Genomic DNA, 57,671 nt, shown 5'->3' on the forward strand with positions numbered 1-57,671 from the left:
AATGATGATTATTTGTTCATATCGATGTCGATGTTCAAATTATAACCGTTGGTGCGTCGGCCCTGCCTCTGAACCACTCGAATAAGCCCTAATAAACAGGCTTTCAGCTGAGCACAACACCAATAATACCAATTCCATTAAACAATCGATCTATGCAGTTGCTATACCAGCCCCGAACAAAGAGCCTGTTCCACCGACCCGCTTCGGGCTAATGACACTCACCGTATCAGCCTACTGCGAACATTCACTGGATGTTCGTTAGGTTGATACAGCTCGTCACGGCGAGACAAGCTCGCCCCCTCTAACTTCAACACATGACACCCTTGTCATGTGATGGTCGATGGAGCAGATCCCTTTGTCCTCCTTGATGATTCAGATGTCGCCTATTGGCGGCTGTGTTACCTCTGGCACTCTGGCCCAATATCTGATCAGATCTTTAATGTAATTGGTATAAAAGGCGATGAATACCTTGAGCTCGGCGTGAACTTTATTTTTAAAAACACGGAACTTTTTTGAAAATAGAGAAAATAAGCTTGATCTTAATCAGATGTTTAATGAGAATGACTCGTCTTTAGCTTTACTCATTTTTATTATCCAAGGAGTTGTTAGTGAAAACCTTTATTAAGTCATCTGCTCGCCCGCCTAGAAGAGTAATAGTACCTGCCGTAGGACTAGCAGTGGCATCACTCGCCGTTTCTGCACAGGCTCATGCACAAGATGTGACTCAGTTAGACACCATTACCGTACAAGAAGCGCGGGAGCAGGGTTACAAAGCTAATCAATCTGCTTCTAGCAAATACGTTAAGCCATTATTAGATACGCCACAAACCGTGACTGTGGTGCCACAAGAAGTTATGAAAGAGCAGCAAGCACTTAGTTTGCGCCAAGTGCTGTCTAACGTATCGGGTATTACTTTTGATGCAGGCGAGGGTGGTGGCGGCTCCGGTGATAAAATTAATATTCGCGGCTTTAGCGCTAACTCTAATATGCAAATTGATGGCCTGCGAGACAGCAGCCAAAACAATCGTACCGACACCTTTAACATCGAACAGGTAGAGGTACTAAAAGGCCCTAACTCAGTATTTGGTGGTGCAGGAACAACAGGTGGCGCCATCAACCAAGTGAGCAAGGCACCAAAGCTGCGTGACTTTGCCGAAGTTGGCGCAAGCTTGGGCACAGATAACTATCGTCGCCTAACGCTGGATGCTAATAAGACCCTCGATGACGTGGGCGTAGATAGTGCCTTTCGTATCAACTTAATGGCGCACGAAAACGATGTGCCGGGTCGCAATGATATTGACCGCGAACGTTTCGGTATTGCGCCCTCGGTCACTATCGGCCTAAGTGAAGAGACACGCGCCACCCTAAGTTACTTCCACCAAACTGATGACAACTTGCCCGACTACGGCCTACCGGCGCAAGATGGCGAAATCTTGTCCGGTGTGGATCGTGAGTCTTACTTTGGCTGGCGCAACCTTGACGAAGAAAAAATTCAGTCTGACGCAATAACGCTGAAGTTAGAGCATGAGCTGAACGACACTACTCGTATTGAAAACCAAACTCGCTATAGCCGTGTAGACCGCGATACTACAGTTTCTGCTTCGCATATTAGTACTGTTAGAGCAGATGGTAGTGCTCTTCCCGAGGGAAATTACTTGCCCGCCGGTCCGCAAGCTTATCGCCGTGATGCAAAAACTGATCTTTGGGTGAACCAGTTAGGCCTAAGCACCGAATTCAATACCGGCAGCCTTGAACATGATGTATTGGTGGGCGGTGAGATTTCTCGAGAAACCTATGATTTGACCAAGGGAAGCTATGGTGTTGGCAAAGGCACGAATACTTATCCCGATGATGGTTACGATCTTGCTAACCCGCCAGGGAAATGGGATGGCTCTACAAACTATCAGAACAGTGGTGGAACCGACGCCACTTTGAATACCAAGGCTTTGTATATATTCGATACCATCACCTTAGCGCCAAAGTGGGACTTAAGCTTAGGGCTGCGCCACGACTGGATTTCGGGGGAAGCTAGTGATAAGAGCAACGGCGAGACTGTCAGCACCAGTGATAAAATGTTCAGTGGTCGTGCAGGTGTCGTCTATAAGCCTGCCGATAATGGCCGAGTGTATCTCGCTTATGGCACGTCTTTTAACCCAGCGGCAGAAGCACTAGCAACGTCAGGCAGTGTATCTGGTGAAAGTTTAGATCCAGAGAAAAGTAACACTTGGGAGTTGGGTACCAAGTGGGAGCTGCTGGATGGTCGCTTAGGTCTAGATGGCGCGTTATTCCGGGTAGATAAAACCAATGCACGAGAAACTAACGATGTGACCAATGAGCTGGAGCTCGCCGGTGAACAACGGGTACAAGGCGTTGAGCTGGGCTTAACAGGCGAAATTACCGAAGCTTGGAAACTGTTTGCCAACTATACCCTGCTCGACAGTGAAACCCTGTCTTCGGTAGCCCAGCCACAAGATGGCGGTCGGAACCCAGTAGGACAGCCGTTGGGCAATACCCCTCGTAACAGCGCTAACTTATGGACTACGTACGAATTAGTACCTGGGTTAGAAATAGGTTACGGCGCACGTTATGTGGGCTCTCGCCACGTGGCGTCTGATGTTGAAGCTAAGTTAGACAGCTACTGGGTACACAACGCCATGGCTTCTTATCAGGTGAACGATGCCTTTAACCTACAGCTGAATGTAAATAACTTATTTGATGAAGAATACGTAGAGCGGGTGCGTGGCCGTCCTGGTTTGGATAGCCGCAGCTCCGCGGTTGAACTAGGCGATGGCCGTTCAGCAGTAGTGTCAGCTAACTACCGCTTCTAATCTGCGTTGTACGCCTTACGCTATACGCCGTACGTTAAAGATAAACATCATCTTTTTACGTACGGCGTTTAACGTATAGCGTACAGCTTTTAGTAGAGTGATTTATTATGATGTTACATATCCCTAATGTGCTCAGTGCCGAACAGGTGGCCGAGTGTCGAAAGTTACTCTTAGCCGCAGACTGGATTGATGGCAAAAGTACAGCAGGCTTTCAATCATCGATGGCCAAAAATAACTTACAACTCCCAGAAGATAGCGAGCAGGCCCGCTATATCGGTAATATGATCACAACCGCATTATCAAAGAATCCACTCTTTGTAGCCGGAGCTTTGCCAGCTAAAATCTTTCCGCCCTTGTTTAACTGCTATCAAGGTGGTCAGTCGTTTGGGGTGCACGTTGATAACTCAATTCGGTTTAATAGCACTACTGGCGAGCCTATTCGTACCGATTTATCCGCCACATTGTTTTTTTGCGATCCCGATGAATACGAAGGCGGTGAGCTAGTCGTTGAAGACAGTTATGGCGCTCATAGCGTTAAGTTGCCCGCAGGGGATTTAATATTATATCCGTCCACTAGTTTGCATCAGGTGCAACCGGTGACTAAGGGGGCAAGAATTAGCTCGTTTTTCTGGATCCAAAGTATGGTGCGTGACGATGGTCAGCGCAGCTTGTTGTTTGATTTAGACACCAGTATTCAGCAGGTTAATCAGCAACTGGGTACTGATAGCGACAGCAGTATTCAACTGACGGGGGTGTACCATAATCTGCTGCGGCGTTGGGCGTTGTAAGTGGTAGCGCCAAGCGCCCAGCGTCAGGCTCAGCATAGATCTAGGTTTATGTCGGGTTGCTGTTGTTACAAAGAGTATTCGACCTCTTTCAACAAAAAAGCCGACCGGGCTGGTGCGCGGTCGGCTTTCTATTGAGTTAGAGCTTGAAACTAAATATTAACTTACATTTTTTTGTAGCAAACCTTCGGCTTCTTGTGCCGCTTCGTCGGCTTTAGCTTGTGGGCTAAGTGGCATAATTAGATTAAGGATAATTGCCATAATACCGCCGGCGGCCATGCCATTAGAGAAGGTATTCTTCACTAATTCTGGCATAAACTGCAGTATCTCAGGCACTTGGTCTACACCTAGGCCTGCACCAAAAGAAATCGCCATAATAAGCAGTGCACGTCTGTCTAAGCGCTCGCGGGATAGAATGCGAATACCGGCTGCGGCAATGGAACCAAACATCACCAGTGTGGCACCGCCTAATACCGGGTCGGGTATACGCTGCACCAAGGTACTAATGGCAGGGAACAAGCCCATAATGACCAAGATGCCCGCCACAAAGAAGCCGACATAACGACTGGCTACACCGGTCATTTGTATCACGCCGTTATTCTGACTAAAAGTAGATACCGGGAAGGTGTTAAATAACGAGGCTAAAGCCGAGTTAATACCATCACCCAGTACTCCCCCTTTAATACGCTTCATGTAAATAGGACCAGACACTGGCTCGCCAGAGACTTCTGACGTGGCTGTGGTGTCACCTATACCTTCCAGTGCGGTAATTAAAAATACCAGCACCAGAGGAATAAACAACGACGCTTCAAAGCCTAAGCCATATTTAAGCGGGGTAGGGAAGGCAAAGGCGGGAATATCGTCGAATTGAGCGGCTGGTATTTTGCCCAGATACATGGCTAATAAGGTGCCCACCACCATGGCAACCAAAATAGAAGACAGACGCACATAGGCGTTAGGAATGCAGTTCATAAGAATAATGATGCCCAGCACGGTACCGGCTAATGCCAGATTTTGTAGCGAGCCAAACGTGCCGTCACCTAGCGCAGAGTAACCACCCCCTATGGAAGTTAAACCAATCTTAATCAGGGTTAAACCAATCAGTGTCACCACGATGCCGCTGACCAGTGGCGAGATAATACGACGTGTTAAATGTAAGAAACGAGATAAAATAATCTCGGTGGGTGCCGCTAACAATGCGGTACCAAAAATGGCAGCCAACATGACTTCGGTACTTACGCCACCGCCTTTCATTGCTAAGCCACTGGCAATAATAGGGCCTAAAAAGTTAAAGCTAGTACCTTGAATGGACAACAAGCCAGTACCCACTGGGCCAATACGTTTTATCTGAATAAACGATGCCACACCGGTAATCAGCAGCGACATACTAATGATGTGCGCAGTATCCTCGGTAGGAAGCCCCAGTGCCTGGCTAATGATCAGCGGTGGCGTGATGACGGCAATGAACAAGGCCAGCAAATGTTGAACGGCCGCAAACAGCGCCTGAATAATCGGCGGTTTGTCGTGTAGCTTATAGACCAATTCACTCTGGCTAAGCTTGGCTGGTGTTGGTTGGCTCATGGTGTATACATTCCAAAAGTAGAGGTAGCGATAGGGATAATGGCTTAGTTGTTATTCTTATGTACTAATTTCGGCTTTAATGTTTACCTTGTGTAAGGTGATTTGTTTACTTTTGTTATTTGAAACTGGAGTAAATTCAGAATTTTAGGGCGCATAGAGTACGTGAGATAGCAGAGTGAAGCCAATTCAGATTATGCATTAATTTCATTCTAGTATGTGTTTAATTAATAGGTTGGCGCCTTACGTGCGATTTTCGACGAGCTGGTGTTGCTTTCTGGCGAATAGCGTATGGCGTAAAGTTTGGTGTTTGACTTACTACGTAAAGCTTTGTTTCTCGGTTGCTCGCGAGAGTGGTAGAATCTGACTTTACTTGTTTATGGCCAGTTTTTTACAACTTGCCAGTGGAGTTACTGTGGAATTTGAATTTTTTCGCGATCTAAATGGTCATCATCGTGCGCGGTTTAGCATGGGTCACGAAGTAATGGGTCAGTGGCTGACCGATGATGTGAGCTTGGCTGAAGCGGCCGACCTGCTGGCGGTAATGGAACAGCTAGAAGCCGGTACCTTACCGGAGTTTAAGAAAAGTTACGCCGAATGCTCCCTACTGCTGACTAAAGAAGAAGCAGAGATAAGCGCCCACGCATTGTTGTTTGATACCGAATTAGAAGACGGCATGGCCTATTACGACGACGAACACTACGCCGGCTGCGGTCTTGACGACCTAGCCCGAGTACTCAGTCAGTGGCAAGATTTTTGTAGTAATCAGTAAAAACAGCCATAAGCTGTAAGTGATCAGCCGTAAGTTAACAAATCAAAACAAAGCTCCTAGTATTCGGCGGGAACATTGCTTACCTACAGCCGTTGTACAGAGCGAGTTTGGTTTTGCACTGTATTTTTTCTTTTACTTACAGCTGACGGCTTACAGCTTTATCTTACCTCTTCCGCTTTTTATTTTCCCGCGCTGAGTTTTACTGTCAGTACGTTTGCGCTTGGCATTTTTGCTCGGTTGGGTAGGGCGACGCACTTTCACTGGCCGGCCGGCCAATTGTAGTAGGCTGAGCAGTGCTTCCTTAGCGGTTTCCTTGTTCATTAACTGGCTGCGATGACTCTCAACACGGATCATTATCCAACCCGACTCCAGTATGCGATTGTCCTTCATCTTGGCCAACGCCATCTTATAACTGTCAGGCAGGCTGGGGCTATTGACGTAGTCGAAGCGCAGCTGCACTGCCGAGTCGGTTTTATTGACATGCTGTCCGCCAGGACCGCTGGATCGCATGGTAATAAACTCTATTTCTTGAACAGGGATCTGCACGCGCGCAGATAACAATAACATGCTGGCTCCATTGCACTTCTTTGGTGCTTTTAGTGTATCGGCTGCACCAATATCATACCACCCCCCTCATCATCTTCCCGCACTTTCAATATAACTATTTGATAATTAAGTAATAAAAAACTTGGCATGAAGCTTGATAGTTATTAACTGTCACCACAGACGTGCTGGCAAACAAGGAGGGTCACCATGAAGATGATTTGCGCCATTATCAAACCTTTCAAACTAGACGATGTACGCACGGCATTGGCCACTGCAGGCGTCCACGGCATGACAGTGTCGGAGGTCAAGGGCTTTGGCCGCCAAAAAGGGCATACGGAGCTATACCGTGGTGCCGAATACAGTGTCGACTTTGTACCTAAGATTAAACTCGAAATTGCCGTACCAAGCGAGCAGGTGGAGGGGGTCATCGAAGCCATTATGACGGCGGCTCATACCGGAAAAATCGGCGACGGTAAGATTTTTGTGTATGAACTACAGCAAGCGGTACGTCTTCGTACCGGGGAACGAGATATGGAAGCTATTTAAGCGAGGGATGGTCAATGGATACCTTAATTGAAATGAAGTTTGCTCTAGATACCTTTTACTTTCTGATATCCGGTGTACTGGTAATGTGGATGGCAGCAGGTTTTGCCATGTTGGAAGCGGGCTTGGTACGCGCCAAGAATACCACCGAAATACTCACCAAGAACGTACTGCTATTTGCCATCGCTTGTACCATGTATTTGCTGGTGGGCTATCACCTTATGTATTTGAACAATCCCATCGGCGGCTGGTTGCCAAGTCTAGGCGGTTTAATTGGTCAAGTGGAGGATGGCGCGAGCCATGCGCTTGAAGCCGACTTTTTCTTTCAAGTTGTGTTTGTTGCCACCGCCATGTCTATTGTTTCCGGTGCCGTGGCCGAGCGCATGAAGTTGTGGGTATTTCTCGCCTTTAGTGTGGTGATGACTGGCTTTATTTATCCCATAGAGGGCTACTGGACCTGGGGCGGTGGTTTCCTCTCTGAGCTGGGCTTTGTTGATTTTGCCGGCTCCGGTATTGTCCATCTGGCAGGAGCCAGTGCGGCGTTAGCCGGAGTCCTGCTACTTGGGGCCCGTAAGGGAAAATACGGTAAAAATGGCGAGGTTCATCCTATTCCAGGCTCCAATATGCCGTTGGCGACCTTAGGTACCTTTATTTTGTGGATGGGCTGGTTTGGTTTTAACGGTGGTTCGCAATTACTGCTGTCGGATGTCGAAAACGCCACAGCGGTGGCTGGGATCTTTGTTAACACCAATGCCGCGGCGGCAGCCGGTGTTATTGGCGCTTTGGTAGTGACTAAGCTCACTTGGGGCAAGGCCGATCTAACCATGATCCTTAATGGCGCCTTGGCCGGTCTGGTGGCCATTACCGCCGACCCGTTGTCGCCCAGTCATTTGTGGGCAGCCTGTATCGGTCTACTGGCGGGCGTTGTGGTGGTGTATGCCATTGTGGTGCTGGACAAGCTGCGCATTGATGATCCTGTGGGGGCCATTTCGGTACACGGAGTCTGCGGTGTGCTTGGACTGTTGCTGGTACCGGTGGCTAACCCCGACGCCACGTTGTGGGTGCAGCTGGTCGGTACCTTAGTGATCGGTAGTTGGGTATTTGGTGCCAGTTTACTGGCCTGGTATTTGCTCAAGCGGACGATAGGCATCCGAGTGACCGAAGAGGACGAACAGTCGGGTATGGACAAGATAGATTGTGGCATTGACGCCTACCCCGAGTTTGTGACCTTAAAGCGTGGTTGAATACCGTTATAGATAATCGAATATCAATAAAAAAAGGAAACCGACGGGTTTCCTTTTTTTATTGAATTCTTGCGCCAGCGCAAAGACAGGACGCGATAAATTCGACACCATAACGGTAACATTATTGCGGATGAAAACTTTTATCATTTCGATGTGAGTTACTGGTTGCTTCCCATCGACGGCTGAGTATACTGCTGAATGTTAACTATTCTCACTCAACTAAATGGACCTTGATGATGTCTAACAAACTATTCCTGTCTGCAGCAGCGTTATTGGTATCGAGCTTTGCCGGCCAAGCCTTCGCCGAAGAAGTGAACGTGTATTCTAATCGCCAAGACTTTCTTATTAAGCCTATCATCGATACTTTCACCAAAGAAACCGGTATCGACGTGAATGTGGTGTTCATGAAAGACGGCATGGGTGAGCGCTTAGAGCGTGAAGGCCGCTTATCTCCTGCAGATTTGGTGCTAACGGTTGACGTTAGTCGTTTGATGGATGTAGTTGATAAAGGCTTAACGCAGTCGGTTGATAGTGAGGTGCTGAAAGAAAATATACCAGCCCAATACCGTGATGCCGATGGAAAATGGTTTGCCGTGACCACACGAGCTCGTGCTATTTATACCTCAAAAGACCGTGTAGGCGAGCGCCAAGATATTACTTATGAAGAGCTAGCCGACCCTAAGTATAAAGGAAAGATTTGTACTCGTAGCGGCAAACACCCTTATAATGTGGCGCTTACCGCTTCGATGATTGATGAACATGGCGTTGAGTACACTAAAACGTGGTTAGAAGGCTTAAAAGCTAACTTGGCCCGCAAGCCACAAGGTGGTGACCGCGACCAAATTAAAGCCATTAGCGATGGCGTGTGTGATTATGCACTGGGCAACAGCTATTACTACGGCGTAATGTTAAGCGACGAAAAACAGCGTGGTGACGCGGAAGCGGTTTACATCAACTTCCCGAACCAAGAAGATCGTGGCACTCACGTTAATATTTCTGCGGTAGCGCTAACTAAGCATGCCAAAAATAAAGAATCAGCTGTTAAATTGATGGAGTTTTTAGCCGGTGATGAAGCGCAGCACTTATATTCATCAGTTAACCACGAGTACCCAGTTAAACCAGGTGCTAAAGCATCTGAACTGGTCAGCAGCTGGGGTGACTTCGACGCCGATAAACGCCCACTGGCCGATGTAGCAAAGCATGCTAAAACAGCGGTTGAGTTGGTAGACGAAGTTCAATACGACCTTTAAAAAGACGGGGGCAGTGCCCCCGCTTTGAGTTATAGATGAAACGATCTGGTTGGACAGTCAGTAGTTGGGTGCTCGCCTTGCTGCTGACTCTGCCTATAATGGCAATCATATATGAAGCACTGTTACCCACAGAAGATATCTTTCATCATCTGTGGGTAACAGTGCTGCCTACTTATATCAGCAACACCTTTTGGCTAGTACTGCTGGTGATGCTCTTCAGTCTGTTGAGCGGGGTACCCGCCGCTTGGCTAATGGCCATGTGCGAGCTACCCGGCAAGCGCTGGCTACAATGGGCCTTGATCCTGCCCTTAGCTATGCCCTCTTATATTGTGGCCTTTGTTTATACCGACTTACTGGATTTTTCCGGCCCAGTGCAAAGTACCTTGCGCCACTGGTTTGGCTGGCAGTCCGCCGCCGATTACTATTTCCCCCCCATTCGCACCCTTGGCGGAGCCGCCTTTATATTAGGGTTAGTGCTTTATCCTTATGTATATTTGCTGGCGCGTACCGCGTTTATGGAGCAATCCTCCAGCCTTATTCAATCCAGCCGTTTGCTGGGATGTACTCCTTGGCAAAGCTTTAAGAAAATTAGCCTGCCGCTGGCGCGCCCCTCTATTGCCGTCGGGTTATCGTTAGTGGCCATGGAGACGCTTGCCGAATTTGGCACCGTGAATTTCTTTGCCGTAAATACACTGACCACGGCGGTGTATGACACTTGGTTAGGTTATGGCAGTCTAAATGCCGCCGCTAAAATATCTGCCATTATGTTGTTGGTGGTCATGTTGTTATTAAGCATGGAACGCATGAGCCGTAAGCGCCAACAGGTGTTTCAAAAGAGCATGGGGCACGAGCAACAAACCGGTTATCGGCTCACCGGGGGGGCCAAGTGGGGGGCGTTATGCTTTTGCTGGACGCTGGTGGTACTCGGTTTTCTGTTACCCTTTACCATCTTGTGTTATCACGCCGTGCACTATTTTGACCAAGCTTGGAACAGCCGGTTTTTTGAATACAGCTTTAACAGTCTGTTGTTATCAAGCTTAGTGGCGGGCATTGCACTTATGGTCGGTTTGCTGTTGGGTATGAGCCATCGATTAACCGGAAAAACCTACACTGTGCTACCAATGCGCTTGGCCTCTATGGGCTATGCCTTGCCGGGCACCGTACTTGCCATTGGTGTATTAGTGCCGTTAACCAGCCTCGACTTCGCCATTAATGACGCCGCACTTTGGCTGGGCGTAACCGAGCCCGGTTTATTATTTACCGGTACCATGACCGCCATTGCCTTCGGTTATTTAGTGCGCTTTGGCGCCATGGCGATTGGCTCGGTAGAAAGCAGCTTGGGCAAGGTATCGCCGTCACTCGATATGGTGACGCAAACCATGGGCTATAGCCCCAGCGCCATGATGATGAAGGTGCACATGCCACTGATCCGAAAAGGCATGTTGGCCGGTGCCTTGCTGGTGTTTATTGAATGCATGAAAGAGTTACCGGCAGCACTGTTGCTTAGGCCTTTTAACTTTCAGACTTTGGCCACCTACGTATATCAGTTTGTATCTGACGAGCAGTTAGAACTAGGCGCTTTGCCCGCTATTGTGATTGTGCTAGTGGGTCTAGTACCGCTGATTTTCTTGAACCGATCATTGGAGCAACAACACTGATGGCGGCATTAGATGTAAAAAATTTAACCTGTAGTTATAACGGCAAAGCGATATTAGATGATCTGTCGTTACAGGTAGGCGAAAACGAAATCATGTGCCTACTGGGGGCCAGTGGTTGCGGTAAGACCACCTTGCTAAAGGCCATTGCGGGCCTGCTGCCTGTTACTCAGGGAGAAGTCCATATTCACGGCCAGCAAATGAATGGCAATGGTATTGCCGTGGTGCCTGAACGGCGCAACATTGGCATGATTTTTCAAGACTATGCGCTGTTTCCCCACTTAAACGTGGCCAAAAATGTTGCCTTTGGACTGCAGTGTAAAGAAAGTAATAAGGCGTTGATCAAAAAGCGGGTAGCCGAAGTCTTAGAGTTGGTGAACTTAAGCGATTTGGGTGATCGTTATCCCCATCAATTGTCTGGCGGTCAGCAACAACGAGTCGCCATCGCGCGTGCGATGATTGGTCAGCCACAACTGATGTTGTTGGATGAACCCTTTTCTAACATTGATACTCAGGTGCGCATGCGTCTGATCAGCGAAATTCGTGACTTGCTAAAAGGGCAGGGTATTAGCGCTATTTTTGTAACCCACAGCAAAGAGGAAGCCTTTGCTTTTTCTGATCGAATGGCATTATTTCAAGCTGGGCACATTGAACAAGTCGGCCGTCCTCAAGCGTTATATCAGCAACCACAAAGTCGCTTCGTTGCCGATTTTTTAGGGTTGGCAAATTATGTGCCGGCGACCGTTATCGACGCCAGCACCTTACTGACGCCTATTGGCCAGATTGCCAGCCAAGCGGCACTTAATGCCGACCCCGGCACCAGTGGTCAATTAATGTTACGGCCGAGCCAAATTCAGCTGTCATTAACCGAGCAAGGCAACGGCCGCGTCGTTGAGCAGCAGTTTTTAGGCACTCACACCCGCTGTGTTGTGGAATGCCAAAACCTGCGCTTAGAAGTCAGTACCAACGACCCGCTGCCCGCAGTGAGCCAGGTGCATGTAAACGTTCTCCCCCACGCGCTTACCTTCTTCCCCGAGCAGCAAGCACAACAAGTGCAACGGGCGGTGGCTTAGGCGCTACGCGCAATGTTGAATGCTTAATTATTAATGTTGAATGAGGGCCCATTAAACATTGTCGTTATAGCTTGGCGCAGATAACACTTTTTTATCTGTTACTGACAGCTTAAAGCTGACCGAAGGGCTTTGGGTTATAATGCCCCATTTGGAACAATGAAGAGAGTGAGACATGACCGCACAAGCTGGCATTTGCGCCGAACCTAATCTGCACGCCCATTATTTAATGTTTAATATCTTGCCTGAAGGTAATGTCAGCGTGGTTAACGCCTTGGCGAAAATTCCCGCCTTGTGGCAAGAACTCGAGCAAGAATATCCCGATGCTAACTTTTCTGGCTTAGTCGCCATTGGCAATCAGGTTTGGGATGAGTTGTACCCAAACGCTCGACCAACAGAGTTGGCGGCATTTCCTGCCCAGCAGCAGGGCCAGCGTGTTGCCCCGGAAACCCCGTTTGATCTGTTTTTTCAATTGCGATCCGATAGGCTCGACGTGGCTTATATTGCCGTGCAAAAAGTGATGGCGCTGTTGGCTGGCATAGTAGAGCTAAAAGACGAGCGCCAAGGTTTTCGTTATTTAGATTGTCGAGATATGACGGGCTTTGTAGATGGCACCGAGAACCCGCAAGGGGAAGACCGAGCACAAGTGGCACTGGTGCAAGAAGGGCGCTTTGCTGGCGGCAGCTACATTCATGTGCAGCACTATCGACACAAGATGGCGCGTTGGCAAAAACTGGCTATCACCGTTCAAGAAGATATTTATGGTCGTACCAAGCCCGACAATATTGAGTATGAATCGGCACAAAAAGCGCCTACTGCGCACACTAAAAGAACCAGTCTAAAAGATGCCGCGGGCAACAACATGGAAATTTTGCGGCAAAGCATGCCATGGGGCACCGCCAACGCACAGGGACTGGTGTTTATTGCTTGCTGTAACACGCCGGTGAACTTCACGCGCATGCTAGACAGTATGTTTGTGCCCGATGACCAAGGCCATTTCGATCACCTTACCCTGTTTACCCAAGCCGAAACCGGCGCCGCTTTTTTTGCGCCAGACCAAGAGTGGCTGAGCAGTAAAGGCGACATAACGTAGAGAGTCGAGCACCAAGCGGCCAGCTTTAAGATAAACACCGTTTTTATGCTGTGTTTTTTACCGTCATCCCAAAGCATATCGCGATGACGGTTGTCATGGTGTTTGATAGAGACCATATTGTGCACGCCGGTTGAGCGAAGATGCATGGACCTGGTTTTTAGCTTGGCGCTGCTTATAGCTTAAACATATTGCTCAAACAGCTCGAGTACGCTTTTATATAAAGTGGTAATGGGGGTGTCGTTGGTGGGGGTGATAAAAATGGTATCGTCGCCTGCAATCGTACCCAGAATACCTTCAGCCTTGCCCAGAGAGTCCAACATGCGCGCAATAAGCTGCGCCGCACCAGGGCTGGTATGAATAACAATCAGCGCACTGTTATGGCCCACATCCAACACTAAATTCTTTAATTGGCTGCTACTGGTCGGTACGCCAAGCTCAACTGGCAGGCAATACACCATTTCCATTTTGGCATTGCGAGTGCGCACCGCGCCAAACTTGCTGAGCATGCGCGACACTTTCGACTGGTTAATATTATCAAACCCTGCATCCTGCAACGCCGTCACAATTTCTGCTTGAGAACCAAAACGTTCTTCGTTGAGTAAGGCTTTAAATACCTTAATCAGATATTCTTGTTTTTCGTTCATATTTTGCAGCCGACTAAGCGTGGTTGAATGTGGCATATTGTCTATCCATCGTGGTTTTTTATCAAGGATTAGTCATTTATATTGCATAAAAATGCAAGATTAGCTTGCATTAACCGCCATGCAAAATAAAATCAGTCAAACACTCTGACATTTGATGTGAATATAGCGCATGGGCATAGAATTCAGCGGCATCTGTAAGTCTTGGTCTGGTCAGGAAATTTTAAGCCAGGTATCGTTAAAATGCGATGCTGGTGAGACATTAGTTCTGCTTGGGCCGAGCGGGGCAGGTAAAAGTTCGTTATTACGACTGATGAACCTGCTGGATATTCCGGACTCGGGCGAACTAACCATCGCCGGTCAAACATTTTCCTTTCCTGACTCTCACCAAGGGTTACTGCAAAAACGCGCTCAAAAATTGCGTAGCAAGGTGGGCATGGTGTTTCAGCAGTATCATTTATGGCCCCACCTCACGGTGGAACAAAATTTACTGGAAGCACCCATTAAAGTGCTGGGCATGGAGAAGAACGCAGCGCAAGATAAGGCAGCACAGCTGTTAAGCCAGCTGAAGCTGAGTGATAAACGTAATGCTTGGCCGGGTGCTTTGTCTGGTGGCCAGCAACAGCGAGTGGCCATTGCGCGCGCCTTGATGATGGATCCTGCCGTGCTATTGTTTGATGAGCCAACGGCGGCACTGGATCCGGAAATTACCAAGGAAGTGGCCGAAATTATTTTGCAGTTAGGAAAAACGGGGATCACGCAGGTGGTGGTCACCCACGAAGTTGGATTTGCCCGCCGAGTGGCGAGTAAAGTGGCCTACCTAGAACAAGGCCGTTTAATCGAGTACGGTGATGCGAGCTTGCTTGATCATCCGGACACCCAGCGACTCACTGAGTTTTTAACACATTAAGGCTCTTCGGGCAGCGGTAAGCTTTAAGCGGCAAGCTGTCAGCTAAAGATAAGCATCTAGCGTTTGTAGTCCCGCGCTTTAGCTGCGGGTCTTGTGGAGCAAGATGGATTTAAAAAAATTCCCGCTGAGACGGGACTGCAGCTGAAGCGCAGACTACAAAAGGCAGATCCTGACCTGCGTCAGGAAGACGACTTAAAGACACACACCGCCCGTTGTTGGTTTGTGCCCTATGCCGTCTTACCGGACTTGCTCCGGTATCTGCTCTATGTTTAAAAGGCAGATCCTGACCTGCGTCAGGAAGACGGCATAAAAACCAATACGGCACTTTGATTGGTTTTATATTTTGGATTTTTTGCCACGGAAGAACACGGAACGCACGGAAAAATGAAGATGAGATAAAAGCGAAAAATTATTAGGAGTTAAAACCTGACATGCGATAAGTTATTTTCGCCTTTAATCTGCTTCTTAGTTCATTTTTTATTGTACTCTCGTAACAAAGAGTTGTGGCAAAAATAGATTTTAGGTTTTGAACTTAGCTTACAGCTTACAGCTTACAGCTTACAGCTTACAGCTTACAGCTTATGGCTTACATCTGCCCAAAGGGCAAAATGACAATAAGGACATTATCTTGAACAAAACATTATTATCTTTGGCGCTGTTAGCTGCCACGGGCATGGCTCATGCTGACGAAGTGAAGTTTGTCACCAATGCCGCTTATGCACCGTTTGAATTCGTTGATGAAAACAACGAAATGCAGGGCTTCGATATTGATCTGGCCAAAGCCATTTGTGAAGTGCAGCAAATGAACTGTAGCTTTCATAACCAAGCTTTCGATAGCTTGATTCCAAGCCTTAAGTTCCGTCGCTATAACGCTGCTATTGCCGCGATGGACATCACCCCTGAACGTGCCAAGCAAGTGGACTTCAGTGATATTTATTACGAAAACTCCGCGGTATTTGTCACGCCAACCGATAAGTTCGACAACCTAGATGGTCTGCAGAAAGAAACGGTGGGCGTGCAAAACGGTACTTCCCATCAAAAATACATCCAAGATAAATTAGAAGCAGACGGCATGGCGGCACGCGCTTATCAAAGTGTGCAAGATGCCCTGCTCGACATGAGTAATGGCCGTATTAACGCCGTGTTTGCCGACACCGCCGTAGTGGGTGACTGGTTAGCTAACAATGAAGGCTATGCGGTATTAGGCGAGCGTATTACCGATGATGATTACTTTGGCACCGGCTTTGGTATTGCGGTAACCAAGGATAACCAAGCGTTGTTGGATCAGCTCAATAAAGGCCTAAGCCAGTTAAAAGATAACGGCACTTACGACAGCCTCTATCAAAAGTATTTCCCTCAGTAATATGCTAACTCATCTAATGAATGCCAGCCTGATGACCTTGGGGCTGGCATTGGTGTCATTGGCGGTGGGTTTGGTGCTGGCCATTTTGTTCTGTGGTGGAGAAATGAGCCGCTTTGCGCTATTGCGCTGGCCGGTGACTTTGCTTACTACAGTGCTGCGTGGTCTGCCCGAAATACTGGTGGTATTTTTCATTTATTTTGGGTCTACCCAAATACTATTTTTAATCACTGGCCAATACATAGAGTTCAGCCCCTTTTGGTGTGGTGTAACGGCGTTGTCTTTGTTGTTTGCCGCCTATTCGGCGCAAACACTGCGTGGCGCATTAAATGCGGTGCATAACGGTCAGCGCCAAGCGGCACAAGCGCTGGGCTTGCCAAAGCTTTACATCTTTACTCACATAGTGCTGCCGCAAACATGGCGTCATGCGTTACCGGGGCTGAGTAACCAGTGGCTGGTATTGCTAAAAGATACAGCGTTAGTGTCTTTGATTGGTGTGCACGATTTAATGTATCAGGCCAAGGCCGTGGCTTCTCGTACTTATGAGCCCTTCACTTGGTATGCCATAGCGGCGCTTATTTATTTAGTGATTACCGTGCTTAGTCAACAAGGGCTAAAGCGGCTGCGAACTCGGGTAACGCGTTATGACTGATTGGTTTAGCTATCTACCCACCTTGCTGCAGGGAGTGAGCATTACCCTACAGATCACGGCTGCTGGTTTGCTGCTGGGGCTGATCATTGCGCTCACCTTAACCTGGATTTTGGAACAAAACATTCCGGTGCTGGCGCAGCTAACCGAAGGCTATTTGTTATTACTCACCGGCACGCCTTTGCTGGTACAAATATTCTTAGTTTATTACGGACCGGCGCAGTTTGACTGGATAAAAAATAGCTGGATGTGGGCTTACCTGCGCGAGCCGATGTTTTGCGCTATTTTGGCGCTGGGCATGAATGCAGGTGCGTATACTTGCCGGCTATTTAAAGGCGCGCTAGATGTGATACCCAAAGGGGAGACCCTCGCTTGCCAAGCGTTAGGCATGAACAACTGGCAAACCCTGAGCGTGAAGCTGCGCCATGCCATGCGTCGCGTAATCCCGGCTTATTCCAACGAAGTGGTATTGGTACTTAAGGGCAGTTCGTTGGCCAGCACGATTTCCATTATGGAAATTATGGGACTGGCACAACGAATAAACGGTCAGACTTACGATACGCTCGCGGTATTTGGCTTAGCCGGGGCAATCTATCTGGTGCTTAATGGTGTGCTTACTCTGTTGTTCCGTTTGCTAGAGAAAAGGGCGCTGCGCTTTCAAACGCACCAATAATGTGTGTATAGGTTTATATTCGGGATGTGACTTATAAACTCCTTGACCTCACAAAACATAGGTTTCACATTGCCTTAACTATTGTATTTTTACAGTGCTTTCGCTATGTTGCTAAAGTATTAGGAAACGTCTAACAACCCAATAATAACGGAGTTCAGCTATGAAAGTTGCCGTACTTGGAGCCGCCGGTGGTATCGGTCAGGCTCTGGCCCTGCTGTTAAAAAATAACCTGCCTGCCGGTTCTGCATTAAGCCTGTACGATATCGCACCCGTTACCCCAGGTGTTGCCGCTGATCTCAGCCACATCCCAACGCCAGTAAGCGTAGTGGGTTTTGGCGGTGAAGATCCAACGCCTGCACTAGAAGGTGCCGACATAGTTCTGATCTCTGCGGGTGTAGCGCGCAAGCCAGGCATGGATCGTGCCGACTTGTTTAACGTGAACGCCGGCATCGTAAAAAATCTGATTGAAAAAGTATCGGTTACTTGCCCTACAGCGTGCATCGGCATCATCACCAATCCAGTAAACACTACGGTTGCTATTGCCGCTGAAGTGCTGAAAAAAGCCGGCGTGTACGATAAGAACAAGCTGTTTGGTATTACTACACTGGATATTATTCGCGGTGAAACCTTTGTAGCCGAAGCCAAGGGCCTGAACGTAGCTAACGTTAAGGTACCTGTTATCGGTGGCCACAGTGGTGTAACTATCTTGCCACTATTGTCTCAGGTTGAAGGTGTTTCTTTCTCCGATGAAGAAGTCGAGAAAATGACTCATCGCATCCAGAATGCCGGCACCGAAGTAGTTGAAGCTAAAGCTGGCGGTGGTTCTGCCACGCTGTCTATGGGTCAAGCTGCTTGTCGTTTCGCGCTGTCTTTGGTGAAAGCCATGGAAGGTGAAAAAGACGTAGTAGAGTGCACTTACGTAGACGGTGGCAGTGAACATGCTCAGTTCTTCGCACAGCCTGTACTGTTAGGTAAAAACGGCGTAGAAAAAGTACTGCCGTACGGTAAGCTAAGCGCGTTTGAAGAAGCGGCAATGAACGACATGCTGGACACCCTAAAAGGCGATATCGCTAAAGGTGTAGAATTCGTTAAGTAATAACCTGCGAATTTAGTCCATTAAAAAAGGGAGCCGAGGCTCCCTTTTTGCTTTATATGAATCGTAAGGGGTGAAGCAAAGCGCCCAGTAACCAGAAAAACCAAGGGCTAAAGACGCTTTGCAACGGAATCCACAGAACCCACGGAAAAATAGAGATTAAATCTGAAAAGATATTTTATTAGTAAGGCCAAGCCCTTCGAGCAGCAGTAGGCCGTCAGCTATAAGCCGGAAGTTAAAAGACAAACACCGTCTTTAATTAGTGATCTGTGTTTATGTAGGGTCCAATTCATTGGACCAAAAACTAGGGCTCGGCTTCAAGAGGCCCAATGCACCTACCTAAAATATGCGGCCACATAACAAAAAAGGATAGCGGCTAGCGCTATCCTTTTCTTTAACTTACTGCTTACAGCAGCCCTAAGAGCTCAGGTTACTGAGCCATGATAGGGCGTTTCTTATGTTGTAACACTAGGCCGATCAAGCAGACTATCGCCGTCGCTATGCCTATCGGTTTGCTGTATACCACGGGTAAATTGAAACCAATGGCGTTAGTCATGATGTAAGACACTGTGATAGCCGTGCCGATCACTGCAGGCAGACTGGCCACCCAGTGGAAAGTGCCGCGGTCGAACAAGTATTTGGTAGCGAGCCACAGTACGCTGGTAGACAACAGCATGTTTGAGAATGCGAAATAACGCCAAATTAACGCAAAGTCTAAGAAGGTCATCAAATAGGCGATACCCAATAAAGGCGCTGCCAATGCCAGTCTGTTTAGGGTCGTTTGTGAGATCTTAAACGCATCCATAATGGTTAGGCGTAATGAGCGAAACGCCGTATCGCCAGAGGTAATTGGGAACACCGCGACTGCCAGAATTGCCATTACCCCACCTACCACACCCAGATAACTGGTCGCAATATGGTTAACCACCAAGCCAGGGCCACCTTGTGCCAGCATGGCTTTCAGCTCTATATAACCACCAGGGAAGGCTGCAATACCCGCCAACGCCCATACACAGGCCACTATGCCTTCACACATCATGGCGCCATAAAACACTGGGCGCGCATACTTCTCATTGGTTAGACAACGAGCAATCATTGGCGATTGAGTGGAATGAAACCCACTGATCGCGCCACAGGTAATGGTTAAAAATAATAACGGCCATACGGGTAAACCATCTGGGTTGGGCGTTAATAAGTCTTCATGGCTATGGCTATCAAAGTAAGCAAAAGCATCACCAAACTGGGGCAAGTGCGGTGCTTCTAATAACAAGGCACCAGCAATTAAAGTGGTCATCACAATCATCAACAAACCAAACAGCGGATACAGCTTGGTGATAATTTTATCGATAGGTAGCAAGGTTGCTAAAAAGTAGTAGCCTAAAATAACCAATACCCAAAAGCTGTTACCGGCTAAAATCGTCCCTTCAAAATAGGATAGATTACTCAATAGCCCTGCTGGGCTCATAATAAAAACCACGCCGACAAAAAACAGCAGCATGGCAGTAAACACCAGCATAATGCCTTTGAAGACCACGTTGTAATAGTGGCCGGCAATTTCCGGTAAGCTTTTTCCGTCTTCTTTCAGGCTCATTACACCCGAAAAGTAGTCATGTATTGCACCACCCAGCACGTTACCAATCACGATCCACACCAAGGCAATGGGACCATACATGGCGCCGAGAATAGGACCAAAAATGGGGCCGACACCGGCAATGTTCAAGAATTGAATTAAAAACGCTTTAGCTGGGCTGATGGCAACATAGTCAACACCGTCATCTAGGCGTTGCTGAGGAGTAAGGGCTGTGGGGTCTATGCCCGCTTGTTTTTCAACAAAGGGACCGTAAAATTTATAGCCTAGTATTAGTATGGTAATACTGATAAAGAAAATAAGCATGTAGCAAATTCCTTATTGTTTTAAATGCTTAAGGGGTAAAATTGGCAGCAAGGTAGCACGGTATCTCGTCACTGAATACTAGATTATAGTCGTAGGTTTTGCTTGTTGAAGGTGGCTAACGACAACGCCCAGCGCTAAGCACCAAGCTAAACACAGAGTCGCGATCCTTATCTGCATCAGCAAGACGGCATAAAGGACAACCCGAACCAATCTGCTTATTCAGATCTGAGCTCTATTTTTCCGTGTGTTCCGTGGCAAAAAAAGTCTTTAGTCACTTGGTTTAGCTTACCGCTACCCGCAAGGCAATCACATCTGCTGATTCAAGCCCATGGCCCAGAAGTCGATTTCTAGGCGAGTAGCATCGTTAAAAATGCGGCTTAGCTGCTTAAAACGAGCGGGAGTCACATCGGCCAGTCGCTCGTTAAGCCATTCTAGCTCCGCTTGAGCTGCCGCCTGAAACTCGGCACTTTCGTACATGGCCAACCAGGCTTCATAAGGATTATTGTCGCCACGCACCGTAGTGGGTTGTGCTATTAACCAACGTGCTACTTCTGCATAGCCCACTAAGCAGGGTGCCAGTGCTACATGCATGTCCAACAGATCACCACGGTTACCGGTATCCAATACATAGCGCGTGTAGGCAAGGGTAGCTCTGGCCTCAGGCAAATCGACCAAGTCTTGCTCGCTAATACCCCATTCTTTGCAATAGTTGATATGCAGACACAGCTCAAGATCGATAATGGCATCAAACCCGGCTTTAGCATGGCGTAAGTCTGCCAATGTAGGGCTCTTATAGGCGGCTAATGCAAAGGCACGACCAAACTGGATGAGAAACAAATAATCTTGTTTTAAATAATGACGAAACGCCTGGGGCGCCAAGGTGCCATCACCGAGTTGGCGAACAAATTCATGCTCTATATAAGCGCGCCAAGGTTTTAGGTTTTCTTTTTTAAAGTCATCAAAGGTAAAGCTCATTTTATGTCCTTTTATAAATGCGCCATAGACTCCCACTAGACTGTGATCTTGATCATGTTTGGGAGGGTGATCCATTTTGGACATATTCCTGACAAGATCAAGGGCTTAACAGCAGCCTTCAGATAGATCAAAAGCTACCGGAGCAAGTCCGGTAAGACGGCTTAAATATAACTGCCAAACCAACCTGCATATTCAGTCTCTATTTCGCCTGTCACTTTTGTTTGGGTCTTGTCTCAGCCCTAACCATCAAAATCTCTTTCAGATCTGATCTCTATTTTTCCGTGGATTCCGTGTTCTTCCGTGGCAGATATATTTTTAGACTCTGTTTGGTCTTTAGGTTTTAAAGATTTTAGCCTGCGGCAAAATGCGAGAGCAAGCGTCCGCCTACAAACCCAGATCAGATACCGGAGCAAGTCCGGTAAGACGGCTAAAATACAGAGCTTACTAAAAGCGGTATTTATCTTTTACTGACAGCTTAAAGCTGCCCGCAGGGCGCGGGTTTTAGGTTTTCATTGTCGTGCTAGTGCTTAATGCGTATACTTTCACCCCGTCTTGAATTCCACACTTCTTTCGTTTCCTAGCTTCTTCAGGTTCTACATGACAACTAAATATATTTTTGTTACTGGCGGGGTTGTGTCGTCCCTGGGTAAAGGCATTGCAGCCGGTTCCCTGGCGGCCATCCTCGAGGCTCGTGGTCTTAATGTGACCATTATGAAGCTGGACCCCTACATTAACGTAGATCCAGGTACCATGAGCCCGACCCAGCACGGTGAAGTCTTCGTGACCGATGACGGCGCTGAAACCGACTTAGATCTTGGCCATTACGAACGGTTTATTCGTACCAAGATGACCCGTCGTAATAACTTCACCTCTGGCCGCGTATACGCGGACGTGCTGCGCAAGGAACGACGTGGCGATTATTTGGGCGCAACCATTCAGGTGATCCCGCACATTACCAACGCTATTAAAGAGCGGGTGATTGCTGGCGCCGAAGGACATGACGTCGCCATTGTTGAAGTGGGCGGTACGGTTGGTGATATTGAATCATTGCCGTTCTTGGAAGCTTTGCGTCAGCTGGCTGTCCAAGTCGGACGCGAAAATACCCTGTTTATGCATCTGACGCTGGTTCCTTATCTGGCGGCAGCCGGTGAAGTGAAAACTAAGCCCACTCAGCATTCGGTAAAAGAATTACTGTCTATCGGTATTCAGCCCGATATTCTGATTTGTCGCAGTGACCGCGTTATTCCGGCAAACGAGCGCGCCAAAATTGCGCTGTTCTGTAACGTAGTCGAAAAAGCCGTTATTTCGCTGAAAGACGTTGATTCTATTTATAAGATACCAGCAATCTTGCGCTCGCAAGGGTTGGATGAATTGGTTGTTAAGCGCTTTAACCTAGATTGCCCACTCTCAGATTTATCCGAGTGGGAACAGGTAATTTATGAAGAGGCTAACTCAACTGGCGAAGTAACCATTGGCATGGTTGGTAAATACACCGAGCTGCCTGATGCGTATAAGTCAGTTAATGAAGCCCTAAAACACGGCGGCTTAAAAAATCGTCTGACGGTAAAAATTAAGTATATAGATTCACAAGATCTTGAGAGTAAAGGCGAAGCCATGCTTGAAGGGCTTGATGCCATATTAGTACCAGGCGGTTTTGGCCCTCGTGGTATTGAAGGCAAAATTATGGCGGCTCGTTACGCCCGCGAGCAGCGCGTGCCTTATCTCGGCATTTGTTTAGGCATGCAGGTGGCACTCATTGAATATGCCCGTAACGTCGCAGGCCTAGAAGGCGCGCATTCGTCAGAGTTCAATCCAGAAAGCCCTTATCCTGTCGTCGGTCTGATCACCGAATGGCTGGATGAAGAAGGCACGGTAGAAGTACGTGACGAAAAATCAGACTTAGGCGGCACCATGCGTTTGGGTGCGCAGCTCTGTCACTTGGAGCCCGGCTCTAAGGTGCATGCACTCTATGGTTCAGACACTATTTATGAACGTCATCGCCACCGTTATGAAGTTAACAACCGCTTGCTGCCTAAAATAGAAGCGGCCGGCATGAAGGTAACGGGACGTTCGGCAGACAAGAAACTGGTCGAGATTATTGAAAACCCGGATCATCCTTGGTTTGTTGCGGCGCAATTCCACCCGGAATTCACCTCTACACCTCGGGATGGCCATGGCTTGTTCGCCGGTTTTGTAAAGGCGGCCGGTCAATATCAGCAGGGAGAGCTGGAATAACCTAATCTCACGGCCGAGCCTTACCTTAAGGCTCGGCCGTATTTTTTAGTGCTTTATCCCGTTTTTACCTTTCAACGAAGAGGAAGTTAGAGAATGGCTAAGATAGTTAAAGTAGTCGGTCGTGAAGTTATCGACTCGCGTGGCAACCCAACAGTAGAAGCTGATGTATATCTAGAAGGTGGCTTTATGGGCCGCGCGATTGCGCCATCAGGTGCTTCTACCGGTTCACGCGAAGCATTGGAACTGCGTGATGGTGATAAGTCTCGCTACTTGGGTAAAGGCGTACAAACTGCCGTATCCAACATCAACGACCAAATAGCCAAGACTCTGATTGGCAAGGATGCCACCAAGCAAGCCGAAATCGATCAGCTGATGCTTGACCTCGATGGCACCGACAACAAGGCAAAATTGGGTGCAAACTCTATTCTTGCCGTGTCTCTTGCCGTGGCAAAAGCCGCTGCACTGGCCAAAGGTGTACCTTTGTACGCATGGATTGCCGAGCTAAACGGCACGCCAGGTAAATACTCTATGCCACTGCCGATGATGAATATCATTAACGGCGGCGAGCACGCCGACAACAACGTCGACATTCAAGAGTTTATGATCCAACCCGTTGGCGCTAAAAATATTAAAGAAGCCCTGCGTATGGGGGCAGAAGTGTTCCACAGCTTAGCTAAAGTACTAAAGGCAAAAGGCCTGAGTACTTCAGTAGGCGACGAAGGTGGCTTTGCCCCGGATCTTGAGTCTAACGAAGCGGCATTAGTTGCTATTAAAGAAGCGGTTGAACAAGCCGGTTATGTGTTGGGTAAAGACATTACACTGGCCATGGACTGTGCAGCTTCTGAGTTTTACGACAAAGAACAAGGCAACTACAACCTGAGCGGCGAAGGCAAAGTGTTCACCGCCAATGAGTTTACTCATTATCTGGAAGAGTTGACTAAGCAATATCCGATAGTATCCATCGAAGATGGCTTAGACGAGTCTGACTGGGACGGTTTTGCTTACCAGACCAAAGTGCTGGGCGACAAGATCCAACTGGTTGGTGACGACTTGTTTGTGACTAACACCAAAATCTTGCAAGAAGGTATCGACAAAGGTATCGCTAACTCTATCTTGATTAAGTTCAACCAGATTGGCACCTTAACCGAGACTCTAAACTCGATTCAAATGGCACAAAAAGCCGGTTATACCGTGGTGATTTCGCACCGCTCAGGTGAAACCGAAGACACGACGATTGCCGACTTGGCTGTGGGTACCTGTGCAGGTCAAATTAAGACCGGTTCTATGAGCCGTTCAGACCGTGTTGCTAAGTACAACCAGCTGATCCGTATCGAAGAAGAGCTGGGTGCAAAAGCCCCGTTCAACGGTTTGTCTGAGATTAAAGGTCAGGCTTAATTCGCCGGCGGCACACTCTAGCGCAGTTAATTGGCCAAGCTTATCCAAGCTAAAGAATTGCCTAAGCTGAATATGAAACCCCGCCCCGTGCGGGGTTTCTTTTGTTCGGCGCTCGAATATGGGAAACTAGCGACCTACTCATGGAGGATAAATGCGCACGCTTACGCTGATACTGCTCGCCTTGTTAGGCGCTCTGCAAAACCACCTATGGTGGGGCAAAAATGGCCTGGCTGAATACCATGAAGCCCAGGCTAACGTGAGCCGTCAAGTTGCAGAAAATGAACAATTAGTAATCCGAAATGCCTTGTTGTATCGGGAAATTGACGATCTCAACAAAGGCCTAGCGGCAGTGGAAGAGCTGGCGCGCAACGACCTTGGCATGATCAAACCCGGTGAAACTTTTTATCGCCTGTTGCTAACAGATAAACTCAGGCCATGAGTGATAGCGCAACGTATACGGCAATAGTGCCAGCGGCTGGTATCGGCAGTCGTATGGCGGCCGACCGACCCAAGCAGTATTTACCCTTAGCTGGCAGCACAGTGTTGGAACAAACACTATCGTGCTTACTGGCCAACCCCGCTATTGCGCGTATTATTGTGGCCACCGCATTGCACGACGACTGGTTTTGTCAGTTGCCGCTGGCCCAGCACCCGCGCATCTTACAAGTTCAGGGCGGGCGCGAGCGGGCCGACTCGGTATTAAATGCCTTATTGCAGGTGAACACCGAGTGGGTATTAGTACATGACGCCGCTCGGCCATGTTTGCACCGAGCCGACCTAGCTGCCGTAATGGCGGCAGGCTTACAAGCTGGTGGCGCTATTTTGGCTAGTCGAGTGCGCGACACCATGAAGCGAGGAGATGGCCAAGGCGCGATTGCCACCAGCGTGGCGCGCGACGAGTTATGGCATGCGCTAACTCCGCAGTGCTTTGCTACTGCCACCTTACGACAAGCCTTGGCCAAAGCCTTAGCAGCAGGCGTCATTATTACTGACGAAGCGTCAGCCATGGAATGGGCCGGCTTTAATCCCAAATTAGTGGAAGGGCGCGCGGACAATATCAAGATAACGCGGCCCGAAGACTTGGCACTAGCACAGTTTTTTTTGCAGAAAATATAAAGACATATTTGCCACGGAATAACACGGAAAGCACGGAAAAATTAAGCAGAGATAAGATCGACGAGTGACTAAGAGCTTTTAAATGATTAAGGGACTTCCCTGCTATCTGATTAGATCAACATGTTAGCTTTTACCAATTAGAGTCATTTTCAGATTTGATCACTATTGTTCCGTATTCTTCCGTGTATTCCGTGGCAAAAACAGCTTTTGAACTTGTCTTTAACGCACGGCGTAAAGCGTACCGCGCGAGACGACAGCATTTAACTAATAAAAGAGAGCACTTTAATGATGCGAATTGGACACGGTTTTGACGTGCATAAATTTGGCGGCCAAGGGCCCTGCATTCTGGCTGGCGTAGCGGTGCCTTATGAGCAAGGGTTATTAGCCCACTCCGACGGCGATGTTATTTTGCACGCCCTTAGTGATGCCTTATTAGGAGCCATTGGTGCCGGTGATATTGGCCGTCATTTTCCTGATACCGATGACGCGTATAAAGGGGCAGACAGCCGCGTGTTGCTGCGCGAAGTAGTCGCACTGGTTAAGCAGGCGGGTTTTACCCTCGGTAATGCCGATGTGACCGTATTAGCACAAGCGCCTAAGCTGTCGCCTTTTATTAGCGAGATGGTGGCTAATATTGCAGCCGACCTTGGAGTATCCCCCGCTGTTATTAACGTAAAGGCCACCACCACCGAACAACTCGGTTTTGTGGGCCGTAAAGAAGGCATAGCGGCAGAAGCGGTGGTGCTGTTGGTGAAAATATGATTCCTGCTTGGCATTATCTACACGGCGAGCCCGACTGCGTCGGCCGACTTAAAGTTGTTCCCGAAGACTTTATCGTTCGTGAAGACCTAGGCTTTGCCCCTTGTGGCGAAGGCGAGCACATTTTGCTGCATATTCGCAAACGTGGCCAAAATACCCAGTGGGTTGCACGAGAGCTGGCCCGCCTTGCCGGAGTTGCCCAGCGTGATGTGACATGGGCGGGACTTAAAGACCGCCACGCCGTTACCGAACAATGGTTTGGTGTGCACCTGCCCGGCAAAGCCGAGCCGGACTTTTCGAGCCTTGAAGGCGACGAAGTGCAAATATTGGCCAGAGCTCGCCATAACAAAAAACTAAAAATTGGCGCACTAAAAGGCAACAGGTTTGAGCTTAACCTTACCGAATTGTCAGATTGTGCTGCGCTAGAAAGCCGCTTAAGTGCCATCGCCACGCGCGGTGTACCTAACTATTACGGTGATCAACGCTTTGGCCACAATTTTGGTAATTTAGATCAAGCGCGCGCCATGTTTAATGGCCGTCGTATTAAAGACCGTAACAAGCGATCAATGTATTTGTCGGCGGCACGTAGCTATCTTTTTAATCTAGCTGCCAGCAAGCGCTTAAGCTCTGGCTTGGGTGAGCAACTACTGGCTGGCGATTGCCTGATGCTGGCGGGCACTCAGTCTTTTTTCACGCTCAACGAAGACAACCCGCTAGATGATGCCATGCAGGCGCGCTTTGCAGAAGATGATGTGCGCATCAGTTCGCCAATGTGGGGGCGAGGCCGCTTGCCGAGCCTAGAGGCCGCCGCTGAGCTAGAGCTGTCGGCTCTTAGCGAACAAGAAGATTTATGCCAAGGGCTTGAGGCTCAAGGACTAAAACAAGAGCGTCGTGCCTTATTATTAAAGCCGCGCGACATGAGTTGGCAGTTAGACGGTGCTCAGTTGAAATTATCATTCTGGCTACCCGCCGGAAGTTATGCCACCAGTGTGGTACGCGAAATAGCGAAGGATTTGCAAGCCAATGAAAATATTAGTGAGTAATGACGACGGCGTGAATGCACTTGGCATTCGCACCTTAAGCCGCGCATTGTCAGAATTTGCCGAAGTGGTGACGGTGGCGCCGGACAGAAACCGCAGCGGTGCCAGTCATTCACTGACGCTAGATGTGCCACTGCGTGCCGATAAATTAGATGACAGTGGCTTCTACTCAGTTAAAGGTACGCCTACCGACTGCGTGCATTGGGCAGTAAACTGCCTGCTCGATCCCGACCCTGACATGGTGGTGGCCGGTATTAATCACGGTGCTAACTTGGGCGACGATGTGCTTTACTCGGGTACCGTGGCAGCGGCGACAGAAGGACGACACTTAGGATTACCCGCATTGGCGGTGTCTTTATGTGGCAGTCGTCATTTTGAAACAGCCGCGCATTATGCCAGTTTGCTGGTGCAAGGTTTGTTACGTGCCCCGCTGGCGACCAATCAAATACTTAATGTTAACGTTCCTGACTTGCCGTTGGCCGATATTCAGGGTATCAAAGTGACTCGTTTGGGTAATCGTCATCGTTGCGATCCGGTATTAAAGGAATATGATCCTCGCGGACGGCCTATTTATTGGATTGGCCCTCCTGGTGCGATTCAAGATGCAGGGGAAGGCACCGATTTTGACGCGGTAGAACGAGGCTATGTCTCTATTACCCCGCTGACAATCGACATGACTGCACATAACAAAATGGCGGCGTTAGCCAGTTGGATCAAAGAAGTGGAGTAGTAGGTGCTTACGTTAACGTTAGCAGGGCAGCAACTCTATCGCATGTTGCAGCAACAAGGGATCAAAAACGAGCAGGTATTAACGGCTATTGCAAGTTTGCCAAGAGCTCAGTTTGTTGATGAAGCCATGTCCCATAAGGCATGGGAGAACAGTGCGCTACCTATCGGTTTTGGCCAAACTATCTCTCAACCTTATATAGTGGCCCGCATGACAGAAGTGCTGATGCAACGCCAGCCCAAGCGGGTGTTGGAAGTGGGCACCGGCTCTGGCTTTCAAACGGCGGTGCTGGCGCAGCTTGTTGATCAGGTCTTTACCATTGAGCGTATTAAATCGCTGCAATATCAGGCTAGACGTCGCCTGCAGCGGCTCGACTTACACAATGTATCGACCAAGCATGGTGATGGTTGGCAAGGCTGGGATAGCAAGGCACCGTTTGATGCCATTATGGTGACGGCAGCGGCCCAAGAGACACCTCAGGCATTATTATCGCAGCTAGCCGATGGTGGATGTATGGTGATCCCGGTGGGCCAGGCACATCAATCGTTATGGCTGTATCAGCGTAACGGTAATCAATTTTCTCGTACCGAATTAGAGTCGGTGCGATTTGTTCCTTTAGTGAAAGGCGATCTTGAGTGAAGATTTTTTCTCGGTTGTACCAACTGGTAATGAAATGGGCTATGCATAAGCATGCACCGGTTTATTTGTCGCTAAATAGCTTTGTCGAGTCTATTTTTTGGCCGGTGCCAGTAGACGTAATGCTCGCGCCTATGGCGTTAGCTAAGCCCAAACGCGCTTGGTTTTATGCGGGCTTGGCCACGTTTTTTTCCGTGTTGGGTGCCTGTTTTGGTTATCTGCTGGGCTATGCGCTATGGGATCCGGTAGTGCAGCCCTTTATTGCCACCATGGGCTATGAGGGGAAAATTGATATTGCCCGCCATTGGTTTGACGAGTGGGGCATTTGGGTTATTTTTATTGCCAGCTTCACGCCCATTCCTTATAAGGTATTCACGGTTACCGCCGGTTTGTTGGGCATGGTATTTTTGCCTTTCGTATTGGTATCGCTAGTGGGTCGAGGATTGCGCTTTTTCTTGGTGGCCGGCCTTATGGTATGGGGCGGTGTAAGAATGGAAGCTAAGCTGATTCGATATATCGATATTATTGGCTGGCTATGTTTAGTAGCGGCCGTGGCAGCCTACTTATTGCTGAGAAACTAATGCAAGCATGGAGCAAACTACTCAAACTGACGTGTATCAACCTGGTGTTGATCTCGCTGCTGAGCGCTTGCTCCGCCTCTCGGCCGGCTCCTGTGTCTGGCGTTCATGCCCGTGGGCATATTAAAGCCAACGGCAACCACTATGTGGTGGCCAAAGGCGACACCCTATATTCGATTGCCTGGCAAGCCGGTACTGATGTCCCGACATTGGCGAGCCATAATCGTATTGCACCACCCTATGCCATTTATCCGGGGCAAACGCTGCGCCTAGATATTCCCGGCGTTAAACGTGTGCAATATCGAGTTCGCCGAGGGGACACGCTTAATAGCATTGCGCGGCGTACCAACCATCGAGTGGCTGACTTGGCCACCCTTAATGGCCTTAGGCCTCCTTATCGTATCTATGTTGGTCAAGCTCTGACGCTGCAAATGGGTCGCGAACCGTCAAATACAGTGCCCACGACGAAGCCCAAATCGGTCACTATTCCTGCCCGTTCAACAAGCAATGTTAAGGTTAATACTTCTGAGGCTAAAGGTAGCGCTGATGTTAAAAAGCCAGCGAAGCCGCTTGCACCCACACCGAGAAAAGCATACGCTGACTCTGGCGTACAAAAAAACGCCACTGTCAACTCTAAAATAATCTGGCATTGGCCAACATCAGGACCTGTTATTTCAGGTTTTTCGTTGGCAGAAACGGGTAATAAGGGCGTTGATATACGAGGTAGTAGAGGGCAGGCTATAAAAGCCGCCGCAGCAGGCAAGGTTGTATACGCAGGGAGTGCGTTACGTGGTTACGGCAACTTGGTTATCATTAAACATAACGATGATTATTTGTCTGCCTACGCTCACAACGAAGTGTTGAGAGTTAAAGAGCAACAAACGGTGAGCTCAGGGCAGCATATAGCGGATATGGGAAGCAGTGATACGACTGATGTTCGATTGCACTTTGAGATTCGATATCAGGGGACGTCGGTGAACCCGATGAAGCACTTGCCAAAGCGATAAACCCCGGGAACAGGTAGTACCCGGTTTAAGGGAGAACGGCCATGAGTCAGAGTAAAACAATAACTCGTACCAATGACATGGACTTTACTGTTGATAGCGCACCGGACGCTACTATCAACAAAGCAAAAGACAATGCAGAAACGGCAGAGACAATGAGCAGCCGCAGCTTAGATGTCACTCAGTTATACCTAGGAGAGATTGGTTTTTCTCCACTGCTAACGGCAGAAGAAGAAGTCTTGTATTCTCGTCGTGCTTTACGCGGTGATCTTATAGCACGCAAACGGATGATCGAGTCTAATCTACGGCTCGTGGTTAAAATATCTCGCCGTTATAATAACCGAGGCCTTGCCTTATTAGACCTTATTGAAGAAGGTAACCTTGGCTTGATCCGCGCCGTTGAAAAGTTTGATCCCGAGCGTGGCTTTCGCTTCTCAACCTATGCTACTTGGTGGATCCGCCAAACCATAGAGCGCGCCATTATGAACCAGACTCGTACCATACGTCTGCCCATTCATGTGGTTAAAGAACTTAATGTATACCTGCGTACCGCTCGAGAATTAGCACAGCAGCTTGACCATGAGCCCACTGCGGAAGAAATTGCTGCAGCGCTTGATAAGCCAGTGTCTGATGTATCGCGCATGCTGAAGCTAAACGAAAGAATCAGCTCAGTAGACACGCCGATTGGTGTAGACGGTGACAAAGCATTGCTCGATGTGATCACCGATGAAAATGACCTAGATCCAGAAGCTGAGCTACAAGATAGCAATATGAACAGCAGCCTAGTTGGCTGGCTAGAAGAACTCAATCCAAAACAACGTGAAGTATTAGCCCGTCGTTTTGGTTTGCTGGGTTACGAAGCCTCGACTCTGGAACATGTAGGGCAAGAAATTGGCCTTACCCGCGAGCGAGTTCGTCAAATTCAAGTAGAAGCACTACGTAGGCTAAAAGACATACTCACCCAACAAGGGCTATCAGTAGGCACTCTGTTTCATACTGACTAAAATAGTTTACTCGCTGCGCGAGAATGCTGAACCTTCAATGTTGAATAAAACAAAATGACCAAAGCCAACAAAAGACTAACTGTCTGCTGTTGGCTTTGTGCTTTCATCAATGTGTCGTAGGCACTGCTAGAACCTACATTATTTGTAGGGGCGAATTTATTCGCACAACATCACGGCATAGGCTGGCCCGGTACACCAGAGCCTGCAGTACCGGATTTAGCTGCTAAAGCAGCGACTACATTCGTGCGAATGTTGACAGCGGCGCCGCCCTTTAATTCCTCACTTGTTTCAATTTATACAGCAACTCCAGTGCTTGACGCGGCGTTAGCTCATCCGGTTCTATACCATCTAGCAACACCAATGCCTCATCAAGCTTCTCATCAAACAAAGGCAGCGTGGTTTGCACCTCTGCGGCCCCGGCTACGGGGGCTTGCTTATTCTCAGGCTCTGGCAGTTGCAAACTCCCAGTCTCTAACTCAGTAAGTTTATGACGCGCTAATGCCAGTACCGGCTTGGGCACTCCTGCCAATGCCGCCACTTGCAAACCATAAGAGCGACTGGCTGCACCTTCTTGCACCGCATGCATAAAGGCAATGGTGTCTTCATGCTCCACCGCGTCTAAATGCACGTTGGCTACTTCTGGCCAAAGGCCGGCCAGCTCAGTTAACTCAAAATAATGGGTAGCAAATAAAGTATACGCATGCAGCTTATTCGCCAGTGCATCGGCACAGGCCCAAGCTAAAGCCAGTCCATCGTAAGTGCTAGTGCCACGACCAATTTCATCCATTAATACCAGGCTATGCACAGTGGCATTATTAAGAATATTGGCAGTCTCGGTCATTTCCACCATAAAGGTTGAGCGGCCCGAGGCCAAATCATCCGAGGCACCAATGCGAGTAAAAATACGGTCTATCTTGCCAATGCTGGCACTGTGCGCAGGCACAAAAGAGCCCATATACGCCATCAGTACGATCAACGCTGTTTGGCGCATATAGGTCGATTTACCGCCCATGTTCGGGCCTGTAATCACCAACATCTTCCGTTTTTCAGACAGCAGCAGCGGATTGGCGATAAACGGGTCGTTCATCACCTGCTCCACTACAGGGTGACGACCGGCTTGAATATTAATTACCTCATCTTGGGTAAGCGTAGGGCGACAGTAATCGAGACTATCGGCGCGCTCAGCAAGATTGGCAAACACGTCCAACTCGGCCAACGCAATGGCACTGCGCTGCAATGGTGCTAATTGCTCTAATAAGCGGTCGAGTAGGGCGTCATATAATTTCTTCTCTAACGCCAAGCCTTTGCCTTGGGCGCTCAGTACCTTATCTTCGTACTCTTTAAGCTCGGGAATAATATAACGTTCGTTATTTTTTAGCGTTTGGCGGCGCACATAATGCATCGGCACTAAATCGGCGCTGGCGCGACTTACTTCAATATAAAAGCCGTGCACTCGGTTATACGCCACTTTTAATGTCGAAATACCGGTGGCGGCTTTTTCTCGTGCTTCCAGTGCTTCTAAATAACGATGCGCACCGGCAGCAAGCTCGCGCAGCTCATCCAGCTCGGCATTAAAACCATCGCGGATCACGCCGCCATCGCGAATTAATACCGGCGGCGTATCCACCACTGCTTGCTCTAATAACTCGGCCAAGTCAGGGTACTGGCCAATGGTGGCAGCCAACTCACTTAAGCTTGAGCCATTGGCCACCGCCAGTTGCTGCTGAATGTCCGGTAACGCCTGTAAGGCGCTGCGCAAGCGACTTAAATCTCGTGGACGTGCCGAGCGCAGAGCCAGCCTTGCTAGCACCCGCTCCATGTCACCCACTTGGCGCAGTGGCGAGCGCAAGTCTTCAAAGCGGCCATCGCTCATCAGTAGGGCGATATTGTCTTGGCGACGCGTTAGTGCCGTCGCATTTCGGCTAGGTTGATGGATCCAGCGCTTCAGCAAGCGGCTGCCCATGGGGGTGGCAGTATTATCGAGTACCTCGGCTAGCGTGTTTTCCATCGTGCCCGACAGATTAAGGGTTAGCTCTAAATTACGACGAGTCGCCGCATCCATCACTACCATGTCTTGGCTGCGCTCAAGGCTCACACTATTAATATGGGGCATGGCGGTGCGCTGCGTATCTTTCACATATTGCAGCAAACAACCGGCGGCACACAGCGCCGTGGTCGCTTGCTCAACACCAAAGCCAATAAGGTCGCGAGTACCAAATTGCTGGCATAACAAGGTGCGCGAGGTATCTAAGTCAAACTCCCACTCCGGTCGACGGCGCAGGCCCTTGCGCGCTTCAATAGCAGCAAAATAAGCAAAGGATTCTGGGTATAACAATTCCGCCGGCTGCGTACGCTGCAACTCGGCGATTAAAGCTTCTTCGGTGGCAAACTGGTTCAGCACAAAGCGCCCAGTGCTGATATCTAAAATGCCGTAACCAAACTGCTGGCCATCGTGAAACACTGCTGCCAAACAGTTATCTTGGCGCTCCACCAACAAAGCCTCATCCGACAAAGTGCCTGGGGTCACAATGCGCACGACTTGGCGCTCCATCGGCCCTTTGAGCATACCCGGTTCGCCAATTTGCTCACAAATGGCCACCGACTCACCCATTTGCACCAAGCGAGCCAAATAGTTCTCTGCCGCATGGTGCGGCACCCCCGCCATAGGGATAGCATTACCCCCCGACTTACCGCGTTTGGTTAGTGAAATATCCAACAGGCGCGAGGCTTTTTTGGCATCGTCATAAAACAGCTCATAAAAATCACCCATGCGATAAAACATCAATACATCCGGATGCTGTGCCTTTAATGCTAAGTACTGAACCATCATGGGAGTGTGCTGGACGTTGTCTTGATTCATAATTAAATCAATGCCTTATATCTTTATGAGACTGATGATGAAGCCAAGTATAAGGCAGCGTTACTTAAGGAGTCAGCCGTGCCAAAACTTGAGGCCGCATTGTACCAGCAACCGAGTTTGAAGGCATGGGGAACACCAAGCCGTCAGCGGTAAGCTGTAAGAAAACATCAGATCAACCAACCCCTAAAACCTTTTGCCACGGAATACACGGAAGAACACGGAAAAATAGGGATCAAATCTGAAAGGGATCGTGGTGGTAAGGGCTGAGATTAGATACATGCAAAAGTGACAGGCGAAATAGAGACTGAATATGTAGGTTTGGGTATTGTGTTTAAGCAGTCGGGTGCAGTCTTTTCTCCATGTCGTCCCCTTCATTCTTTACGCTTCACCCTTCACGGCTCTTTTGTAGGCGAACGCTTGCTCTCGCATTATGCCGTAGGCATAAATCTTTTAAATCCAAACCGAAAGCTATTTAGCAACGGAAGATCGCGCCTCTTTATGTATGAGCAGCATGGAAAAATAGAGATCAGGCCAAGGCGATATTTTGTGTCACTTAAGTGACGGGAGAGCGAGAGAGTAAGGATGAGCCGTAAAACTAAAAAACTATTCGTCACGAAATACGAGCCCTTCAGGCCGCTATATACTTGAAGCCGTACGCTGTACGTAAAGAAAAACGTTGTTTGTCGTTAACTAACGGCGTACAGCGTAAGGCTTGCCGCTATGTTTACTGTTCTTGAGCTGCGTAAGCGACAATTTCGCAGAGCATTTCTTCTCGTGCCAGTCCCACTATGATCATGGCGGCTCGGTTAGGGTAGGGCGGCGTAAAGTATTCGGCATACACTTTGTTGAATATCGGCAGGTGGTCGCGGGCGGTCACGTAAATAAGCACTTGGGTGACGTTTGCCATGGTTAAGCCGGCCGCTTCTATAGTGTGCTTGAAGTTGTCCATAGTTTGGCGCGCCTGGGCTTCAATGCCACCCTCAACGACCTTGCCTTCGGCATCAATGGGAATTTGTGCGGTATAAAATTGGCCGTTGGCCATGACAGCCCATTCCAGTGGTGCTTTAGAGGCAAACAGATTGGTTTTTACGGGTGTTTTCATGGTGTGTACCTTTTGTTCATGCAGAAAAAAAGCGGCCATGGCCGCTCAAAAGAAGTGGCACCGAGCAACAAGGCCCGGTGCCGGCGGCAGCTTAAAGCCCCTGTTCCGCTGCCATTTTTTTGATGATTTGCGGTGCGGTCCACAGTGTGGGCAGCAATACCAGTGATACAGGAACTGCCGTGACCACGATGAAGGACTGCAGGGCGGTGATACCACCTGAGCCGATAGAAATCAGAATGGCCGCTATCACGCCCATCATGACGCCCCAGAACACGCGTACACCCGCATGAGGATGGTCGGTGCCGGTCATGACCATGGATACGGCAAAGGTCATGGAGTCACCGGTGGTGGCAACGAAGATAGTGGTCAATATCAAGAACAGTATCGAGATAATGAAGCCAAAGGGCAGTTGCTCGGTAATCGCCAGTAATGCCGCAGGCAGGTTGAAACCGGTGAAAGGACCGGAGACGCTGCCGGGGTTGGCGATTTCGAAGGCCAAACCGCTGCCGCCCATGACGGTGAACCAGAAGCAGGTAATGATGGGCGCTATGATAGAAATCAGCATGATCACCTGACGTACGGTGCGGCCGCGAGAAATTCGCGCCACAAACATCGCCATTAATGGTCCATAACCTAAAAACCAACCCCAGAAAAACACAGTCCACCAGTCCAGCCAGGCCGGGTCGGCGCGAAAGGTCGCCATGGGTATGAAGTTATTGATGTAGAGGCCAAAGGCGTGCAGGTAGGTGTTGACGATAAAAGCGGTGGGGCCAAACAGAAAGATAAACAACATTAGAAAAGCGGCCAGCATCACGTTGATGTTACTCAGGATCTGGATACCTCGGGTAACACCACTCACAGCCGACAGGGTATAGATGCAGATCAGTCCGACCAAAATCGTGACCTGAGTGCTGTAAACGTCAGGAATACCGAACAGCTTCTCTAGACCAAAGCTGACCTGCAAGCCGAGAAAACCGATGGGGCCTACGGTGCCGGCGACCACCGCCAGTACGCAACACGCATCAACGATAGCTCCAAACCAGCCTTTCATCACTCGGTCGCCGAACACCGGATACAGCAAGGTGCGCGGCTTTAGCGGCAGGCCTTTGTCGTAATGCAGGTGCATGAACACGATACCGGTCAGGCTGCCAAGTATGGCCCAGGCCAGAAAGCCCCAGTGCATAAAGCTTTGCGCCATGGCGTTAAGCGCCATATTCATGGGATCGGTTTCACCCGCATACATGGGCGGCGGCGAGATAAAGTGTGCCAAAGGCTCGGCGGCAGCCCAAAATACGCCACCCCCTGCCAGCAGGGTACACATGATGATCGACATCCACTGAAAGGTAGACATCTCGGGCTTGCTCAGGTTACCCAAGCGTACCTTGCCACCTCGGCCTACAGCCATTACCAACCCGATAAGGAAGGTCAATAGCAAGAGCACCTGCCAATAGGCGCCAAATAAGCGAGTGGATACGGCAAAGGCCTTATTAACCCAAGCTGATACTAAGTCGATGTCATACAGAGCCATTACTACAAACAGCAATAGGGCGCCGCCACTCAGTAAAAATACGGGGATATCGAGGCCAGTAAAAAAGCCGGGTTTGGTGTTGGCTTCCAGATTTTTTTCCATGGCTAGGGTCGCCTCTGTTTTATTGCTCATGTTCGCCTCCAAGTTGGAACATTACACGGGGAGTGGGAGCTCCCCGTTATCCTTATTGAGCAGCAGTTTGTGGCTGCAGGGCAGTATCTAGGAAGGTGAGCCAGTTTTGACCCATTATTTTTGCTGTGTCTTGCTGACTAAAGCCTCGGGCTAGCAAGCCGTTGGTGAGGTTGGGGAAGTCTCGGCTATCGCGAAACCAAGATAATGGGCGTGGCCAGTCGGCATTAGCCTTAGAGCCTTCACCATAATCCATCGATTTCGACCAACGGCCATTGCGCATCCATTCCAGTATCGACAGCGGTTGGTTTTGGCATAAATCGGTGCCAATGCCTAACCGGTCTACGCCCATGAGATCTGCGGTGCGGGCAATCATGTCGCAGTATTCGTCCAGAGTGCAGTCGGGACCGTTTTTTAGGTGGAAAGGATAGGCGCTAAAGCCCAGCAAACCACCGGATTCGGCCAGTGCCTTGAGCACGGTATCCGACTTGTTACGTTTGGCATCGTGAAAGCTCAGCGGGTTGGCGTGAGAGATAACGATGGGGCGTTCAGAAATCTCGATGGCCTCTAACGTACTGCGCTCGGCACTGTGGCTCATGTCGATGACCATGCCCACTCGGTTCATTTCTTTAATTACCTGACGACCAAAGCGGGTCACACCGCTGTCTATTGCCTCATAGCAACCACAGGCCAGCAGGCTTTGGTTGTTGTAGGTTAATTGCATGATCATCAGGTTTAAATTACGCATTACCTCGACCATGCCAATATCGTCTTCTATCGGGGAGCAGTTTTGCGCCCCAAACATAATGCCTACTTTGCCTTCGGCTTTGGCGCGGCGAATATCATCGCTGCTGCGCACCGGCATAATCAGATCGCCGTGTAACTCAAACTGGCGATTCCACTCGCTAATGCGCATCAGGGTTTCACGGATCTGCTCGTGATAGACGATAGTGGCGTGCACCATAGTGACGCCGCCCTCGTGCAGTTGCTCGAAGATCTCTCGGCTCCAGTTGGAATACTGCAGCCCGTCGATCACTATCATGTCGTTATGTAATGCTCGGCTCATAGCCCTGTCTCCGTTAAGCGCGGATGTAGGTCGTTTTTACAACGGTGTAAAACTCTTTGGCGTAGGTACCTTGCTCACGCGGGCCAAAGCTTGAATCTTTACGGCCGCCAAATGGCACATGGTAATCGGTGCCAGCAGTAGGCAGATTGACCATTACGCAGCCAGTTTTGGCGTTGCGTTTAAAGTCGGTGGCATACTTCAGAGATTCGGTGCAAATGCCGCCCGTTAAGCCAAAGTTGGTGTCATTTAAGGTGGCCAGCGCTTCGGCGTAGTCTTTCACCTTAATCACACAAGCAATGGGCGCAAAAGCTTCTTCGCGGTTAATTGTCATGTCGTTAGTGGTCTCGGTAAACAGCGCCGGCTGCATGTAGTAGCCTTCGGTTTCTGCGGTGATCACGTTACCGCCATAGACCAAGTTACCGCCTTCGGCTTTGGCCAGGGCTAAGTATTTGAGGTTGGATTCCATTTGGCGAGCATCGGCTACGGCACCAATGTGGACGCCTTCTTTTAGCGGATTACCGACTACCAGCTTCTTCATGCGCTCGATAACGGCGGCCACAAAACGGTCGTGAATGCCTTCGGTAACAATAAGGCGAGAAGAAGCCGTACATTTTTGACCTGTGCCACCGTAAGCGCCACCCACCGCACATTCAACGGCGTTGTCTAGGTCGGCATCATCCAACACCACCAATGCGTTCTTGCTGCCCATTTCTAACTGACACTTAATCAAGTTACCGGCAGTCGCCATAGCCACCTTGCGGCCTGTTTCTAGTGAGCCGGTAAAGGTCAGGGCATTAATGCCACGGGAATTAATGAGCACATCGCCTACTTCGGCACCCGGGCCCATCACTAAGTTGAAGGTACCCGCGGGTAACTGCTGGCGAGAGATAATTTCGGTTAGTGCCCAAGCAGAAGCTGGCACTTGATTGGCCGGTTTCCAGACTACGGCGTTACCGAACGCCAACGCGGGCGCAATTTTCCAGGCGCCGGTAGCGGTAGGGAAGTTCCAAGGAGTAATAATACCGACCACGCCTACGGGCTCGCGGCGGGTTTCAATTTCTACCCCTGGGCGCACTGAATCGGCAGTTTCGCCCATCTGGCGCAGTACTTCGGCAGCGTAATAATGAAAGAACTGGCCAGAGCGATAGGTTTCGCCTACACCTTCGGCCACGGTTTTTCCTTCTTCACGTGCCAGCAATTTGCCTAGCTCGTCTTTGCGGGTAATCAGCTCATCGCCAATCGCCATCAGCACGGCGTAACGTTGCTCTAAACCGCTTTTTTCCCACTCTAGTTGTCCCTGAGCGGCGGCAGTAATGGCTGCCTGAGTTTGAGCTGCATCGGCTTGGGCGTAATGGCCAATGACATCACTAAGATCGGAGGGGCTGATGTTAGCGATAGAGCTTGGACCTTCAACCCATTCACCGGCGATGTAGTTACGAAATACTGAATTAGACATGAGTGATCTCCTTTGCTTGATTGGTGTCATCATAGAAGCTGTGTTTTAATAATAAAAATTAATTAATGATATCGTTCGATAAGGAAGTCTTATCATGTTGCCGGAATTCAAAGTTGCTCAACTGCGTCACTTCGTTTGGGTAGCCGAACTTAAAGGTTTCCACTTGGCGGCCGAAAAGGCGCATCGCACTCAGCCTGCCATTTCGTTGTCGATTCGAGATTTAGAAAACAAGCTCGGGGAGGCCTTGTTTGAGAAACACAACAGCCGCGCCGCTAAAACCGAGCTTACCCCCTTTGGTAAACACTTTTTGCCCAAGGCAAAAGAATTGCTTGCCCATCATGACCGCATCGCCGAAGACATGACGCTGCTGGCTGAGCACAAGACTGGGCATTTGCGAATAGCGTCGGTGCCATCCATTGCCAGCCGTTTTCTGCCCGAGTTGCTGCTGAATTTTATTGGGGAGCGCAAGCTGCACGTGAGTGTGTTTGATGATAACTCGGGTGCTGTATTGAAGATGATAGAAAATCAGCAGGTGGATTTTGGCATTGCCAGCCTGTTTGATGAGCAAGGAGAGAGCGAAAAGCATTTTACGCCAGTATGGGAAGATAGATTAGGGGTGGTCTGCCCCAATGATCACCCATTGGCCAGTTCCAGCGAGCTGCATTGGCAGGCGTTACGACAATATCGATTAATCAGTAATGGCACCTCTCGTTTGCTGGAGGGCAGTGAAGCGGAGTCACTGTTGGCTCACTCTCAATACTATATCTCTAACATGATCTCGTTAGTGGCCATGTTAGAGGCGGGCTTTGGCGTGACTACGCTGCCCTGGTATGCCTTCCCCAAAGACAATTCGCGGCTCACCTTTATTCCCTTGCACACGCCGATGATCACGCGGCGCATTGGCATCATTCGGCTGAACAATAAATCGTTAACTCCACCCGCTCAGGCGTTGGTTGATTTTATTCTCGCCAGCCAAAGTTAGCGGGAGGAGTTATTAGAGCAACAGACCCTAGGCATTAAAGACTCTTTGCCACGGAATACACGGAAAGTTAACTTGGGATATAGTCAAAAAATACTGAGGGTAAGCAATCGGCCATAACATGTGTGGTTCTGCCGTCATTCCCGCGAAGGCGGGAATCCAGGGCTTGTGGCGCAGAGATGTCAGCCAGAGAGCTGCCTGCAAAGGCACTGGACCCCGCCTTCGCGAGGGTGACGATAAAGATAAGCTGGCCCTTGAATCCACATAAGTTATGCCGAACTGCTTAAGATCTTACACGCCATCCATCAGTTTTGACCTCATTCTTCGTCCGCGTATTCCGTGGCAAAAATAGGGCTAGGTATTGGCTCGCTCTCTTCACCCTCCGAAATCGGCTATACCTCCCATTTTTGTTAAATGTTTACCTAACTTTATAGTCAGTTATTTACATCGTCATCAGTATTAATGCGCCTTGTTAGCATCCTGATAAATTTTTCTTATCAATCGATATAACCATTTAACTTGTCGGGTTTTATGATTGTGCACGATGATGCATCGCATGAGGCAGAAAGCAGAGTCGTTAGCCTAGAGAATAACGGAACATTATTTTCTCTTTCTGACCCTGCGTTATGTCGGGCGGCTGCTCGATAAATAGCGCAATAAGGACATTTAGTAATTATCGAGGGTAGAAACATGATGAGGTTAGCAGCAATTAAAGCCTCCCTGCGGGGGCCAAATGCATTGCCACTGCGCCCTGTTGATCAGGTTATGAACTTAGAGCGACTGGGTGCTATGCACCAGAGTCGGTTGAGTTTTATGCGCATCTTAGTGCGCCGCATCATGCTGGAACGCTGGCAAATACATACCGCCCGCCTGAATCTGTGTGCCGAGGGTTACGGCACCGTTATTTATGAAATCAACACCGCGCAGGGGTTATTCAGCTTCGTTATTTTCTCTGATTACTTAAACTCAGCCGAGCGCAACGACCGTGTGGTCGCCAGCAAATGGGACCTCACCATGGCGCTGGTAGAAGGGCGCGTCGAAGATGATTACTTAGCCTTTTTGCGCCAAAATGTTCCGTTGCAAGAAGCGGGCCGCGTGGATGCGCGAGTATTTGTGTTGTCTCGTGCTAATCGCAGTGCGCGTAACTTTGATTATGTGGTCGATCAATTAAGCAAGGGCGAGCAGCCTGATGTGGCGAAAATTGCCAAGGTTGGATATCTATACCGTACTACTGCTGTGTACGGCAGTGGCAAATTGGGCATGGCCGACTGGGATAAAGTAAGCAGCCGGTATCCCGACTTTGCGCGGCCTTTTGCCGCCGAAATGTTTGCCTGCTTAATGTTAAGAAACTTTAGTTTGTTACAAGTAGAACATATTGCCCAGCAGCGTAACCCGCAGCAATATCAACCTATGTTGCCAGAAATTAAACGCTACTTTGGCATCGGCAACTCTACGGGCCTTGGCATGGCACCTTACCTTATTAATCACCCTGTGCTTATCAACCAATGGATAGAAATGCGCGAGCTGGCGCTGGCCTTGGTGCGAAGCCTTGGGCATATCGACGATAGAATACGCCAGCAGTTAGATGCTTTGTTGGCGCGTAGCGCCCAGCACATGGCTGAAACTCTCACCGAAGACCCTTGGCAATCTGATAACAATGCGCGGGTGATTGAAGATCTATCTGCGTTGCGTGAGCAATCCGGATCTCTATTACACAATTGGAACGACTTGCTGGCCTGGAGCGAGCAACACTGTTCGCTGCAAGGCCAAGAGCTGTTGGTATCAATATTACTAGAGCTTTATCCGCAGCTGGTTGATGGCCTAGATGACTATTACTGCGTGGAAGAGTTTCTCGATCTCGACTCACTGATGCCGCTACAAAAGCTAAAAGAAGTGATAGAGCGCCGTTACGACTGGGCATTAAAAATAGACTTTAATGCCATCGGTTCACGAGACATCTTTTGGTATCGCTCGGAAGACAAAATGGAGCCCCGCCTCGGTCAGTGTGCGCTGGATGGAGGGCGAGAAAAGCAAATGCCACTGGGCGTAGGCTATGCGGTATATAAATGCTATCAGTTGTTGTGCCAATACATTAAAGAGCACCCCGATCACACCACGGCTCGCTTTATGGTGGCGCGGCCCAAGTTGCGCGGCATAGTACGGCGCATTCAAAGTATGGACCGTTGTGTATACGGCGATATTCAAGCCAATCTGTTGGCAAAAGATGTACTGCCTATGCACCTGCTGCGTTGCAAATTATCGTTTTTTGGCGTCAGCAAGTTCGATCCGCGTTCTAAATTATGGGTGCGCAATACCATGTATCAGGGCGCACCGCTGCTAGAAGATATTGGACACGTCTATAACGATGATTGGTTTATGCCGCTGGCGCCCGTGTTGGGAGGAATTGACTGATGCAAGTGTCAATGAACGAACTAAAAGCGGCTTTGCGCCGTTGTTTTGAAGCTTCCGGTTATTTTGTGGGTAATTATGAAGATGCGGCTAATATGGTGTTATGGCTAGAAAAACACGGCCTTAACGGGCTGGCAGAACTAAAGCGAGCCTTGCCTTATATTGGTCTAGATTTTGATAAGCCGCTGAGTACTGTGGTGTATGAAGACAGTACCTCGGCCATTATCGACAGCAATGGCCGCAGCGCGCTTAACTGCATTGCCTCCTCGATTGACTTGGCGCACGCCAAAGCCTTAGAAAGCGGGATTGCCACTATTACCGTGCATAACTGCCATAATCGTATGTTTGCGCTTAAGGCGCTCACCGATTGCGGGCGACGCGGTATTAGTGTGACCGCCTATTGGCAAAACGGCAGCAAGACGGTCAAAGAATATGCGGCGGGGATTAAAGCCGGAGAGCGCTATCCCAGTTTCAGTGAAGCGACGACCAGCTTGGTGACTAATCCGGATGAGACTCAGGCGCTGACCATAGTGTGCAGCTCGCGAGTGGATTTATCTGCTTCGTTACAGAGCTCTAAGGGTAACCGAAACGCACTGTATATGAGCCCCGAGCAATTGGCCGATAACAAGGAATATATTATCGACCACGGCATTAACATTGATGATGCGTTATGGAATGATATTAATCGTTTAGGTGCCGGTATTTTAGTCGAAAACAGTGAACGTTCTCGCCAGGGCGCTGGCAGTAAGTAATCGTATTAAGCGGCCACTTTAAAGGATAGACACCGTTTTTATGTTGTTTTGATAACCGCTTTTTACCCCATTTAAGACCGAGCTGCTGACATGTGTCAGCAGCTCGGTTTTTTTATTCAAAATTCCCGTGGCGCGGGCTCGCTCGGCGCTGCTCTTCCCATGCTAGAATGACGTTTTTAACCCAAGGGAACGGCATGCTGTATTCTTCTCTCGAATTGCTGGCGTTGTTTATCGTTACTTGCAGCATAGTGGTGCAGGCGTGGGTGGGCATCGGCTTTGGCTTACTCGCCGCCCCCTTATTATATTTGATAGATCCCGCCTATGTGCCCGGACCCGTGCTGGTGGTAGGGTGGATGCTATCTGTCATAGTGGTACTTAAGCAGCGCCACTCACTTAATTGGCGTCGGGTATTCCCTGCCATTGCGGCGCGGCTACCTGGCTCGTGGTGCGGAGCTTTACTATTAGTGAGCATAGCGCCGTGGCAACTTAGTTTATTTTTTGGCGGCGCATTGTTACTGGCCGTGTGGCTGAGTTTACGTCGTTACTCGGTGGCACTTAATGGCTATAGCTTAACCGTGGCTGGTTTTTTGTCAGGTATATTGGGTACTGCTACCTCGGTGGGTGGGCCGCCCATAGCCTTGTTATATCAACACGAACCTCGGTTAACGGCGCGCAATGAAATTGCCGCGTTCTTTTTAATTGGCACCCCCTTATCGATAGCCATGCTGTGGTTAAATGGTGGTTCTGAGCTGTTAAACGCCACTTTAATTTTAAAGATGATACCAGGCGTGGTTGTAGGTTTTTGGCTGTCGCGGCGGTTAGAGCGCGTATTTAACAAAGACAGTGCTCGGCCTGCCATTCTGTTGATATCTACTATTTCGGCATTAGTCGTACTGTGGCAGGGCATCACAGGTGGATTAGCGGCTTAAACCAGCGCCCAGTACCAAGCGAGAGAAGAGATAAAAAATTAATAGTAAAAGAGTATTTTTGCCACGGAAGAACACGGAACACACGGACAAGTGCGAGTTCAAAAACGACAAGTGAACAAGATTTATGGTGTTAATACCTTACACACTAAGATCTTTGGCACTTTTTGCTTTTATCTTTATTTTTCCGTGGGTTCCGTGGCAAAAAAGTCTTTATGGCTAAGTATTAGCGAACGAGGAGTGATGTGTGGGGCAGTCTTTAGTAGGTCCGCAACAGCTGTCACAGCAATTGGGTGATGCTTTACTGGCGCGCGGTTTAACCATTACGACGGCGGAGTCTTGTACTGGTGGGGGTATTGCCTGTGCCATTACCGATATTGCTGGTAGCTCCGCTTGGTTTGAACGGGGCTTTGTGACTTATTCTAATGCCGCCAAAAGTGACATGTTGGGCGTCTTACCCAGTATTATTGAGCGCGACGGCGCGGTTAGCGAAGCGGTGGTAATTGCCATGGCCAAAGGAGCTTGTGCCCAAAATGGCGATGCAGTCGGGGTGGCGGTTAGTGGAGTGGCCGGGCCTGGCGGTGGCAGTCCAGAAAAGCCGGTGGGCACCGTTTGGCTAGCCTGTTACTTAGCTACAGAAGATAAAATCCATACTCGATTGCTACAGCTTAGTGGCGATCGCTTGAGCGTGCGCGAGCAAACCATAGGCGCTGCGTTAGAAGATTGTTTGGCACTCTTGGTAGCTTCAGACTAACCAAGGTGCCATTATTGATGAATTAGAAAAGCAAACTTGTTACTGTACGAATAACCAGTATAATCGAATTATATTTTTCGACGCATTAGCTTAATCAGCGGAGTATTCATGGATCAAAACAAAGAAAAAGCCTTGGCCGCGGCCCTTGGTCAAATTGAAAAACAATTTGGCAAAGGCTCCATCATGCGACTGGGCGACAACAAAGCGTTGAATGTCGAGTCTATCTCTACCGGTTCTTTGTCACTGGATATCGCGCTAGGCATTGGCGGCTTACCGACCGGTCGTGTTGTTGAAATCTATGGTCCTGAATCTTCTGGTAAAACCACGCTTACCTTGCAAGTGATTGCCGAAGCGCAAAAAGCCGGCAAGGTATGTGCGTTTGTGGATGCGGAGCATGCGCTAGACCCACAGTATGCGGGTAAGCTTGGCGTAAATGTTGATGACTTATTAGTTTCCCAGCCTGATACCGGCGAGCAAGCGCTAGAAATTTGCGACATGCTGGTACGCTCTGGCGCCGTAGATGTCATTATTATTGACTCGGTAGCCGCTCTTACTCCTCGCGCCGAAATTGAAGGCGAAATGGGTGACTCGCACGTTGGTCTTCAGGCGCGTTTGATGTCTCAGGCGCTGCGTAAGTTAACCGGTAACATTAAGGCGGCTAACTGCCTCGTTATCTTCATCAACCAAATCCGTATGAAGATTGGTGTGATGTTCGGTAGCCCAGAAACCACCTCCGGCGGTAACGCTCTTAAGTTCTATGCGTCTGTTCGCCTCGACATTCGTCGTATTGGAGCGGTGAAAGAGGGCGACGAAATAGTGGGTAACGAAACTCGCGTAAAAGTCGTTAAAAACAAAGTGGCACCACCCTTTAAGCAGGCTGAATTTCAGATTATCTATGGCGCCGGTATTTCTAAGCAAGGTGAGCTAGTTGAACTAGGCGTTAAACACAAAATAGTGGATAAAGCCGGTGCTTGGTATAGCTATAAAGGCAATAAAATTGGCCAAGGTAAAGCAAACTCCATTAAATATTTGTTAGAAAATAAACATATTTCTGACGAAATAGAGAAGACGCTACGCGACATGCTGCTACTCAAGCCTGGCGAAGAAAAGGTCAAGTTAGAAGATGCCCCCGGCGCGCTGGGTAACCCCTTGCCAGAGGATGAAAAAGAAGAGTTCTAATACTCTTTTTCACACGTCGAACCACCAAGGCCGGGAACTCCCGGCCTTTTTATGTGCTTTAAACAGCACCGAGCTAAAGCCACTGACAGAGCCAAGGCTATTTTTGCCACGGAATCCACGGAATCCACGGAAAAATTAAGATGAGATAAGATCGACGAGTGACTAAAAGCCAACATATGTAATGGTAAGGGCTCCCTTTCTGACAGGCTTGGTGTTTGGCCCTTTCCCATTAAGCTTTTATCCTAGTTTTGGCTTTGTCAGATCTGATCCCTATTTTTCCGTGTTCTTCCGTGTTCTTCCGTGGATTCCGTGGCAAAAAAATATCTTGAGGTCTTGCCTAGCTTTGGCTCTTTCTTCCAGCTCTCAGCTTCCAGCTTAGCGCTGCTCTTTACCCTTCACCCCTTACTCTTTACAATTCCATAATGATTAAAGACCCCAAGAAACTCACCCCTCAAGCCTTGTGGCACAGCGCTCTAGGACTGTTATCGCGTCGTGATCATAGCCGCCTCGAACTTTCACAAAAGCTGCGTTTACGACAGTTTGATAATGAACTTACTGAAGCTGCTCTCGATAAATTAGTCGACCAGCAATGGCTGTGTGATGAACGCTTTGCCCGCATTCAGGTGCGTCAGCATGTCTTTAAACGACACGGTCCCATGCGTATTCGTATGGAGTTAAAGCGTAAAGGCGTGGACGAGCATATTATTGAGCTGGCGCTTGAGGAAGATGAGACCGACTGGTTTGAGCTGGCGCGGGCCTGTTATCAATCTCGCTTTAGAAACGCCGACATTGGCGACATCAAAGAAAAAGCCAAACGTGTTCGCTACTTGCAAAGTCGAGGCTTTAATTCAGAGCAGGTGCGTTACGCACTAGAAGCCGACCAAGATTAGTATTTTCCCTCTGATAAACTCCATAAAGCGTAAGCAAAAGTCAGGCTGCGTTTTACATTAGCGCAGATACCTTTTAAATTAGCTGTGTTAACGCCTATGAACCCAGTAATTGAGCAGGATTACCCATGCAGATGACCACATCTGAGTTACGCACCGCGTTTCTCGAGTATTTTCGCCAGCAAGACCACCAAATAGTCAGTTCTAGCTCGTTGGTGCCGCACAACGACCCCACTTTATTGTTTACCAATGCCGGTATGAATCAGTTTAAGGATCTGTTTTTAGGACTAGAACAGCGTGCCTACAACAGAGCAACCAGCTCGCAGCGCTGTGTGCGCGCCGGTGGTAAACACAACGACTTAGAAAACGTCGGTTACACCGCTCGCCACCATACTTTTTTTGAAATGCTGGGTAACTTCAGTTTTGGTGATTACTTCAAGCAAGACGCGATTCGCTTTGCGTGGGAGTTTTTGACCGAAGTGGTCAAACTACCAAAAGACAAACTTTGGGTGACGGTCTATGCCACCGACGACGAAGCATTTGATCTTTGGACTAAAAAAATGGGTGTGCCAGAAGAGCGCATGGTGCGCATTGGTGACAATAAGGGCGGGCAGTATCAGTCTGATAACTTTTGGACCATGGGTGATACGGGCCCGTGTGGACCTTGTAGTGAAATATTTTACGATCATGGTGAGCACATCTGGGGTGGCCCTCCTGGCAGCCCAGAAGAAGATGGCGACCGCTATATCGAAATTTGGAACCTGGTATTCATGCAGTTTAACCGTCATGCAGACGGCACCATGGAGCCACTGCCGAAGCCCTCAGTTGACACCGGCATGGGACTAGAGCGCATTGCTACTATTTTGCAGGGCGTGCACTCCAATTACGAGATCGACTTATTCCAGGCCCTTATTAAAGCGTCTGCCGTGGCAGTAGGCACCGATGATTTAGCCAATAAATCATTGCACGTGATTGCCGACCATATTCGTTCTTGCTCCTTCTTAATTGCCGATGGCGTGATGCCGTCTAACGAAGGCCGAGGCTATGTACTACGTCGTATTATTCGCCGTGCAGTGCGCCATGGTCGCAAGCTAGGAGCCGAGCAATCGTTCTTTTATACCCTAGTGGGTGCCTTGTGTGAGCAAATGGCTGATGCCTACCCTGAGCTTAATACGCAGCGGGTCATCATCGAAAAAGTACTGCGCTTAGAAGAAGAGCAGTTTGCTCGCACCTTAGGCCGTGGTTTACAGCTATTAGAAGATGCCATTAGTGAATTGGGTGATGCCAAGGTATTACCGGGTGAGGTGGTGTTTAAGCTGTACGATACCTATGGATTTCCTGCGGATTTAACGGCGGACGTATTACGTGACCGTGAGTTGAGCATCGACGAAGACGGCTTTGAAGTGCTGATGAAACAGCAGCGTGTACGCGCTAAAGAAGCGTCTAACTTTGGTGTGGGTTATAGCAAGGCCATAAAAATAGAAGGTTCTACTGACTTTACCGGCTATGAGCACCTCGCCGAGCCAGCAAAGGTCACGGCGCTATTTAAAGAAGGCGAGTCAGTATCGGCCCTTATCGCTGGTGAAGAAGGCGCTATCGTATTAGATAAAACGCCTTTTTATGGCGAGTCGGGTGGCCAAGTTGGGGACGCGGGCGTTATTAAATTAGCGGAAGGGCTGTTTGTGGTTAAAGACACCCAAAAAGCCGGTAATGGTGTCTTGCATCTGGGCACCTTAGAGCTGGGTACCTTAGAAGTGGGCGAGTCGGTGACGGCTGCGGTAGACAGCCATCGACGCCAAGCCATTGCGCTTAACCACTCGGTTACTCACTTAATGCACGCTAGCCTGCGTAAACTGTTGGGCGAGCATGTAATACAAAAAGGCTCATTAGTGGGGCCAGACCGTCTGCGCTTCGACTTTTCGCACCTAGAAGCCGTGAATGCCGCAGAGTTGCGTGAAATAGAAGACATGGTGAACAGAGACATTCGCGCCAATCATGCCGTGTCCACCCAGTTAATGGACTTGGATACCGCTAAAGGTGCGGGTGCTATGGCGTTGTTTGGTGAGAAGTATGATGACGAAGTGCGAGTTGTGTCCATGGGTGATGCGTCTACCGAGCTGTGCGGCGGTACCCATGTGCAGCGCACCGGTGATATCGGCTTGTTCAAGATAGTCTCGGAAAGTGGCATTGCCGCCGGTATTCGTCGCATAGAAGCCGTTACCGGTGATGGGGCGTTGGCGTATTTGCATCAGCTTAATACCGAACTGGCTCACACCGCAGGTTTGGTGAAAGGCGATTTATTTTCGGTAGCAGACAAAGTTAAGCAAAACCTCGAACGCAGTCGTCAGCTAGAAAAAGAGGTTGAACAACTCAAGGCTAAACTGACCGCACAAGCAGGTACAGCTCTGCTAGAGCAAGTTATCGAGATTAATGGTACCAAGGTGCTGGTTGCCGACCTCGATGGCGTAGACGGCAAGTCACTGCGTGGATCTTTGGACGACCTGAAGGTAAAGCTCCAATCTGGCATTGTGGTGCTGGCCACGGTGAATGAGGGCAAGGTCAGCCTTATTGCAGGGGTAACCAAAGATTTAACCGCCAAAGTGAAAGCAGGGGAGCTGGTGAACCTAGTGGCCCAACAAGTTGGTGGTAAGGGTGGTGGTCGGCCCGACATGGCACAAGCTGGCGGTACAGAGCCTGCACAGTTGCCTAGCGCACTGGCGTCGGTTGGCCCTTGGTTGACTGAGCGTCTATAGTACTAATAGGATTCAAAATAGACTATTAAAGTGAACAAGAGGCCTGTCATCGACAGGCCTCTTGACTTAAAAGCTCTTGCCCCCATTGTTAATAAGCGCAGTTGACCCTTTGATATGATTGTTGCAGCCCTAAGGATTCGGCTAAACGCATTTTTTCATTGTTGAGCGGGATTTACCTTAGAATCACTAGGCTACAACTCGCTCGCCGCGATAAAAATTTGTTTAGCTCGCACAAAATATCATCGCAAAAGATCAATAGACCCTAGGGTAAAGCTAGGTTTTTGCACACCTTTAGCGGATAATAAATAACATTATTGACTATTACATAACGGATATAGGAGCAGCAAGATGCTGATTTTGACAAGACGAGTAGGGGAAACCCTAATGATTGGTGACGAAGTCACCGTAACCGTACTGGGTGTGAAGGGTAATCAGGTTCGCATTGGTGTAAATGCACCAAAAGAGGTGTCTGTGCACCGTGAAGAAATCTATATGCGTATACAAGCCGAGAAAGGCAACGTAGAAGACGAGCAGTTTTAAGTTATTTTGGGGTGATTTTTGTTCGTGCTGATGGTTTTTGAGGCAAAGTGTTTAAAGACTGTGCAAACGAACAAAACAGGTGAGAAAAGGGTTTGACTTATTTTCGCCTGACGGTAATATACGCCCCACAAACACGGTGAGGTGGCCGAGTGGCTGAAGGCGCTCCCCTGCTAAGGGAGTATGCGTTAATCCGCATCGAGGGTTCGAATCCCTCCCTCACCGCCATATTAAGCATCCTTAGCTCAGCTGGATAGAGTACTCGGCTACGAACCGAGCGGTCGGAGGTTCGAATCCTCCAGGATGCGCCATTTTGTAAGCGACGTAGTTGAAGGTCGCTGATAGTAGTAAAGCAACACAGTTTAAGAAAAGCATCCTTAGCTCAGCTGGATAGAGTACTCGGCTACGAACCGAGCGGTCGGAGGTTCGAATCCTCCAGGATGCGCCATTTTGTAAAAAGATGTTAATCGTAAACGTCTATAGTAATGAAGCAACACAGTTTAAAGAAAAGCATCCTTAGCTCAGCTGGATAGAGTACTCGGCTACGAACCGAGCGGTCGGAGGTTCGAATCCTCCAGGATGCGCCATATTAAAAAGCCTGCCTCGTGCAGGCTTTTTGCATTTCTCCCTTCCCTATATCTCCACAGCACCGCGTGCCTAGCCAAACCCAAACCTTTTTGCCACGCAATACACGGAAGAAAGCCTGTAATACCAATCTGGAAAACTAACTGATCTATTTTTGTTTGTATAAAAGCCGAACAAAGAGTCTACTCCACCGACACGCTGCAAGTGCCTCCCTGTAACGCTCAAACACATGACATCCCTGTTATGTGATGGTCGATGGAGTAGAACCCTTTATCCGCCCCTATGCCACGGAGCTGCCTGAGGGTGGGGTTAGTAGGCAGCTCGGCGTTTGAAGTGAGGTAACAGAGATGGCCTCCCGCGACCGTGACATGCCAGGGATGTCCGAGCTTACAATGGATGTACTCGTAGCGCGTCATGGGAGGCGGCTGTGTTACCTCTGGCGTACCTGACCAAATACTTAATGTGATTGGTATTAGCTAAAGCAGCTACTACCTTCGTGAGTATGTTAGCCGTGGCACTGGTTTTGAACTTCATTAACCATTAACCATTCAACATTGCCCTTAAGCTTCGCGCACAAAAAAGGCGCCCTCAGGCGCCTGTGTATCGCTTATTTATTTAATAAAGCCTTAAGCGTTGTCTTCCAGCCCTACGATTAACCAAGGTGCATTGTCTTTGGTTAAGTCGCGCTCTAAGTGCCACACTTCGTGAATGTCTTGTTCAACTGCTTCATGACTATCGCGGTAGCGGCCGCTGAACTTCAAACTTACCTGAGCGTGATAAGAAGTATGGTCGGCACGCACCAGCTCGGCATCAACAAACATCACCTCGGTATGCTGATCGCCAGTTAACGTGGCGCGCTCTTGGCTTAAATCGGCAAATAGTTCAGGCGTGACATATTCGCGAATTTTTTCTAAATCGTTGGTGTTCCACGCGGCTTGCAGAGTGCGATAATGCTCGCGTGAACCTTGCAGAAATGCCTGCATGTCAAAATCAGGAGGTAGATTAAACGGTACCTCGCTGGCTACAAAGCCACTGGCTGCAGTAGTAGAGGCCGAAGGAGTAATAGGTTGTTGAGGGGCCTCAAAGTGCTGGGGGCCACTGTATGCCGTTCTCGATGCTGGAGCTTTGCCTTTACGCAAGGCGCTGAAGATCTTGAAAGCAATAAAGGCTAGGCCAGCAATCAATACAAAGTCCATCATCTGAAAACCTTCAAAAGCACCAGAGCTGAACAAGGCGGCAAGTAAGCCGCCGGCTAACAAACCGCCTAATAGGCCACCCATCATGCCACCGGATTTTTTCGGTGTTTGGCCTGATTGATTGGCGGTGTTTTGTTGTTTAGCTGGTTGCGCAGGTGCCGTTTTATAAGATTTGCCGAAAGAGCGCCCGCCGCCCATTTTTCGGGCCTCTGCATCAAATGCAGTGGCGGTAATGCCAATCGCAAAAATAAGGGTAAACAGGGTAAGAAGTTTGCGCATGTTAGCTTCCTTGGAGAACAAATTCAGCACATCCTAAAGCAGGGCCATTTTATGTCAACAAAACGTTTAAGTAGTAGACAGTACTGTGATGACAAGCGCTTCTCGGGGGGATCTGTCCCTCAATCAGAGATTCTAGATCAAGATGCCAAGCCGGTAGCATCACATGTACAATGTGTCTTTAAGAAGCCTCAAACACTCAGCCCTAAGTACACTCAGGCAATCGTCGTTTGCTAAATCAGAGAGAGCCCCAATGAACGAAAAAACCGTGACTAAGGTTGATCAGGCTGTAGCCCAGCTGAAAATGCCACCTCATTCCTTTGAAGCGGAACAATCTGTGCTAGGGGGCTTGCTGCTGGATAACAATGCCTGGGACCGAGTGGCAGAAAAAGTGTCGGAGCCCGATTTTTATAGTCGTCCTCATCGGCTTATTTTTCAGGCCATGCAACGATTAGGGCAGCTTAATAACCCCATCGACCTGATTACGGTGCAAGAAGAATTAGAACGCCACGAGGCCTTAGACACGGTAGGTGGATTTTCATATTTAGTCGAAATTGCCAAAAACACGCCAAGTGCCGCCAACATAGGTGCCTATGCTGATATCGTGCGTGAGCGTGCTTTGGTGCGAGAAATGATCTCGGTGGCCAACGATATTGCCGAATCTGGGTTTGACCCTCAAGGGCGTAATGCCGGTGATTTGATAGACCTGGCCGAAACCAAGGTTTTTAAAATTGCCGAAAGCCGTACCAATGCCAACGAAGGGCCACAACCGTTGCGAGTGTTGCTGGAAAAGACCGTCGATCGCATCGAAGAGCTATATAAAAATCCTCACAATGGTATCACCGGAGTTTCTTCAGGTTACAAAGATTTGGATAAAATGACTGCGGGCTTCCAGCCTTCAGACTTGATTATAGTGGCAGCTCGACCTTCTATGGGTAAAACGACTTTTGCAATGAACCTTTGTGAGCATGCTGCACTGACAAGCGACAAACCTGCACTAATATTCTCCTTGGAAATGCCGTCTGAGCAGATTATTATGCGGATGCTTGCTTCTCTGGGACGGGTCGACCAAACCAAGATCCGAACAGGGCAGTTAGATGATGAAGATTGGGCTCGATTGTCTTCTACCATGGGCATGTTGCTAGAAAAAGGTCAGTTGTATATCGATGACTCATCGGGCCTGACACCCACCGAAGTTCGTACGCGCGCTCGACGTATTGCGCGAGAGCACGGTGGCATCAGCATGATCATGATTGATTATTTACAATTGATGACGGTGCCGGGTTTGACGGATAACCGAACGTTAGAAATTGCCGAGATCTCTCGCTCGCTCAAGTCTTTGGCTAAAGAGCTTGGCGTACCGGTAGTGGCGCTGTCTCAGCTTAACCGAAGCCTAGAGCAGCGGGCCGATAAGCGCCCGATTAACTCGGATCTGCGTGAATCAGGCTCTATTGAGCAAGATGCCGACTTGATTATGTTTATCTATCGAGACGAGGTCTATCACGATGACAGCACCGAAAAAGGCATCGCCGAAATCATCATCGGTAAGCAACGAAATGGACCTATAGGCCGGGTACGGCTGACGTTTCAGGGGCAGTTTTCTCGCTTCGATAACTACGCTGGGCCCGCATTTGATGATGAATATTAAGGAGTTGAGATGGATGCACACGGGGCAATTGCTCGCATCAGTCTGGCCGCAGTACAGCATAACTTGCAGCAAGCCAAACAGTTGGCGCCCTCGGCTAAGGCCATCGCGGTAGTAAAAGCCAATGCTTATGGTCATGGTGATCTGACGATGGCGTCAGCACTAAAAGACACCGCGGATATGTTTGCCGTAGCGCGCTTTGAAGAAGCACAAAAGCTGCGTGCCGGCGGCATTCGCCAGCCGATTTTGCTGCTGTCGGGATTTTTAAATGCGGCTCAGCTGGAGTTTGCTGCACTTAATAACTTCCATGTTTGCATCCACGAGTTTGCTCAGCTAGATGTACTTGAGAAAACGCCACTGGCTGCACCGGTGACTATTTGGGTAAAAATAGACTCAGGAATGCATCGCATTGGCTTCAGCCCAGAGCAAGCGGACTCGGTATTCACTCGTATAAGCGCCATTAAACAAGTGGTGCAACCGGTGAACGCCATGACTCACTTTGCCCGCGCCGACGAGCCTGAGCAGCGCAGTGTTACTGAAGCGGCTATTACGTGTTTTCAACAAGCCACCGCAGGTAAAGTGAAGCATACCGCGCTGTGCAACTCAGCCGGCGTGATTGCTTTTCCTGAGGCGCACGGCGATTTTATTCGCCCAGGTATTATGCTCTATGGCATTACGCCGTTTGGCGATAAGCAAGGCACCGACTTTGGTTTGCGTCCTGCCATGAACTTTACTAGTAGCTTAATTGCCGTGCGTGAGCACAAAGCCGGTGAGCCGGTGGGGTATGCGGGGAGCTGGGTTAGCCCAAGAGACACGCGCATTGGTGTGATTGCCGTGGGCTATGGCGATGGCTACCCGCGTATGGCCCCAGAGGGCACGCCGGTACTGGTGAATGGTCGCCGTGTTCCGTTGGCAGGAAGGGTGGCTATGGACATGACCACCGTAGACTTAGGGCCAGAAGGTAATGAGCAGGTCGGTGATGAAGTGATCTTGTGGGGCGATGGCTTGGCGGCAGAAGAAGTAGCACGCCACGTAGGCACTATTGCCTATGAGCTGGTTACTCGACTAACCGCCCGGCCACGCCTGGAGTATGTTGACTAACGCTGCGTGCAATGTTGAATTTTAAATGCTGAATTAAGCTGTATTTGCTGTTCATTCAACATTAAGCAATTCAGCATTGCCGTTCCGTAGTTTGGCACTGTCGACATTGTCCATGTGCTTCAATCGACTGATTAGTTATTACAAAGCCATTTAGCTTTGCCTGCTGCTCAAAAGCCTGATTAATCGCTTCATCATGCAACTCGACGACTAAGCCGCACTGATTACAAATTAATAGCTGCATGGGGTGGTGCTCGTCAAAATGCTCGCAAAACAAAAAAGCATTTAACGACTCCACCTTGTGCACAAAGCCCTGCGCTAACAAAAAATCCAAAGCCCGATAAACCGTGGGCGGCTTGGCATTCGGCTCCAACTCTTTTAGCTTATCTAGTAAATCGTATGCACTTACTGCGCCTTGGTAGCCAGATATCAGCGTAAACACATTACGACGAGTAGGAGTAAAACGCACGCCGCGCTGCTTGCACAACAAATCGGCACGCTCAAGCTGATGTGGAATGGACATAAACAACGATGACCCTCTCTAGTTTCAACCCGCATCTTAACACAGCCATATTAAGCGTCATCTAAACAAGCTCGGGTGTGTGCATTGATGTTCAATAAATCCACTTACTGTTGATTTTCCGAAGCGATACAACTCCTGATACACTAGCTGCAGCCGATAAAATGCCCATAGCCGTAAAGAGCAGAGAAGAATGTTAATGACTGAAATCGTAACCGACGTAACTAGCAGTAAAATCCAGAATGAAGCCATTAGTGTGCCCGGCTTCAGCTCAGCACGCTTTAGCGTGGCACCGATGCTCGATTGGTCTGACCGTCATTGCCGTTACTTTCATCGACTGATGAGCCGCCATGCCCAGTTGTATACCGAAATGGTGACCACGGGCGCTATTTTACACGGCAAAGGCGATTATCTTGGCTTTAGTGAACAAGAACATCCGCTAGTGTTGCAGTTGGGCGGTAGTGATCCTAGCGCCTTGGCGGCCTGTGCCATACAGGCCGAGCAGCGGGGTTACAGTGAAATTAACCTTAATGTAGGTTGCCCATCGGATAGGGTACAAAACGGCATGTTTGGTGCCTGCTTAATGGCCGAACCACAGCGGGTGGCAGATAGCATTGCTGCCATGAAAGCCGCGGTGGCGATTCCGGTTACAGTAAAAACGCGCATTGGTATCGATGAGCAAGACAGCTATGAATTTTTGTGCACCTTGGTCGATGGTTTGGTGGCTGTTGGCGTGGATGCGCTAATTGTGCATGCGCGCAAGGCTTGGCTTAAAGGCCTTAGCCCGAAACAAAATCGTGACGTGCCACCGCTGGATTATGAGCGTGTGTATCAGCTTAAACGCGATTACCCACAGCTCACTATCGCCGTAAATGGCGGTATTAAGACGATGGATGACGCCAAGTTACATCTCGCTCAACTGGATGGCGTTATGCTGGGCCGTGAGGTGTATCAAAACCCGTATCTTCTGGCTCAGGTTGA

49 protein-coding genes and 4 tRNA genes (1 of these 53 running past the window's edge) are annotated in these 57,671 nt (G+C 49.1%); 41 read left to right on the forward strand and 12 right to left on the reverse strand.

Features of this window, described 5'->3' with window-relative positions; all coding sequences use genetic code 11:
• The first annotated feature begins 608 nt into the window (after positions 1-608).
• Together ACFQ1C_RS07780 and ACFQ1C_RS07785 are read left to right on the forward strand one after the other, a co-directional pair.
• Positions 609-2,828 (forward strand): TonB-dependent receptor, encoded by a 2,220-nt coding sequence (locus ACFQ1C_RS07780; RefSeq protein ID WP_379558043.1) that lies wholly within the window; start codon positions 609-611, stop codon positions 2,826-2,828.
• Between the two features lie 107 nt (positions 2,829-2,935).
• Positions 2,936-3,616, forward strand: a complete 681-nt coding sequence (locus ACFQ1C_RS07785; protein WP_379558044.1) for a Fe2+-dependent dioxygenase — start codon at positions 2,936-2,938, stop codon at positions 3,614-3,616.
• Between the two features lie 156 nt (positions 3,617-3,772).
• Here the strand turns inward: ACFQ1C_RS07785 and ACFQ1C_RS07790 are convergent, their stop codons facing one another.
• The gene (locus tag ACFQ1C_RS07790; RefSeq protein WP_379558045.1) at positions 3,773-5,194 is read right to left on the reverse strand and encodes a uracil-xanthine permease family protein; all 1,422 of its coding nucleotides are present in this window, start codon (positions 5,192-5,194) and stop codon (positions 3,773-3,775) included.
• A gap of 412 nt (positions 5,195-5,606) precedes the next feature.
• On the opposite strand from ACFQ1C_RS07790, the gene ACFQ1C_RS07795 reads away from it, so the two are divergent.
• Positions 5,607-5,963: a YacL family protein gene (locus tag ACFQ1C_RS07795; protein WP_379558046.1), complete on the forward strand. Its 357-nt coding sequence runs from the start codon at positions 5,607-5,609 to the stop codon at positions 5,961-5,963.
• 150 nt (positions 5,964-6,113) lie between these two features.
• On the opposite strand, the gene arfB is transcribed toward ACFQ1C_RS07795, so the two are convergent.
• Complete coding sequence (gene arfB / locus ACFQ1C_RS07800) at positions 6,114-6,530, reverse strand: alternative ribosome rescue aminoacyl-tRNA hydrolase ArfB (RefSeq protein ID WP_379558047.1); 417 nt, start codon at positions 6,528-6,530, stop codon at positions 6,114-6,116.
• 186 nt (positions 6,531-6,716) lie between these two features.
• Here arfB and ACFQ1C_RS07805 point away from each other — a divergent pair, with 186 nt between their 5' ends.
• The 6 genes from ACFQ1C_RS07805 to ACFQ1C_RS07830 all read left to right on the forward strand — a co-directional run bounded on the left by ACFQ1C_RS07805 (position 6,717) and on the right by ACFQ1C_RS07830 (position 13,364).
• Entirely contained in the window at positions 6,717-7,055 is a 339-nt protein-coding gene (locus ACFQ1C_RS07805) for a P-II family nitrogen regulator (protein ID WP_379558048.1), read from the forward strand.
• Between the two features lie 14 nt (positions 7,056-7,069).
• Entirely contained in the window at positions 7,070-8,296 is a 1,227-nt protein-coding gene (locus ACFQ1C_RS07810) for an ammonium transporter (RefSeq protein ID WP_379558049.1), read from the forward strand.
• Between the two features lie 236 nt (positions 8,297-8,532).
• Positions 8,533-9,546 (forward strand): Fe(3+) ABC transporter substrate-binding protein, encoded by a 1,014-nt coding sequence (locus tag ACFQ1C_RS07815; RefSeq protein ID WP_379558050.1) that lies wholly within the window; start codon positions 8,533-8,535, stop codon positions 9,544-9,546.
• Between the two features lie 35 nt (positions 9,547-9,581).
• Entirely contained in the window at positions 9,582-11,204 is a 1,623-nt protein-coding gene (locus ACFQ1C_RS07820; protein ID WP_379558051.1) for an ABC transporter permease, read from the forward strand.
• Complete coding sequence (locus ACFQ1C_RS07825; RefSeq protein WP_379558052.1) at positions 11,204-12,274, forward strand: ABC transporter ATP-binding protein; 1,071 nt, start codon at positions 11,204-11,206, stop codon at positions 12,272-12,274. Before ACFQ1C_RS07820 ends, ACFQ1C_RS07825 begins: the two co-directional genes overlap by 1 nt.
• A 172-nt stretch (positions 12,275-12,446) precedes the next feature.
• On the forward strand, positions 12,447-13,364 hold the full coding sequence (locus ACFQ1C_RS07830; RefSeq protein WP_379558053.1) for a Dyp-type peroxidase: 918 nt from the start codon (positions 12,447-12,449) through the stop codon (positions 13,362-13,364).
• A 179-nt stretch (positions 13,365-13,543) separates the two neighbouring features.
• Here ACFQ1C_RS07830 and argR read toward each other — a convergent pair whose 3' ends face one another.
• On the reverse strand, positions 13,544-14,044 hold the full coding sequence (argR, locus tag ACFQ1C_RS07835; RefSeq protein ID WP_379558054.1) for a transcriptional regulator ArgR: 501 nt from the start codon (positions 14,042-14,044) through the stop codon (positions 13,544-13,546).
• 133 nt (positions 14,045-14,177) lie between these two features.
• Between argR and ACFQ1C_RS07840 the strand changes: the two genes are divergently transcribed.
• The 5 genes from ACFQ1C_RS07840 to mdh all read left to right on the forward strand — a co-directional run bounded on the left by ACFQ1C_RS07840 (position 14,178) and on the right by mdh (position 18,693).
• Positions 14,178-14,915 carry an ATP-binding cassette domain-containing protein gene (locus ACFQ1C_RS07840; protein ID WP_379558055.1) on the forward strand — a complete coding sequence of 246 codons (738 nt, stop codon included), beginning with the start codon at positions 14,178-14,180 and terminating at the stop codon, positions 14,913-14,915.
• Positions 14,916-15,588: 673 nt separating this feature from the next.
• Positions 15,589-16,278, forward strand: a complete 690-nt coding sequence (locus tag ACFQ1C_RS07845) for a transporter substrate-binding domain-containing protein (protein WP_379558115.1) — start codon at positions 15,589-15,591, stop codon at positions 16,276-16,278.
• Between the two features lies 1 nt (position 16,279).
• On the forward strand, positions 16,280-16,927 hold the full coding sequence (gene artQ / locus ACFQ1C_RS07850) for an arginine ABC transporter permease ArtQ (RefSeq protein ID WP_379558056.1): 648 nt from the start codon (positions 16,280-16,282) through the stop codon (positions 16,925-16,927).
• Positions 16,920-17,597 carry an arginine ABC transporter permease ArtM gene (artM, locus tag ACFQ1C_RS07855; protein WP_379558057.1) on the forward strand — a complete coding sequence of 226 codons (678 nt, stop codon included), beginning with the start codon at positions 16,920-16,922 and terminating at the stop codon, positions 17,595-17,597. Before artQ ends, artM begins: the two co-directional genes overlap by 8 nt.
• 160 nt (positions 17,598-17,757) lie before the next feature.
• Positions 17,758-18,693 (forward strand): malate dehydrogenase, encoded by a 936-nt coding sequence (mdh, locus tag ACFQ1C_RS07860; RefSeq protein WP_379558058.1) that lies wholly within the window; start codon positions 17,758-17,760, stop codon positions 18,691-18,693.
• A 427-nt stretch (positions 18,694-19,120) separates the two neighbouring features.
• Here the strand turns inward: mdh and ACFQ1C_RS07865 are convergent, their stop codons facing one another.
• Entirely contained in the window at positions 19,121-20,584 is a 1,464-nt protein-coding gene (locus tag ACFQ1C_RS07865) for a carbon starvation CstA family protein (RefSeq protein ID WP_379558059.1), read from the reverse strand.
• Between the two features lie 306 nt (positions 20,585-20,890).
• Positions 20,891-21,634, reverse strand: a complete 744-nt coding sequence (tenA, locus tag ACFQ1C_RS07870; protein ID WP_379558060.1) for a thiaminase II — start codon at positions 21,632-21,634, stop codon at positions 20,891-20,893.
• A 522-nt stretch (positions 21,635-22,156) separates the two neighbouring features.
• On the opposite strand from tenA, the gene ACFQ1C_RS07875 reads away from it, so the two are divergent.
• The 11 genes from ACFQ1C_RS07875 to rpoS all read left to right on the forward strand — a co-directional run bounded on the left by ACFQ1C_RS07875 (position 22,157) and on the right by rpoS (position 32,053).
• The gene (locus ACFQ1C_RS07875) at positions 22,157-23,794 is read left to right on the forward strand and encodes a CTP synthase (protein WP_379558061.1); all 1,638 of its coding nucleotides are present in this window, start codon (positions 22,157-22,159) and stop codon (positions 23,792-23,794) included.
• A 93-nt stretch (positions 23,795-23,887) separates the two neighbouring features.
• Complete coding sequence (gene eno, locus ACFQ1C_RS07880) at positions 23,888-25,189, forward strand: phosphopyruvate hydratase (protein ID WP_379558062.1); 1,302 nt, start codon at positions 23,888-23,890, stop codon at positions 25,187-25,189.
• Positions 25,190-25,340: 151 nt separating this feature from the next.
• A complete protein-coding gene (gene ftsB / locus ACFQ1C_RS07885; RefSeq protein WP_379558063.1) occupies positions 25,341-25,628 on the forward strand; it encodes a cell division protein FtsB in 288 nt (95 codons plus the stop codon).
• Positions 25,625-26,305 carry a 2-C-methyl-D-erythritol 4-phosphate cytidylyltransferase gene (gene ispD, locus ACFQ1C_RS07890; protein ID WP_379558064.1) on the forward strand — a complete coding sequence of 227 codons (681 nt, stop codon included), beginning with the start codon at positions 25,625-25,627 and terminating at the stop codon, positions 26,303-26,305. Before ftsB ends, ispD begins: the two co-directional genes overlap by 4 nt.
• Before the next feature lie 285 nt (positions 26,306-26,590).
• Complete coding sequence (ispF, locus tag ACFQ1C_RS07895) at positions 26,591-27,067, forward strand: 2-C-methyl-D-erythritol 2,4-cyclodiphosphate synthase (RefSeq protein WP_379558065.1); 477 nt, start codon at positions 26,591-26,593, stop codon at positions 27,065-27,067.
• Positions 27,064-28,107, forward strand: a complete 1,044-nt coding sequence (gene truD / locus ACFQ1C_RS07900; protein ID WP_379558066.1) for a tRNA pseudouridine(13) synthase TruD — start codon at positions 27,064-27,066, stop codon at positions 28,105-28,107. The genes ispF and truD overlap by 4 nt, the downstream gene beginning before the upstream one ends.
• On the forward strand, positions 28,088-28,834 hold the full coding sequence (gene surE / locus ACFQ1C_RS07905; RefSeq protein WP_379558067.1) for a 5'/3'-nucleotidase SurE: 747 nt from the start codon (positions 28,088-28,090) through the stop codon (positions 28,832-28,834). Before truD ends, surE begins: the two co-directional genes overlap by 20 nt.
• A gap of 3 nt (positions 28,835-28,837) precedes the next feature.
• Positions 28,838-29,470, forward strand: coding sequence for a protein-L-isoaspartate(D-aspartate) O-methyltransferase (locus tag ACFQ1C_RS07910; RefSeq protein ID WP_379558068.1), 633 nt, complete (start codon positions 28,838-28,840; stop codon positions 29,468-29,470).
• Complete coding sequence (locus ACFQ1C_RS07915) at positions 29,467-30,048, forward strand: YqaA family protein (protein WP_379558069.1); 582 nt, start codon at positions 29,467-29,469, stop codon at positions 30,046-30,048. The genes ACFQ1C_RS07910 and ACFQ1C_RS07915 overlap by 4 nt, the downstream gene beginning before the upstream one ends.
• Positions 30,048-31,052 carry a peptidoglycan DD-metalloendopeptidase family protein gene (locus tag ACFQ1C_RS07920; RefSeq protein WP_379558070.1) on the forward strand — a complete coding sequence of 335 codons (1,005 nt, stop codon included), beginning with the start codon at positions 30,048-30,050 and terminating at the stop codon, positions 31,050-31,052. Before ACFQ1C_RS07915 ends, ACFQ1C_RS07920 begins: the two co-directional genes overlap by 1 nt.
• A 41-nt stretch (positions 31,053-31,093) precedes the next feature.
• The gene (gene rpoS / locus ACFQ1C_RS07925; protein WP_379558071.1) at positions 31,094-32,053 is read left to right on the forward strand and encodes an RNA polymerase sigma factor RpoS; all 960 of its coding nucleotides are present in this window, start codon (positions 31,094-31,096) and stop codon (positions 32,051-32,053) included.
• Positions 32,054-32,324: 271 nt separating this feature from the next.
• Here the strand turns inward: rpoS and mutS are convergent, their stop codons facing one another.
• The 5 genes from mutS to ACFQ1C_RS07950 all read right to left on the reverse strand — a co-directional run bounded on the left by mutS (position 32,325) and on the right by ACFQ1C_RS07950 (position 40,194).
• Positions 32,325-34,913: a DNA mismatch repair protein MutS gene (gene mutS, locus ACFQ1C_RS07930; protein WP_379558072.1), complete on the reverse strand. Its 2,589-nt coding sequence runs from the start codon at positions 34,911-34,913 to the stop codon at positions 32,325-32,327.
• A 724-nt stretch (positions 34,914-35,637) separates the two neighbouring features.
• Entirely contained in the window at positions 35,638-36,015 is a 378-nt protein-coding gene (locus tag ACFQ1C_RS07935) for a RidA family protein (RefSeq protein ID WP_379558073.1), read from the reverse strand.
• 91 nt (positions 36,016-36,106) lie between these two features.
• On the reverse strand, positions 36,107-37,675 hold the full coding sequence (locus ACFQ1C_RS07940) for a BCCT family transporter (protein ID WP_379558074.1): 1,569 nt from the start codon (positions 37,673-37,675) through the stop codon (positions 36,107-36,109).
• A 52-nt stretch (positions 37,676-37,727) separates the two neighbouring features.
• A complete protein-coding gene (locus tag ACFQ1C_RS07945) occupies positions 37,728-38,738 on the reverse strand; it encodes a dipeptidase (RefSeq protein WP_379558075.1) in 1,011 nt (336 codons plus the stop codon).
• A 13-nt stretch (positions 38,739-38,751) separates the two neighbouring features.
• Positions 38,752-40,194 (reverse strand): aldehyde dehydrogenase family protein, encoded by a 1,443-nt coding sequence (locus ACFQ1C_RS07950; RefSeq protein WP_379558076.1) that lies wholly within the window; start codon positions 40,192-40,194, stop codon positions 38,752-38,754.
• Positions 40,195-40,288: 94 nt separating this feature from the next.
• Between ACFQ1C_RS07950 and ACFQ1C_RS07955 the strand changes: the two genes are divergently transcribed.
• The 13 genes from ACFQ1C_RS07955 (at position 40,289) to ACFQ1C_RS08015 (ending at position 51,957) form a co-directional block, all read left to right on the forward strand.
• Entirely contained in the window at positions 40,289-41,176 is an 888-nt protein-coding gene (locus tag ACFQ1C_RS07955) for a LysR family transcriptional regulator (RefSeq protein ID WP_379558077.1), read from the forward strand.
• A 687-nt stretch (positions 41,177-41,863) separates the two neighbouring features.
• Positions 41,864-43,585 (forward strand): hypothetical protein, encoded by a 1,722-nt coding sequence (locus ACFQ1C_RS07960; RefSeq protein WP_379558078.1) that lies wholly within the window; start codon positions 41,864-41,866, stop codon positions 43,583-43,585.
• A complete protein-coding gene (locus ACFQ1C_RS07965) occupies positions 43,585-44,334 on the forward strand; it encodes a DUF3726 domain-containing protein (RefSeq protein WP_379558079.1) in 750 nt (249 codons plus the stop codon). The genes ACFQ1C_RS07960 and ACFQ1C_RS07965 overlap by 1 nt, the downstream gene beginning before the upstream one ends.
• 194 nt (positions 44,335-44,528) lie before the next feature.
• A complete protein-coding gene (locus tag ACFQ1C_RS07970) occupies positions 44,529-45,263 on the forward strand; it encodes a sulfite exporter TauE/SafE family protein (RefSeq protein ID WP_379558080.1) in 735 nt (244 codons plus the stop codon).
• A gap of 244 nt (positions 45,264-45,507) precedes the next feature.
• The gene (locus ACFQ1C_RS07975) at positions 45,508-46,014 is read left to right on the forward strand and encodes a CinA family protein (protein ID WP_379558081.1); all 507 of its coding nucleotides are present in this window, start codon (positions 45,508-45,510) and stop codon (positions 46,012-46,014) included.
• 108 nt (positions 46,015-46,122) lie between these two features.
• Positions 46,123-47,193: a recombinase RecA gene (gene recA / locus ACFQ1C_RS07980; protein ID WP_379558082.1), complete on the forward strand. Its 1,071-nt coding sequence runs from the start codon at positions 46,123-46,125 to the stop codon at positions 47,191-47,193.
• 422 nt (positions 47,194-47,615) lie between these two features.
• Positions 47,616-48,083 (forward strand): regulatory protein RecX, encoded by a 468-nt coding sequence (locus tag ACFQ1C_RS07985; RefSeq protein WP_379558083.1) that lies wholly within the window; start codon positions 47,616-47,618, stop codon positions 48,081-48,083.
• A gap of 125 nt (positions 48,084-48,208) precedes the next feature.
• The gene (gene alaS / locus ACFQ1C_RS07990; RefSeq protein WP_379558084.1) at positions 48,209-50,833 is read left to right on the forward strand and encodes an alanine--tRNA ligase; all 2,625 of its coding nucleotides are present in this window, start codon (positions 48,209-48,211) and stop codon (positions 50,831-50,833) included.
• Positions 50,834-51,181: 348 nt separating this feature from the next.
• Positions 51,182-51,373, forward strand: a complete 192-nt coding sequence (gene csrA / locus ACFQ1C_RS07995) for a carbon storage regulator CsrA (protein WP_379558085.1) — start codon at positions 51,182-51,184, stop codon at positions 51,371-51,373.
• A 135-nt stretch (positions 51,374-51,508) separates the two neighbouring features.
• A tRNA-Ser gene (locus tag ACFQ1C_RS08000) sits at positions 51,509-51,598 on the forward strand.
• A gap of 6 nt (positions 51,599-51,604) precedes the next feature.
• Positions 51,605-51,681 (forward strand) — tRNA-Arg (locus tag ACFQ1C_RS08005).
• A 60-nt stretch (positions 51,682-51,741) separates the two neighbouring features.
• Positions 51,742-51,818: transfer RNA gene (locus tag ACFQ1C_RS08010), tRNA-Arg, on the forward strand.
• Between the two features lie 62 nt (positions 51,819-51,880).
• A tRNA-Arg gene (locus tag ACFQ1C_RS08015) sits at positions 51,881-51,957 on the forward strand.
• 624 nt (positions 51,958-52,581) lie between these two features.
• Here the strand turns inward: ACFQ1C_RS08015 and ACFQ1C_RS08020 are convergent.
• On the reverse strand, positions 52,582-53,430 hold the full coding sequence (locus ACFQ1C_RS08020) for a Tim44 domain-containing protein (RefSeq protein ID WP_379558086.1): 849 nt from the start codon (positions 53,428-53,430) through the stop codon (positions 52,582-52,584).
• A gap of 250 nt (positions 53,431-53,680) precedes the next feature.
• Here ACFQ1C_RS08020 and dnaB point away from each other — a divergent pair, with 250 nt between their 5' ends.
• Positions 53,681-55,075, forward strand: coding sequence for a replicative DNA helicase (dnaB, locus tag ACFQ1C_RS08025; RefSeq protein ID WP_379558087.1), 1,395 nt, complete (start codon positions 53,681-53,683; stop codon positions 55,073-55,075).
• A gap of 9 nt (positions 55,076-55,084) precedes the next feature.
• The gene (gene alr, locus ACFQ1C_RS08030; protein ID WP_379558088.1) at positions 55,085-56,173 is read left to right on the forward strand and encodes an alanine racemase; all 1,089 of its coding nucleotides are present in this window, start codon (positions 55,085-55,087) and stop codon (positions 56,171-56,173) included.
• A 70-nt stretch (positions 56,174-56,243) separates the two neighbouring features.
• Here alr and zur read toward each other — a convergent pair whose 3' ends face one another.
• Positions 56,244-56,693 (reverse strand): zinc uptake transcriptional repressor Zur, encoded by a 450-nt coding sequence (gene zur / locus ACFQ1C_RS08035; protein WP_379558089.1) that lies wholly within the window; start codon positions 56,691-56,693, stop codon positions 56,244-56,246.
• Positions 56,694-56,889: 196 nt separating this feature from the next.
• Between zur and dusA the strand changes: the two genes are divergently transcribed.
• A protein-coding gene (dusA, locus tag ACFQ1C_RS08040; RefSeq protein WP_379558090.1) for a tRNA dihydrouridine(20/20a) synthase DusA crosses the window boundary here: on the forward strand, positions 56,890-57,671 show its 5' portion. It continues 262 nt past the right edge of the window; only the first 782 of its 1,044 coding nucleotides appear in the window; the start codon lies at positions 56,890-56,892; the stop codon falls past the right edge of the window.

Source organism: Oceanisphaera ostreae (assembly GCF_042676125.1).
In the GTDB taxonomy this organism is placed as follows: domain Bacteria; phylum Pseudomonadota; class Gammaproteobacteria; order Enterobacterales; family Aeromonadaceae; genus Oceanimonas; species Oceanimonas ostreae.

Coding starts and splice junctions, on each gene's coding strand:
- ACFQ1C_RS07785 (WP_379558044.1), top strand. CDS start 2,936: ATGATGTTACATATCCCTAATGTGCTCAGTGCCGAACAGGTGGCCGAG.
- ACFQ1C_RS07790 (WP_379558045.1), bottom strand. CDS start 5,194: ATGAGCCAACCAACACCAGCCAAGCTTAGCCAGAGTGAATTGGTCTAT.
- arfB (WP_379558047.1), bottom strand. CDS start 6,530: ATGTTATTGTTATCTGCGCGCGTGCAGATCCCTGTTCAAGAAATAGAG.
- ACFQ1C_RS07805 (WP_379558048.1), top strand. CDS start 6,717: ATGAAGATGATTTGCGCCATTATCAAACCTTTCAAACTAGACGATGTA.
- ACFQ1C_RS07810 (WP_379558049.1), top strand. CDS start 7,070: ATGGATACCTTAATTGAAATGAAGTTTGCTCTAGATACCTTTTACTTT.
- ACFQ1C_RS07815 (WP_379558050.1), top strand. CDS start 8,533: ATGTCTAACAAACTATTCCTGTCTGCAGCAGCGTTATTGGTATCGAGC.
- ACFQ1C_RS07820 (WP_379558051.1), top strand. CDS start 9,582: ATGAAACGATCTGGTTGGACAGTCAGTAGTTGGGTGCTCGCCTTGCTG.
- ACFQ1C_RS07825 (WP_379558052.1), top strand. CDS start 11,204: ATGGCGGCATTAGATGTAAAAAATTTAACCTGTAGTTATAACGGCAAA.
- ACFQ1C_RS07830 (WP_379558053.1), top strand. CDS start 12,447: ATGACCGCACAAGCTGGCATTTGCGCCGAACCTAATCTGCACGCCCAT.
- argR (WP_379558054.1), bottom strand. CDS start 14,044: ATGCCACATTCAACCACGCTTAGTCGGCTGCAAAATATGAACGAAAAA.
- ACFQ1C_RS07840 (WP_379558055.1), top strand. CDS start 14,178: ATGGGCATAGAATTCAGCGGCATCTGTAAGTCTTGGTCTGGTCAGGAA.
- ACFQ1C_RS07845 (WP_379558115.1), top strand. CDS start 15,589: ATGGCTCATGCTGACGAAGTGAAGTTTGTCACCAATGCCGCTTATGCA.
- artQ (WP_379558056.1), top strand. CDS start 16,280: ATGCTAACTCATCTAATGAATGCCAGCCTGATGACCTTGGGGCTGGCA.
- artM (WP_379558057.1), top strand. CDS start 16,920: ATGACTGATTGGTTTAGCTATCTACCCACCTTGCTGCAGGGAGTGAGC.
- mdh (WP_379558058.1), top strand. CDS start 17,758: ATGAAAGTTGCCGTACTTGGAGCCGCCGGTGGTATCGGTCAGGCTCTG.
- ACFQ1C_RS07865 (WP_379558059.1), bottom strand. CDS start 20,584: ATGCTTATTTTCTTTATCAGTATTACCATACTAATACTAGGCTATAAA.
- tenA (WP_379558060.1), bottom strand. CDS start 21,634: ATGGATCACCCTCCCAAACATGATCAAGATCACAGTCTAGTGGGAGTC.
- ACFQ1C_RS07875 (WP_379558061.1), top strand. CDS start 22,157: ATGACAACTAAATATATTTTTGTTACTGGCGGGGTTGTGTCGTCCCTG.
- eno (WP_379558062.1), top strand. CDS start 23,888: ATGGCTAAGATAGTTAAAGTAGTCGGTCGTGAAGTTATCGACTCGCGT.
- ftsB (WP_379558063.1), top strand. CDS start 25,341: ATGCGCACGCTTACGCTGATACTGCTCGCCTTGTTAGGCGCTCTGCAA.
- ispD (WP_379558064.1), top strand. CDS start 25,625: ATGAGTGATAGCGCAACGTATACGGCAATAGTGCCAGCGGCTGGTATC.
- ispF (WP_379558065.1), top strand. CDS start 26,591: ATGATGCGAATTGGACACGGTTTTGACGTGCATAAATTTGGCGGCCAA.
- truD (WP_379558066.1), top strand. CDS start 27,064: ATGATTCCTGCTTGGCATTATCTACACGGCGAGCCCGACTGCGTCGGC.
- surE (WP_379558067.1), top strand. CDS start 28,088: ATGAAAATATTAGTGAGTAATGACGACGGCGTGAATGCACTTGGCATT.
- ACFQ1C_RS07920 (WP_379558070.1), top strand. CDS start 30,048: ATGCAAGCATGGAGCAAACTACTCAAACTGACGTGTATCAACCTGGTG.
- rpoS (WP_379558071.1), top strand. CDS start 31,094: ATGAGTCAGAGTAAAACAATAACTCGTACCAATGACATGGACTTTACT.
- mutS (WP_379558072.1), bottom strand. CDS start 34,913: ATGAATCAAGACAACGTCCAGCACACTCCCATGATGGTTCAGTACTTA.
- ACFQ1C_RS07935 (WP_379558073.1), bottom strand. CDS start 36,015: ATGAAAACACCCGTAAAAACCAATCTGTTTGCCTCTAAAGCACCACTG.
- ACFQ1C_RS07940 (WP_379558074.1), bottom strand. CDS start 37,675: ATGAGCAATAAAACAGAGGCGACCCTAGCCATGGAAAAAAATCTGGAA.
- ACFQ1C_RS07945 (WP_379558075.1), bottom strand. CDS start 38,738: ATGAGCCGAGCATTACATAACGACATGATAGTGATCGACGGGCTGCAG.
- ACFQ1C_RS07950 (WP_379558076.1), bottom strand. CDS start 40,194: ATGTCTAATTCAGTATTTCGTAACTACATCGCCGGTGAATGGGTTGAA.
- ACFQ1C_RS07955 (WP_379558077.1), top strand. CDS start 40,289: ATGTTGCCGGAATTCAAAGTTGCTCAACTGCGTCACTTCGTTTGGGTA.
- ACFQ1C_RS07960 (WP_379558078.1), top strand. CDS start 41,864: ATGATGAGGTTAGCAGCAATTAAAGCCTCCCTGCGGGGGCCAAATGCA.
- ACFQ1C_RS07965 (WP_379558079.1), top strand. CDS start 43,585: ATGCAAGTGTCAATGAACGAACTAAAAGCGGCTTTGCGCCGTTGTTTT.
- ACFQ1C_RS07970 (WP_379558080.1), top strand. CDS start 44,529: ATGCTGTATTCTTCTCTCGAATTGCTGGCGTTGTTTATCGTTACTTGC.
- recA (WP_379558082.1), top strand. CDS start 46,123: ATGGATCAAAACAAAGAAAAAGCCTTGGCCGCGGCCCTTGGTCAAATT.
- ACFQ1C_RS07985 (WP_379558083.1), top strand. CDS start 47,616: ATGATTAAAGACCCCAAGAAACTCACCCCTCAAGCCTTGTGGCACAGC.
- alaS (WP_379558084.1), top strand. CDS start 48,209: ATGCAGATGACCACATCTGAGTTACGCACCGCGTTTCTCGAGTATTTT.
- csrA (WP_379558085.1), top strand. CDS start 51,182: ATGCTGATTTTGACAAGACGAGTAGGGGAAACCCTAATGATTGGTGAC.
- ACFQ1C_RS08020 (WP_379558086.1), bottom strand. CDS start 53,430: ATGCGCAAACTTCTTACCCTGTTTACCCTTATTTTTGCGATTGGCATT.
- dnaB (WP_379558087.1), top strand. CDS start 53,681: ATGAACGAAAAAACCGTGACTAAGGTTGATCAGGCTGTAGCCCAGCTG.
- alr (WP_379558088.1), top strand. CDS start 55,085: ATGGATGCACACGGGGCAATTGCTCGCATCAGTCTGGCCGCAGTACAG.
- zur (WP_379558089.1), bottom strand. CDS start 56,693: ATGTCCATTCCACATCAGCTTGAGCGTGCCGATTTGTTGTGCAAGCAG.